The following is a 57,671-nucleotide window of genomic DNA, read 5'->3' as shown; positions in this document are numbered from 1 at the left end:
CGGGGAATTGCGCCGCTTCAGCCGCCGCCAGCCATCTGATCCCCGGGCAATGGAGATCGGCCAGGCCATCCGCGGCGCTCTGCTGCTGCTGCATGAACGGGTGGAGAGCCTTGGGGTGCAGCTTGTCCTGCCTGCCGAGGACACGATGGCCATCATCGTCCAGGCGGAACATGTGCGGCTGGAACAAGTGCTGGTGAACCTGCTGCAAAATGCCATCGATGCTGCCGGACCGGAAGGCGAGATTGCCATCACCATTGTCGCTGACGAAAAGGACTGCCTGCTCACCGTCAGCGACAACGGACCGGGGATAGACGAGGCACTGATGGACCAGCTGTTCCAGCCGTTTGCCACCACCAAGGCCGACGGGCTGGGACTGGGCCTGGTGATATCGCGCGACATCATGCGTGAGCTGGGCGGCGATCTGACCGCCAGCAGCAGCGCAAGCGGCGCCCACTTCACCATGCGGATTCCCCGCGCATGATCGAGGATGCAAACACGCGCGTGATCTTCGTCGAGGATGACGAGACGCTGCGAGAGGCCACTGTGCAGGGCCTTGAGCTGGAGGGCTTTCAGGTCGAAGCGCACGGCAATGCCGCATCGGCGCTGCGCAGGCTGGAGGCGGATTTCCCCGGCGTCATCGTCAGCGACATCCGCTTGCCGGGCATGGACGGGCTGGAGTTCTTTGACGAGGTCCGGCGGCGCGATGCGGACCTGCCGCTGATCTTCACCACCGGGCACGGCGATGTGGCGATGGCGGTGGAGGCGATGAAGGACGGTGCCGCCGACTTCCTGACCAAGCCTTATTCCAGCGGGCAATTGTTCGATGCCATCCGCCGCGCTGCGGACAAGCGCGCGCTGGTGATCGAAAACCGCAAATTGCGTAGCGAACTGGCCGGGCGCGTACCGCCGCGCGTGCTGGGATCATCGCAACAGGCCGAAAGGCTGAGCCGCATGATCGCAGACGTTGCCGCCGCCGATATCGACCTGATGATCGCGGGCGCAAGCGGCACGGGCAAGAACTTCGTGGCGCGGCAGATTCACGATCTGGGGCCGCGCCATCGCCGCCCGTTCATCACCATCGATGCCGGGATCGTGGCGCATGAGGATGCCGAACTGCTGATCTTCGGACGCGATCCGGGCAGTGGCCAATCCTATTCCGGCCTGTCGCGCCTTGGCCTGATAGAAAAGGCCAATGGCGGCACGCTGTTCCTGGACGAGATCGCCACCATGCCCGAGGCGATACAGGCGCGGCTGCTGAGCATGGTGGAAAGCCGCACGGTCCTGCCCATCGGCGCAGACCGGCCGCGCAATGTGAATATCCGCGTAATCTCTGCCACCCGCCACGGCGAAGGCCTGCCCACCGCCTCCGCCGTGGCCACGTCGCTGTTTCACCGCCTGTCCGGAATCAGGATCACCCTGCCCACGCTGGCAGAGCGGCGCGACGACATACCGGAGATATTCCGCCATTTCGTGGCCGAATATGAGCGTGATCTGGAACTGGTTGCCCAGCCCATCAGCGAGCTGGAATGGCACCATCTGGCCAGCCATGACTGGACCGGCAACCTGCGCGAACTGCGCGCCTTTGCCCGCAATTTCGTGCTCGGCCTGTCACAGTTCGCCCGTATCGCTCCCGGCAGCGAAAACGCCGGGCAGGATGAACAATCGCTGCGCGGCATGGTCGAGCGGTTTGAACGCGCGGTGCTGGAAGATGCGCTGCGCCGCAATGGCGGGCGCGCGGTGGCGGTGGCGGCCAGCCTGAAAATCCAGCGCAAGACGCTGTATGACAAGCTGGCCCGATACGGCCTGAGACCCGCAGATTTCCGTTCCGAAAGCTAGGCCGCCAACTTACCCGAAATCGACCGGATAGGGTTTCAGCTCGCCGGATTCGTAGCGCTTTTCCAGACCGGGCGTGCCGTTTTCCATCACCATCAGCATCGATCGCTTGGGCGAGAAGCCCTGATGGCGAATGTCTGCCGGCATGGCGCACACATCGCCCGCCTTCATCACGATCCGGCCACGCGGCGCGCCGGTGGCCTTGTCCGCAATGTTCCAGTGAATTTCGTCGGTCAGCTGGATGAACCATTCGTTCCGGTCATTGCCGTGGATCACCGGCAGCATGTGCTCTTCCGATGTCACGCAGCAGATGCTGGCCCCGGTAATGGCGGTGAAGGACGGGTTCCACGTCACATCTGCGCGGGCGATATGGTCGAACAGGTTGATTGCATGCAGCTGGCCCTCAAAGCCCGGCTCGCATTCGATATCGGGCGTGTCGAATTCCATATCGGCAAAGGCGCGGTTGATCGGATGGCCGGTTGCGTCGGAGCGAACGGGTGCATCGCCTTCAAGGCCCAGCATGCGTTCCGCCGGACGGAAGCCGCGCACCAGCTCGTCCGTGCGCTCAACCGTCTTGGGGCCGATCGGCGTGCCGGTTTCCAGCGGCGCGCTCAGCGGATCATAGCCTTCGTTGATCCAGTTGCGCGAGATCGTCTCAAACGCCTCGCTGATCACCTGCGCATCGAAGGTTTCCAGATAATCCAGCCCCTGGTCCTTGTACCCGCGGTCATAGGAGCCGGCGAACATGTCCACCGTGCCGTAGTGATTGGTGGTGCCGAAAATATCGTCGAAGAAGATCCAGCCGTAGAAGAAGCCCCAGCCGATATCGCGCACCATCGCCCGCAGGAAGCGGTCGACCTCGATGATATGGCTGCCCTTGGGCCATTTGATGTGGGCGAAATATTCATCGCGGGTGAATTCAAAATTGCCGAGTCGGAAGCTGTCATAGCCGGTATCGGGATCGGTGCCGGTCGAGATGACCTTGGTGCTATCGGGGGTGGTAATTGCGTCCATTGCCTTGTCCTTTCCCGTCAATCCAGCGTGCAGATTTCAGACCAGCGCTTGACCGTTACCGGCCCGTCCATGGTCTGGATCAGCGTGACTGCCGGCGCGGCCGAGCCCATCTGGTAGGCCGCGCCTTTGGGCAGCAGCACCTGGTGTCCGCGCCGCGCGGTGACCTTGCCCATCACCGGGCCATTGGGCTGCGCGCCCAGCTGCATGGCGCCGCCTTCATGGCTGGGGAGCTGGTCATCCTGCATCTTGATGAAGCGAAAGGTGACTTCCCCGTCCATCACGATGGCGAATTCATCATGCGGGGCGACATACCACGGGGAATCGCCTTCCACCCGCATCGCTTCAGCCACATATTCAAGGTTCTGCGCCACCGCGATCCGTTCAAATGGCTTGGCCGCGCCCGCCACTTCGAAGATGTTGGAAAAAGCGTATTTCTGCAGGTCGTCCTTCAGCTCGATCACACCCTTGGTGTAGGAATCGAGCGATCCGATGCGCGTATTATAGGCCAATGTAAGCCCCTCCCATGTGCCGGTAGTTTGCCGATCTGGAAGCGAAGCTATCATTGAAGGCGGACAAAGGGCAATGCGCAAAGCGGCCCTTGATGCAGGAGCGCGCAGCTAGGGGTGGAAACCCTCCAGCTGCCGCACCGCCTCGCGGCCGACCATACGCTCCAGCCAGGCCATGATCGCAGGCGTTGCCTCCGGGTTGCAGATAGCGGGCATCATGCGCGGCAGGCCGGGCACCATCGAATACCATTTGATATCGGCCAGCGTATATTGCTCGCCCAGCAGCCAGTCCTGCCCGTGCGCCAGCTGCCCCTCCAGCTTGTACGCCACATTGCCGAGGCGGCGGCGCGCGTCCTCCAGCTCTGCCTCGCTGAAGCCGGTGCTGGACACTTTCTCCCACTTTGCGCGCACTTCGGCATTGGGCATGTTGGCCAGCCGCTGCGCCATTTCCGCCTTGTCTATCTTCGATGCAAAGGGCGTTGCGCCATGTGCGCCCAGCACGGTGAGCGCGGGGCAGAAATACTCATCCACATATTTGGTCCACACGCGCATTTCCGCTCGCTCCCACATATCGGCGGGGCGCAGCGGATTGTCGGTGAAGACATCCTCCAGATATTCATTGATCACGGTGGATTCGCGCACCACGCGCCCGTCATGCACCAGCACCGGCACCATGCCTTCGGGGCTGATCTTGCGGAAGGCGGGATCGTGATGCTCCCAATTGCGAGAATTGAGCAGGCGGTTTTCAAATGCCAGCCCCTTTTCCAGCAGGCACAATAGCGGGGTAAGTGAATTGGCCACTGGTCCGAAATGGTAAAGTGAAAGCATTCCCCGTCCCCGATATTCCGGCCGATTTTCCTTGTGGCAATCAGCTGCTTTCATCTTAGTGTGTGAGCACGTGGCAAGACAAGCCGCACGGGAGAGGGATTGATGCGCGAATTCTCCGGCAGGACGGCCGTTATCACCGGCGGTGGCAGCGGGATTGGCCTTGGCATGGCCCGCGCCTTCCTGGCTCGCGGCATGAATGTGGTGCTGGCGGACCTGCTGCAAAACCATCTGGATGAAGCCGCGGGTGAACTGGGCCACACCAACCGGGTGATGTGCCTGCAACTGGATGTGACCGACCGCGCCGCCATGGCCGATGCGCAGCAGCGCACCGCCGCCACTTTCGGCAATGTGCACGTGCTGTGCAACAATGTGGGGGTCAGCCAGCGCAATCCGATTGACGAGGCTTCCTACGAAGACTGGGACTATGTGATGGACGTCAACCTTGGCGGCACGATCAACGGCCTGATCACCTTCCTGCCCGGCATGAAGGCGCACGGCGAAGGCGGGCATGTGGTCAACACCAGTTCGATGGCGGGCATGATCCCGGTCCCCGCATTTGCGGGCATATATGCCACCAGCAAATTCGCCATCAGGGGCATGACGGATGCGCTGCGGCTGGCGCTGGCACCATACAGGATCGGCGCGTCAGTGCTGTGCCCTGGCATGACCCAGACGCGCGCCATGACGGCGGGCGATCTGTACCGCAAGGCGCATGGGGGCGAAGCTGTCAGCAGCGAAAAGCGCGATCCGATAGAGGCAGGCATGTCGACCGCCGAAATCGGTGAAATCGTGGCCCGCGCGATAGAGGACAACCAGCTGTATATCTTCCCCCACGGCGAATTTCGCGATGAAGTGGCCGCCTATTTTGACGAGATGCTGGCCGCCTTCCCCACCGATTATGAAATCGACGACAGGCGCAGGGAAGGCGAATTGCGCCGCGCGAAGATGACTGCGGAAGCCAGGGCCGTGGCCGATGCGCTGGGCGATGTTGCGGACGGGGAGCGCCGGTCATGAAGGATGTTGCGGGCAAGACCGCCTTTGTCACCGGCGGCGCCAGCGGCATCGGGCTGGGCATGGCCAAGTCCTTCGCCGGGGCCGGCATGAAAGTGGCCATCGCCGATATTCGCGAGGATCATCTGGATCAGGCGCGCGCGGAAATGGCCGATGCGGGGCTGGCGAACAATGCCATTTTCCTCACGCTCGATGTCACCGACCGTGACGCCTATGAAGAAGCCGCACAGCAGGTGGAGAGCGCCTTGGGCAATCTGCACGTGCTGTGCAACAATGCCGGGATCGGCATGGCCAAATCCATCGGCAAGGCCAGCTATCAGGACTGGGACTGGGCGGTCGATATCAACATCAATTCGCTGTTCAACGGCGTGCACACATGGCTGCCGCGCATCCGCGCGCATGGTGAAGGCGGGCACGTGGTCAATACCGCCAGCATGGCCGGCATTCTGCAATATAGCGGTGCCGGGATCTATGTGGCGACCAAGTTTGCCGTGGTCGGCTTTTCCGAAGCCCTGCGCGCTGAGCTGGCACCCGAAGGCATAGGCGTATCGGCATTCTGCCCCGGCGGGGTGCGCAGCAATCTCCGCGATTATGAGGCCACCCGTCCCGGTCGCTTTGCCAACGCGCAGCAGGAAGACGCGCCCAGCGGCCCGCCGCCCGGTTTCAATTTCAGCGAGGATGATCTGGCACGGCTGCAAAGCCTGACCGCCAGCCCGGAAGAAGCGGGCGAAATCGTGCTGCAGGGAATCAGGGACAATGCGCTCTACATCTTCACCGCGCCCGAATATCGCCCCGGCGTGCAGCAGCGTTTCGATGCGGTGATGCGCGCGATGGGCGAGGACGCAGCACGCACCAGGACCGCGCAGGATTTGATACCCGGCCTGGTGGGAAGCCCGATCTATTCAGAGAAATAACTTCGGCGGTCTTTGACCAAGCCACCCTGGATCAGGCGAAAGCGAAGGCTTGCTGGCGCTCCTCATCCACCACCGTGAAGCGCCGGTCATGCGCTTGCAGCTTCAGCCGCATCTTCGGCATTGAGCCGGTCCACTTCCTGCCGGAACGGCTTCAGCCCCAGCCATGTCACCACCAGTGCGGCGGGCAGGAAGATGATGTGCAACAGCATGATCGACCAGCGCAGGTCATCGGGCGACGTGAAGATGTAATCGGTGGTCGCCCCGGTAATCACCGGTGAGAGGCCCTGGCCAATCACGGTGAAGATGAACAGGTACAGCGCCATCACCTGCCCGCGCACCTGATTGGGGGTGATGATCAGCATCACCGCATTCAGCATCGGCCCGGTCATCCCCAGCGTCAGCATGGCCACCGCGTTGAACGCCACCGCCAGTTCGGGTGTGGGCATCATCGGCATCAGAATGGCGAAGGGAATGGCGAAGAAGCGGGTGTAGAGAATGACGCGATAGGCCCCGTCCATCTTGCCGCGCGCCTGGAACCAGTCGACCCATTTGGCGCCCAGATACAGCCCCAGCAGCATCGCCACGATGGAGACCACGCCCGATACCATGCCATATGTGGACGGCGGCCAGCCATAGGTGCGTTCAAAGAATGCGGCCCCCCATGCCCGCCCGCCGGCATCGAGCGAGCCGAGCGTGAGGCCGATGAACATCGGGCCGAATATGGGGAACTTGGCCCACATATATTTGACCGCGCCGATCACCGGAACCTGCGAGACCTGCGACCTGATCATCCGGCGCGGCGGTTCCTTGACCGTCAGCAACAGCAGCGAGACCAGTATGCCCGGCAGGCCAACGCCCAGGAACACCACCTGCCAGGGCTGCAACTGGCCGACCAGCGGCAGCACCGGATTGCCGATATTGGCAACCATCCAGATCATCGCCCCGCCCAGCAGCAGCGACAATCCGCTGCCCGCGACAGAGCCGATCTGCAAGGTCGCCACCGCGCGCGGCAATTTGTCACGCGGGAAGTAATCGGCCACGATGGAATAGGCCGCCGGGCCGTTCACCGCCTCACCCGCGCCCACCACGAAGCGGGCGATGAACAGCTGGACAAAGTTGCTCGCCAGTCCGCAGGCTGCCGTGGCCGCGCTCCACACGAAAATGCCCACAGAGATGATCCATGTGCGCCGCCAGCGATCGATCAGCACCGACAGGGGCACGCCCAGCACCACATAAAACAGCACGAAGGCCGGACCCAGCAGCAGGCTTGCCTGCGTGTCTGTCAGCCCGAAATCGACGATGATCTGCTGGATCAGCAGACCCAAAATGCCCTGGTCCAGCATGGCGAAGGTGGTGGTGAGCGCCAATATGCCAACCGCATACCAGCCCTGGCCAGAGGGCGGATACGGCTCTTGCCCGCGCGGCAAAGCGCTCTCCCCCTGTGCAACAACATGTGCAACAACACTCGCCATCGGCTCTCCCCCCAAACTCAGTTCCCGGTCAGCCTCAGCGGCACAGTTCCGGACCCATCGCGGCAATGATTGGCATGTGCGCCACTGCCGGGATCGTCGCGGCAGGATCGATGGCGAGAAATTCGGGAGAGACATGCCGGCCCTGCCCCATGTCGATATAGCGGTGGGTGAAAGGCACGCCCTTGTCATGCAGGCAAAGCAGCGGCTTGCCCGAATTGGCGTCAGGCTCCCAGGTCAAAACCTCGAGCATTCCCCTCTCCCTCATGCCTTTGGCAGGCATTCGCGAAAGGTCTAGGTTGGGGCCCGATGCCTGTCAAACAATGGCGTGCCGGGTGCGACTTTGACAGGCTGGGCGCGCAAGGCCGATCCGTTCAATTCGGTCGCCTGCCTCCAAAGCATCGGCCACAAGATCGAGATAGAGCGCATAATCGCCGTCCTCAAAAAACGTCTGCTCACGCCGGCTACCGCGCTGGGTGACATGATGCGGAATACCGGGAAGGACAATGCGAGGAAGCCGAGCCGTTGGGAGCGAAGAGCGCGGCCTCCGCGGAGCGTCAATTATTGGGGGTTATTGCACCTGTCACCGTAATTAGATAGCGAACTATTGAGTGCACTAATGGCGCGCTGTTGGACACGTGGATCATGAGCCGCAGGCAGGTTTGCCCAGCTATCACCCACATTCACACTTTGCGGCGCGGTTCGGTAGTCGATCGTGATAACTTCAACGGCGGATGAACCTGATCGATATCGCCAGAGCTATGTAAATTGGTATCCCGTAAGAGACTAGAATCTCTACTGAAATATCTACAACGTCAAATTGATTAGGGTCTCTTCGAAGAAGATACAGACCGATCCCTCCGTTGTATATCCATCCAGCAGCAATGTATGGAAGCTCAACGAACAACCATAAGGCCAATAATATCTTTTCAACTTTTGTCATTCGAATGTGTTCGCTGCGACAAAATACCAAAGGTGACGAGGGCGGTAATCGATATGACGATAAGATGAAACATGATTGCGATGCCATAGGTGGAACCTATGGAGGGGTATATGAAGCCAACGGCAATGATCTCCGTTACGGTCAAAGCAGAAATAACGGCGAGAGGCAGCTTAACTGCCCATCGTATACTTGTGATCATCCTGAACACCGTCACCGAGATGACCGACATAACAACAGCAACGGCGTAAGCGGCTAAATCCATGCCCATGTTCCGATTGGATTATTCAAACAACCCGCCTAGCTACCTTGCAATCCCCCCCAAAGAGCCGCACACCTACGAAATAGGTTTCTTGAGGCGCAACGGGAGTAATATTGGGAGAGCTAGGTGGGCGTAGAAGCGGCTCGAATAGTTCCGGCCTTTCCACATGCATATTGGCGTGAAATTCTCGATCACATTGGCCCCGAGGAATTCCCCGCGTTTGGTAGCAGACATCATGTGCAGCGCACGACCGAGGAAAAATGTCCGGCACTCCGGTGCACCCATCTAAGACATTGTTAGACCCAGGTCGCCGGTCATAAGGAAGCTCAGCCTCAACACTTTGCGGCGCCACGGCATCAGCCGTGACAAAGACTGTGGGCCCATCATCTCGCTTAGCCGTTACTACAATTGTATCTCGAGCCAATTGCTCTTCATACTCGGCAAGATGGCCGTCAAATGGATCTGAGAAACCAAACAATCCGGCTCCGCCAAACCCGCCACCGAGCGGAACAGAATTGTAGTTCCTGCAACCAATCACGATAATATCGGCTACCACACTTCCATCGGCATAGCCAATCGGATCGGTCTGCATGAAGCGGCCTGGCGTGGGCGAGTACATGCGCGCCTTATAGTAATAGAGGCCCAGTTCGGGAAGCCATGCCTGCCCGGTATACTGGAACCGCCCAGAGTTGGGGGCGGCGGGCACGCCATAATCATCATAGGTGTTGATGCGAATATCGCTGCCTCCGCAGAGCGTTGATAATTAGGGATTATTGCACCTGTCACCGTGACTCTTTTGGAGTCGCAGAAAAATTCAACTCCAGCATCATTCGGATTTGTGGTAATTGTATACGGACTCAAAATACTCCTTCCGACTTTTGGGAACGTGCGAGAAATTCCATCCCGTTTTCTCTGATTCTGGATCTGTAAATTGCTCTTGAGCAACCTCCAAAAGATCGCAGATTTCGTCAGTATGTGCAGATAAGTAATCAAGATTGGCAGATTGATAGGCTTGAGCTAGAGACATATTCGTTTTCATATCAGAAAACGAACGCGTTAGAATTGGAGTGCTTGGATAACAGTCGATCTGCTTCTGACGCGCGATGTCAGCAGCAGTTCGCAATACTCCACCTCGCTTTTCATTCATCGTAATCTGCATCAAAATCTCTAGAAATCGCGCATTCCCACTAATTACAATTTGGTATGAGAAGTTTTGGTCAATTGCCCGGACGAAGACCTCTCCAAAATCGGTGAAGCTCCTTAGGCACAATGTCATGCCTAACCCGTCTAAGAATTGCTCGTATTTGTTCATGTCCAATTTCAATTTATGGGCATCTTTCAATTTTTAAATCAATCGGCAGCGTGAATATTGGTGCGCCAGGTTCGTAGCCTGCGGCGAATGCTTTTGCTCCTACTGGGAGTAAAATCCTTGATCCATCATCTGGATACACTTGGCTTTGATTGGCGCTTAGGCATGCATTGCCCGTCTTCACTTCTACGATAAACCTACTGCCAGGACCCTCGGCACCTGGACGATAAGCGACGAAGTCGGCAACTGCTCGACAACTTGGCGGTGAAATCAAATTTCCGTCTGGTCCCTAAAAAAATCACGCGAAAGGAAACATTTGTTACAATTAAGTAACCAGGGGAACGGACGGCAAGCGCAGATTCTGCTACAGCATCCTCGTGTCGCTGACGTCGCTCTTGAATGGAGCAGATGTCATCACTTCACGGCGCCTCAGAAGGAGCAACCGAATTGTCATTATTCCTCGGAGCTTGGAAGAAAATATTGGGAATGTTCATCCCGTCGGCATAGCCAATCGGATCGGTCTGCATGAAGCGGCCTGGCGTGGGCGAGTACATGCGCGCCTTATAATAATAGAGGCCCAGTTCGGGAAGCCATGCCTGCCCGGTATACTGGAACCGCCCGGAGTTGGTGGCGGCGGGCACGGAATACTGTGCCAGTCTGTCATGGGATTTGCATTCGCCTCCGTGCGATCATACGCTGCCTCCGCGCGATCATACGCTGTTTGCCTGATCGCCCGTGGGGAGGGCCAATGGCAGCATTTCTTGCACGGCTGGAGAAGTTTGGGCCGCAACTGGCCGGCTTTTCCGCGCTGGCATTGGTGGTGTTGCTGCAACTGGCGGACAGCGCACCGCTGCAGCGTGTGCGCATGCAGATATTCGATGCGTTTCAGGTGCTGGCTCCCAATCAGGATAGCGCACCCCAGGGCGTGGCCGTTGTCGACATAGACGAGGAGGCGATTGCGCAGCTGGGCCAGTGGCCGTGGCCGCGCACCGAACTGGCGCAGCTTACCCGCCGGTTGGGAGAGGCCGGGGCGGCGGTGGTCGCCTATGACATCGTGTTCTCGGAAGCTGACCGGACATCGCCCGCCAACATCGCCGCGCGCTATGAACAATTGGGCCGCGGCACGGCATTGAGCGAGGCTCTGGCCGGCCTGCCCAGCAATGATGCGCTGTTCGCCGAGAGTTTCTCCACCGTGCCGGTGGTGACCGGTTTCTTCCTGGAAGCAGCGCAGCGTGGCCGCGATATCGAGCCTGTGGCCAGCTTCACCCTACACGGATCGCTGCCAACGGCGCATGTCAGAAGCTATGCCGGATCCTTGCAGCCGCTGCCGGTGCTGGAGCAGGCGGCGGCGGGCAATGGCTCGCTCAGCCTGGATAACGATGCCGACGGGATCGTGCGGCGCGTGCCATTGGTGGCCATCCATCGCGGAGTGCTGGTTCCGTCGCTGTCATTGGAAGCGGTGCGCGTGGCGCGCGATGCCGGATCGCCCAATCTGGTGGCCAGCGATGGTAGCGGGGAGAACGCCTCTGCCCCCGGCGCGGCAGTGTCCGTGCGGCTGGATGGCATAGAGATACCGGTGAATGACGCAGGCGAGATGTGGGTGCATTATCCCGAACCGGGCCAGCGCAAGATGATCCCCGCCGGACCGATCATCAGCGGCGCCCTGAGCGATCAGGATCTGGCGCGGGAGGTGGCGGGCAAGATCGTCTTCGTCGGCGGCAGCGCGGTGGGCCTGCAGGACCTCGTCTCCACTCCGCTGAGCGAGCGGATTGCGGGTGTGACCGTCCACGCCGCAGCGGCGGAGCAGATCCTGTCCGGCCATTTTCTGGAGCGGCCAGACTGGGCCATCGGCCTTGAACGCGTGCTGGTGGTGCTGCTGGGCGCAGGGCTGGCGCTGCTGCTGCCCCGGCTGGGCGCGGCGCTGGGGGCATTGGCGGCAATGGCGGGAATGGCGGCGGTGGCGGCGGGCAGCTGGTTTGCCTTCACCAGCGCGAATTACCTGCTCGATCCCACCTATCCGGTGCTGGCGCTGGTGGTAATCTATGGCGTGCAGACGGTGATGGTGTTCTACCGCGAGGAGCGCCAGCGCAGCTATATCCACGCGGCCTTCGACCGTTTCCTCTCGCCCGAAATGGTCCGCCAGATCGCCGCCGATCCCAGCAAGCTGGAACTGGGCGGGGAGGAGCGCGACATGAGCGTGCTGATGTGTGACATCCGCGGCTTCTCCAGCATTTCAGAGCGCTATTCCCCGCGTCAGGTGATCGATTTCCTGATCGATTTCCTCACCCCGATGAGCGACATATTGCTCGCCCACCGGGCCACGCTGGACAAGTATATCGGCGATGCCATCCTCGCTTTCTGGAACGCCCCGCTCGACGATCCGGACCATCACCGCAACGCCGCACGCGCTGCCCTGGCGATGATCGCCGCCACCAATGAGCTGAACCGCACCATGCCGGGCCGCGAAGGGGCTGTCTGGCCGGGAGAGGTGAAGATCGGCATCGGCCTCAATTCAGGCCTGTGCTGCGTGGGCAATATGGGATCGCGCCAGAGGCTGTCCTATTCGCTGATCGGTGACACGGTGAACGTCGCCGCGCGGCTGGAGGGGCTGACCAAGCAATATGGCGTACCGATCATCGCCGGCAACGCGCTGGTGCAGAAGCTGGACGGCTTCGCTGTGTTCGAGATCGACAATGTGCGCGTGGTCGGCCGCGCCGCGCCCGCCAAGCTGTTCGCCCTGCTGGGTGACGCGGATCTGCTGGCGGACGAGCGCTTTATCCGGCTGGCACGGGCGCATGCGGCCATGCTGGCAGCATACCGCGCGCAGCAATGGGACGCGGCGGAGACGGCGCTGGCAGGCGGTCTGGCCGATTATCAGGCCTTGTGCGTTCCCGGCCTGCACAGCCTGTTTGCCCGGCGCATCGCTGCGCTGCGCGCTGCCCCGCCGGGAGAAGGCTGGGACGGCGTTTTCCAGGCGACGGAGAAATAGCCTCCGCCTATTCGTTGCTCACTACCCGCCGTCCTGCGTCAATCGATCTGGTTGTTCGATCCGCCCGTGTCACTGGTGCTGTTCGGGCTGGTTCCGGCAGTGTTTGGAGGGTAATCGGGATAATCATTGGCGCCGGGCTGGCCGGCTGTATCCGGGGTCTGCCCGCTGCCCTGCGTGGGGGGACGGTCATCATCACCACCGCCGGTTGTCGCCACCAGTACACCAACCGCAATGGCACCAACGGCAACCGGCAGCAGCGTATCCAGCAATCCGCCGCCATCGGCAGCGCGCGCGACCGACGGGGAAATCTCGTCCTGCACCTTGGCCAGACCTGCATCCGATATCCGGAATGGCCCGATAGGCGGCGCACCGTTGCGCGGGATATATGCGGCCAGCCCCGGCTGATCCAGCACCACGGTCACGCCTGCGGCCTCCACCTCCACCAGTCCGACGGTCAGCTCGCCAGCCGTCTGCGCACCAGGTCCGCGCAGGACCACCAGAGTGGCTTCATCGTCATTGCTGCGCACGTTGCCGACGAATTGCTCATCCTCGGCGATGTTCTCGGCATCCTTGCCCACAAGCACGTCCAGCGCGGTGCCGCGAATACCGATGCGGCCGGACGGGGTCTGGATATCGGCGGTGTTTTCCCCCTCCTGCCTGCCGGAAAAATACCGCAGCGCGCCCTTGATGAAGGTGACGAACATCGATCGCCCTTCTTCAGGGTCATAGACGAAGCGATCGATCCGCATGCTGGATCGCGCACCAATGCCGAAGGTGGAGCGGTCGAGCAGCAATATCTGCAATTGCGAGCGTCTGCCGGTGTCGATCTGATCGCCCCAGGCGAGGCGCTGGCGGCGCTGTATCTCCTGCGGGTTCCTGATCTGGTCATTGCTCAGCCGCACCTCGCCCACCACAGTGGCGGCATTGCCCACTTCCACCCGCTGCGCGGCTGCCGGCGCGGCCAGAAGCGTGGAGGAGAGCATGCTGCCACAGGCCAGCAGGGTGAGAAAACGGTTGGGTCTTGCCATGATCAGGCTCCCCCGCCGCGCTGGCACTGGGCGCGCGCATCAGACAGCACCTGCGCGCCGAATTTCTTTTCCTTCAGCTTGCCGATTTCCACCAGCCCGCCCTGCCGGTCATCTATCTGGCACAGGTAAAGCGCATGCATCAGCAGCGCGTTCTGCGAAGTGGGGAAGACGGCGAGAACGCGCTCCAGCGTGGCCAGCGCATCGAGCAACTGGCCGCGCGTGGCCTGATCGCGGGCAGCGGCGATGCCGGTCGCCTCATCGGCGGTCAGGTCGGAAAGGGCATCAAGCTCCTCCAGCGTTTCCGCGCGCGCAGGGACGGACCCCAGCGAAATCACCGCGATGGCACTGGTGCCAAGAACAACGCCGGCCAGAAACCCTTGAACGCGAGACCGCATCATCGAGAATACTCCCTTGCCTGTGCGCACTATGCCATAGGCGCGGGGCAAGTGGCAAACGATGGTGGGACCCGGCTGACCTGTGGATCAGCGCCCGTGCAGGACAGGCACAGTCGCCCCGGCAGCCTGCGTGGCGGCAGATTTCGCGCCATGCCCATGCCTTCCGGCCAGTGCGCGGCCAATCAGGATCACCGCAGGCCCGCCCGCCAGCGCCGTGCGCGCGGCCAGCGGAAGCAGGTCCAGCCGGGTGAAGAAATGGCTCTCCCCGTCCAGGCTGGCATTTTCCACCAGAGCGACGGGAGTATCCGGAGCCAGCCCCGCCGCGATCAGTCCGGCGGATACCTGCGGCGCGGCGGCCTTGCCCATATAGATGGCCAAGGTCGCTTCGGGATCGGCCAGCGCCGCCCAGTCGAGCGATACCACCTGGCCCTTGACCGTATGCGCGGTGACAAAGGTCAGCCGCCGCGCCAGACCGCGCAGCGTGAGCGACAGGCCGAGGCCAGCAGCCGCCGCGCTGGCGGCGGTAACACCGGGGCAGATGTGCACCGCTATGCCAGCAGCGTGGCAGGCTTCGAGTTCTTCGCTCGCGCGTCCGAATATGGAGGGATCGCCGCCTTTCAGCCGCACCACGCGTTCACCGGCGAGGGCCGCCTCCACAATCAGCGCATCGATGGTCTTCTGGTCCTTCGAATGGCGGCCAGAGCGCTTGCCCACCGATACCAGCCGCACGTGCGGGGGAACCAGCGCCAGCACGCCTGCCCCCACCAGCGCATCATGGAAGATCACGCTGGCAGAACAGATCAGCTTTTCCGCCTTGCGCGTCAGGAGGTCCGGATCGCCCGGCCCTGCACCGACCAGCCACACTTCGCCGCTTGCAATCATGGTGCTTTCCTTCCCGATCATTTGACGGCCTGCGCGGTGAGAGCGCGCGCATCCTCGATCATCCGGGCAATGATCGGGCGGCAACTGCCGCAATTGGTGCCAGCACGGGTGCAGGCACCAACGCCCTTGATCGTATCTGCCCCGCCTTCGATGGCTGCGCCGATCTCCTGATCGCGCACATCGTGGCACACGCAGACCAGTTTCCCGCGATCCGGCGCGGGGGTGGACGGGCGCGCGGCGAGCAGTTCCACCATTTCTGCGCCCGGCGAGGAGAACTGCTGCGCGATCCAGTCACGGTCCGGCAAAGCGCCCGAACGGGTCAGGAAAAACGCAGCTTCAAGGTCCCCATCAGCGCCGTGGACGATAATCCGCTGCATCCCGCGCGCCCGGTCGGCCACTTCGCTGCGGTCGCCTTGCGGCAACAGATTATCGAGCGCGACGGCCCCGTCCCCGGCGATTTCGGTCAGCCAGCCGCCATCGACCGCGGACTGTGCCCAATAGAGCGTGCCTGCCAGCATATCGGCGGTCAGCGGCAATCGGGACAGCAGGAAAGCGCGCCAGTCCGGTTCCACCGGCGCCATGGTGGCAGCCACGTTCTTGAAGCCGGGCTGGCCGGAAATGGGATCGAACAGCGGATGGACCAGCCCGCCCGTGCCGCTGTGCGCGCCGGTTTGCCGTGACCAGTGCATGGGCACGTAAATGTCCCCCCGGCGCTGTCCGTCGGAAAGGCACACGCGGTACACCGCCTCACCAAACGGAGTGCTGACCTTGGCCAGCCCGCCATCGCCAAGACCATGATCGCCAGCATCGGCAGGGTGTACTTCCAGCAATGGCTCCCGCCTGTGCGATGCCAGCCTGGGGCTGAGCCCGGTGCGGGTCATCGTGTGCCACTGGTCACGATATCGCCCGGTATTGAGCTGCAAGGGATAGGCCTGGGAGGTGGCCAGCGCTGCGGGCGTTTGCACAGCCACAAGCTGCGCCCTGCCGCTTTCATGCGGGAATCCACCAGCAAGCGGCTGCCGCCCGCCCCACTGGAACGGCTCCATCTCCTGATACTGCGCGGACGTGCAATCCGCCCAGCCTGTCAGGTCCAGGACCTTTCCGTGATCGCGGGCGAGCGCTGTCATCGCCGCATATTCGGCGAAGATCTGCGATGGCTCGCTGAAATCGAAGGCAGCGCCGTGACCCAGCCGCGCGGCAAGATCGCACACGATCTGCCAGTCTGCGCGCGCTTCTCCCGGCGCAGGCAGAAGTGCGCGCTGGCGCGAAATGCGTCGTTCGGAATTGGTGACGGTGCCGTCCTTTTCCCCCCAGCCGAGCGCTGGCAGGCGAATATCGGCCATGCGCGCGGTGTCGCTGCCTGCAATGATGTCTGACACCACCAGCGTGGGACAGCGGCGCAGCGCCTCGCGCACGAATGCGGCATCGGGCATGGAGACGGCGGGATTGGTGGCCATCACCCACAGGAACTTGATCTGGCCGGAATGAACCGCGCGAAACAGGTCGACAGCCTTCAGGCCGGGCTTGCCGCAGATGTTGGGCGCATTCCAGAATGTCGCCACATCGGCGCGCTCTTCAGCAGAGAAGCCGAGATGGCATGCCAGCGTGCTGGACAGCCCGCCAACTTCGCGCCCGCCCATGGCATTGGGCTGGCCGGTGATGCTGAACGGCCCTGCGCCCGGCGCATTGATCCGTCCGGTGGCGAGGTGGAGGTTGATGATGGCATTGCCCTTGTCCGTCCCGCTGACAGACTGGTTTGCGCCCTGGCTGAACATCGTCAGCATGCGCGGATGGGCGCAGGCCATCTCCACCAGCTGCGCAAAATCGACTGCATCGATGCCGTGCTGCGCGGCGTCGATCCCGTTCCAGAACCCGTCCGGCACGTCGCAGCTGGATTGCAGGAACTCTCCGTCCACCAGCCCGCGGTCATGCAGCGCGGCCAGAAGGGCGTTGAACAGCGCCACATCGCCGTCTGGCGGCACCGCGATATGCAGGTCGGCACCCTCAGCGGTTTCGGTGCGGCGGGGATCGATCACCACCAGCTTCGTGCCGCGCTCCTCACGCGCCTTTTCGATGCGCTGCCAGATGATCGGGTGGCACCATGCGGTGTTGGACCCGACCAGCACGATCAGGTCCGCATGGTCGATATCGTCATAGGAGCACGGGACCACGTCCTCCCCGAATGCGCGGATATGCGCGGCGACCGCGCTGGCCATGCACAGGCGAGAATTGGTATCGATATTGCCGGTGCCGACGAAGCCCTTGGCCAGCTTGTTGACGACGTAATAATCCTCGGTCAGCAACTGGCCCGAGACATAGAAACCAACCGCATCGGGGCCGTGTTCGGCAATCGTCTGGCGCAGCCGCAGCGCGGCTTCGTCCAGCGCATCGTCCCAGCTCGCCCGCTGCTGCCCGATCATCGGATGCAGCAGGCGGCCTTCAAGCCCGACGGTTTCGCCCAGGTGCGTGCCCTTGGAGCACAGGCGGCCGAAATTGGCCGGGTGATCCACGTCGCCCTTGATCGCTACGCTGCGCGGTCCGGTGACCGCGGCCTTGATGCCGCAGCCAACACCGCAATAGGCGCAGGTTGTGCGGATCGCCGCCATGCGGTCAGGCGGCCCTGGCTGGCGTGGTTGCGCTTTTCGCCGCTGCATGTGCAGGAGCAATAACCGCCTCACGCAGCAGGAAGATCCGACCGCCATCCAGCTTGAGCGGGATGGTGGGCGTGCATCCCTTGTCCTCTCCCTGCGCCTCGCCCGTGCGCAATGAAATGCGCCAGTTGTGCAAGGGGCAGGACACCGTGTCGCCGTGGACGATGCCCTGGCTCAGCGGTCCGGCCTTGTGCGGACATTTGTTGACCAGCGCATAGAACTCACCGCGCATCGTGTGGAAAACGGCGATCTCCTCACCCCCTTCCACCGGCAAGGTGCGCGCGGTCCCTGCCTCGATCTGCGTGGTCGGGCCGATATCCAGCCAGGTGCCAACAGCAGCCATCATGCGTTCTCCATCGAAAGCGGGCGCACCTGTGCCAGGTGGCTGTGCAAATCCTTGCGATCGCCCGCGGCGCGCTGCGCCCAGGGATCATCCTGCGAAAACTGTTGCGAAAAGCGGAAGCGCGCGGCCAGCCTGCCGATGGTTTCGGGATCATCGAACAGCTGCGCCTTGATCCAGTCCAGCCCCTTGCGTTCCAGCCACGGGGCGGTGCGTTCCAGATAATGCGCATCTTCGCGGTACAGCTGGATGAAGGCGGCGCAGTGCTCCATCGCCTGCGCTTCTGTCTCCACCTTGCACAGGAAGTCCGTGGCGCGGACCTTGATCCCGCCATTGCCGCCGATGTGCAGTTCATAGCCGCTGTCCACGCAGACGATGCCGAAGTCCTTGATCGTCGCTTCTGCACAATTGCGCGGGCATCCGCTGACAGCGATCTTGAACTTGTGCGGCATCCAGCTGCCCCAGGTCATGTGCTCTATCTTCACGCCCAGCCCGGTGGAATCCTGCGTGCCGAAGCGGCACCATTCGCTGCCGACGCAGGTTTTCACCGTGCGCAGCGCCTTGCCGTATGCATGGCCAGAGACCATCCCGGCAGCGTTCAGATCGGCCCACACGGCGGGCAGATCCTCCTTCTTGATGCCGAAGATATCCAGCCGCTGGCCGCCGGTCACCTTGACCATGGGCGCATCATACTTCTCCACCACATCGGCGATGGCGCGCAGTTCGCGCGGATTGGTCAGCCCGCCCCACATGCGCGGGACAACCGAGTATGTGCCGTCCTTCTGGATATTGGCGTGCATGCGTTCGTTGACGAAACGGCTCTTCTGATCGTCAACATATTGGCCCGGCCATGCGCACAGCAGATAGTAATTGAGCGCGGGACGGCAGGAGGAACAGCCATCGGGCGTGGTCCAGTGCAATTCCTGCATCACTTCGGGAATCTCGCGCAGGCCCTTTTCCACGATCAGGCGGCGAACATCGTCATGGGTGAAGCTGGTGCATTTGCACATGGTGGAGGGGCCGGTTTCCACCTCACCCCCCAGAGTCAGCGACAGCAGGCTTTCCACCAGCCCGGTGCAGGACCCGCAGCTGGCCGAAGCCTTGCAGGTGGACCTGACCGCATCGAGGCTGTGCGCGCCCTTGGTGATGCACTGGACGACCTTGCCCTTTGAAACGCCGTTGCACCCGCAGATTTCTGCGTCGTCCGAAAGGGCAGCAACGGCGGCATTAGGGTCCGCAAGGGCACCCCCGCTGGCGAAGGCCTGACCGAAGATCAGCCCCTCACGAATGTCCGAGACATCCTCCTCCTTTCGCAGGAGGTCGAAATACCAGTTTCCATCGGCGGTATCGCCATAGAGGACCGCGCCGATGATCCTGTCATCCTTCAGCACCAGCCGCTTGTAAACGCCGCGCGCGGCATCGCGCATGACGATGTCCTCGCACTCGTCCCCGCCGGAGAAATCGCCAGCGGAAAACAGGTCGATTCCGGAAACCTTAAGCTTGGTTGAGGTGACTGATCCCTCATAGCCGCTGGGCGCATCGGTCAGATGATCGGCCAGTGCCCGGCACATGTCCCACAGCGGCGCGACCAGACCATAGCACAGGCCGCGATGCTGCACGCATTCGCCCACCGCCAGAATGTCCGGGTCCGACGTGACCATGTGGTCATCCACCATGATGCCACGCTCGCAATCGAGCCCGGCCTGCCGCGCCAGCGTGGTGGATGGCTTGATCCCGGCGGCCATCACCACAATGTCCGCCTTGACCCTGGTGCCGTCCTCCAGCTCGATCCCCGCCACCCGTCCTTCCACGGCGTGGATCACCCCGGTGTTGGCGCCGGTCAGGATGGTCTGGCCCCGGCTTTCCAGTTCCTGTCGCAGCAACCAGCCCGCCGCTTCATCCAGCTGGCGTTCCATCAGCGTGGGCATCAGGTGAACGACAGTGACCTTCATGCCGCGGAGTGAGAGGCCATGCGCAGCCTCCAGTCCCAGCAGGCCACCGCCGATCACCACCGCATCACCGCCGGTTTCGGCGGCAGCGAGCATCTTGTCGACATCGTCCAGATCGCGGAAAGTCACGACACCGGGCAGGTCATTGCCGGGAATGGGAATGATGAACGGATCGGAACCGGTCGCGATCAGCAGCTTGTCATACGGCTCCACCCGCCCCGATGCGCTGACAATCGTGCGGGTTTTCCGGTCGATGCCGGCAACCGGATCGCCGCCCACCAGCGTGATGCCATTGTCATCGTACCAGTCCTGCCCGTTGATGACGATCTCATCGAAGGTCTTCTCTCCGGCGAGGACGGGAGAGAGCATGATGCGGTTGTAATTGACCCGCGGCTCGGCCCCGAAAATGGTCACGGCATAGCGACCGGGATCGCGTTCGAGGATTTCCTCCACCGCCCGGCACCCGGCCATGCCGTTGCCGATCACGACCAGCCGCTCTTTCACTTTGGGAGGCCCTGCAAAGCCGCTTTGCGCATTCATGTCCTGTCTCCTGACCCGGTTTTCCCGGGCCGAAAGCGCACGCAAAAAAGCCGCCTTGTCTCACCCCCTTCAGGGTTCAACAGGCGGCTCCACTGCCACGCATCTAGATTGGCGGGTTTCGACTCCAGGCAGTCCGACACTGGACCACGCGATTCCCGTACTTCGCTTTGCTACACTATCGAGGTGGGAAGCGACAAGCAAATATATTGCACCGCAACAATCGGCCTGTCGCTTCCCCGGCACGAACCATCAAAAACCGAATTCGGCCTGCAGCCACAGCTTCTGCGTATCGACGGAAAAGCCGCTGGAATTGTAATTGGCATATTTCAGCAACATGCCCACGCCCGCCAGGCGGAAGCCGAGCGAGGCATCCCATTCGCTGCCATAACTGACGCTGCCGAAATCGCTTTCGAACTTGTGATAGGCGACCGCTGCGTTGACATTGCCGATGCCCGGCAGGGCGAACTGGCGCGCGATGCTGGCATTATAGTCGCGCACGCCCGCCGCCGGGGTGGTCAGGAAGATATCCGCCCAGCCCTGAAAGGCATGCAGCGTGGCCAAGGGCGTCTGGAAGGCTGCCACGCCGCCGTCGCTGCCCAGCTCCTCATAATTGGCTGACAGGTTGAAACCGGCAACGCCCACACCGGCGGTCACGCTGATGAAATCGGCGGTATAGTTGGCCGGGTTCAGATCAGCATCGCTCTGCGTGGCATAGGTGGCTGACAGGGTCACATTGGTGCTGCCCAGCGGAATGGCAGTGCTGGCGGTCAGGCCGAACGTCTCGCTGGAGAAGGCCGCGCGCGTGTCAAATTCCAGGATATAGGCAAAGGCGGTAACATCCACCGCCTCAAGATCGAGACCGGCATTGAGCAGGAACATGTCACCGTCGAAATGCTCGTTGGGGCTATCCACGCCAAAAATCGTGCGGTTGGACGTGGCATAGACGCCATCGAAGTTGACCACGCCAAGCTTGGCCTGCGCGCGGACGGCATCGAAGGTCTGTTCATTCTGCCGCCAGCCGACATTGCCGACAAAACGGGCATTGCCCATGATGATCCGCTGACGGCCCAGCGTGATGCCGCTGCCGTCCTTCATATAGGAGATCTGCGCCCGGTTGAGTTCCAGATTGTCAGGATCGGCAACCACGGAGAACGGCTCCACCCCGTTACCGGGCAGTGTATCGTTGAAATCATCGACCAGCGCAGTGGTGCCTTCGCCTTCCACCAGCATCTGGATGCCCCACGCACTGAAGGTGGCACCAACGCGGGCGCGCACGGTCAGCGCATCGGCATTGCCCAGCGCATTGTCCTGATCGACCGTTTCATAGCGGACGCGCGCATTGGCGGTGATGTCCATCACCAGATCATCGCCCAGCGGGATCGGATCGCCCACGCCGGCCATTGCGGGCGTGGAGATGGAAAGAACCGAAATGGCAGCGAGCAGACAAGATTTCTTCAGCATTGGAGCACCTCCCTGAGCGGACCGACATGGTCCACCATCCAGAATTGGAATGAGAGGCGAGCGCCATTGCCCGCCTTGTGCCGGCTCGGGCCGGCGATGTGGTTCAGTTCGCGGGGTGTGGCGCCCTTGCCATCCCCGGCCTCTCCCGAGGGACTATCAGGCTACCTTTGCGGTTGGCCCGTGATCATATTCGGCAAGGAAGTGCAGCACTTCCTGCCGGTACTTGTAGAATTTGGGATGTTCGAGCAGTTCGCGGCGATGGCGCGGGCGCGGCAGATCAACCTCCAGCACCTTGCCGATGGTGGCGCGCGGCCCATTGGTCATCATCACCACCCGGTCCGCCAGCAGGATCGCCTCATCCACATCATGGGTGACCATGATCGCGGTCACCTTGGTGCGGTTCCATGTTTCCACCAGCACGTCCTGCAAGTCCCAGCGGGTCAGGCTGTCGAGCATGCCGAACGGTTCATCCAGCAACAGCAGGCGCGGCGAGAGGGCGAAGGCGCGGGCAATGCCGACGCGCTGGCGCATGCCGTTGGACATTTCCGCCGCCATCTTGTCCTTCGCATCGCCCAGACCGACACGGTCGAGGTAATAGTCGACGATATCGCGGCGTTCCGACCGGGAGGCATGCGGATAGACCCGCTCCACCCCCAGCGCGACATTCTGGCGCGCGGTGAGCCATGGCATCAGGCTGGGCGACTGGAACACCACCGCCTTGTCCGGCCCGGCGGCGGTAATCTCGCGATTTTCGAGCACGATGCCACCGCCTGAAATCTCGTTCAGGCCGGCAGCCATCGTCAGCACGGTGGACTTGCCGCAACCCGAATGGCCGATGAGCGAGATGAATTCCCCCTTGTTCATCAGCAGGTTGAAGTCCTCCACTACCTTGAGCGGGCCCTTCGGCGTGGGATAGACCTTGTCCAGCTTGAAGAATTCCAGAAAACGCGTGGTCACCGGGCTTTGCGCCGCATCGCGGTACGCTTGCGGCGGCGGGGCCAGGTCCAGCGGTGTGACGTTGGGCAGGTCCACCGCGCTTTCGCCCACCGTGCCGGACTCATCATTGAGCGATCCGAGATAGGAGACGATTTCCTTGCGCAGCCGCTGATAGCCGGGATCGTCGTTCACCGCCTCACGGTCACGCGGACGGGCAACGTCCACCTCCCAGATTCCGCCAATCCGTGCCGCGGGTGAAGGGGTCAACACCGCGACACGGTCGGCCAGAAGGAGCGCTTCGTCCACGTCATTGGTGACGAGAAGAATGGTGCGACCCTCCTCCTTGCGGATCCGTTCGATCTCATCCTGCAATTTGGCGCGGGTCAGCGCATCGAGCGCGGACAGCGGCTCATCCAGCAGCAGGATTTCCGGCTCCATCGCCAGCGCACGCGCCACCGCAACACGCTGGCGCATGCCGCCGGAAAGCTGCGCCGGCTTGCGGTCCATCGCATGGCCAAGCCCGACCAGTTCGACCTTCTGCTTCACCAGCGCGGCGCGCTCTGCCGCAGACTTGTCCTTGTGCACCGCGTCCACCGCCAGCGCGACATTGGCCTGCACCGAAAGCCACGGGAACAGCGAGTAGGACTGGAACACCAGCCCGCGATCCTTGCTCGGCCCGTCAATCGGCTTGCCGCGCAGCAGGATCTCGCCGCCATCGGGTTCAACAAGGCCAGCCACGGAATTGATCAGCGTGGTCTTGCCCGCGCCGGAAAACCCCAGGATGGCCACGAACTCGCCTTCGGCAATATCGAGGTCGATCCCGCCAAGGACATGGCTCGTTTCGCCCGATTGACCGGCGTAGCTTTTGGTGACGCCTTTGAGCGAGAGGATCGGCATGGCGCTGTTGTGGCTGGTCATGGTCATATCGTCCGGTTCCTGGAGACAAGCGCTTCCAGCCACATCATGATCCGGTCCAGACCGAAGCCGATGAAGCCGATGACAACGACGGCGAACATGATCCGCGCAAGCGACTGGCTGGAGCCGTTCTGGAATTCATCCCACACGAATTTGCCCAGGCCCGGGTTCTGCGCCAGCATCTCTGCTGCGATCAGCACCATCCAGCCGACGCCCAGCGACAGGCGCATGCCGGTAAAGATGTACGGCAGCGATGCGGGCAGCACGAGGCGGGTCAGCTTGGCAAACCAGCCCAGCTTGAGCACGCGGCCAACGTTGAGCAGGTCCTTGTCTATGCTGCTGGTGCCCACCGCCGTATTGATCAGCGTTGGCCACAGCGAACACAGCATCACCACCAGAGCCGAGATGATGAAGGCCTTGGCCAGGATCGGATCGGCGCTGGTGACCAGTGCCGAGATGACCATGGTCACGATCGGCAGCCATGCCAGCGGGCTGACCGGCTTCATGATCTGCACCAGCGGATTGATGGCCGAATTGACCAGCGGCGAAAGTCCGCAAATCAGGCCGATGGGCACAGCCACCAGCGTTGCCAGCACAAATCCCAGCGCCACCGTGGCGAGCGAGGTGATGATCTGGTCCACGAAGGTGGGCGGGCCTGAATATTCGAAATCGGTCACCCGCCCCGGCTCTCCCGCAGCGATATAGGCAGCGTTGCGCGCTTCCTGATCGGCGTAGAACGCGGACTCCAGTTCCTTCGCTGCGCTCCATTCATCGAACAGGGACACGCCCTGCTCGGCCACTTCCACCGGCCCCGGCAAGGCGCCCAGCGAAGTGTCCACCTGCGGGGCGAGCACGGCCCACATGGCCAGGAACAGCACGATGCCGATGAAGGGGGCCAGCAGCTGTCCGGCGATTTGTCGGCCCTTCCCGCCCAACAATGGAGCCGTGGATGGGGCCGTGGATTGGGATGTGGATTTTGCCTCCGGTGCCACATCATCGGCAGCCCGGTTCTGACTGGGTGCAGGAGCCGGGTCACCGGTCTGGCGCATTTCATCGAAAGCGGTAGCCATTGCTGAATTTCCTTTGTTCATGATCCCGATCAGGTTCCTGAAACGCCCGATGCCGTCACGCGCTGCCCCTGCTGCAAGCCGATCTTGAAGCTGGACAGATACTGGTTGGGAGTGCGGCCATTATAGGTGAGGCCATCGATGAAGCCGGTTTGCGGACCGCGGAAGCCATCGGTTTCCGGCACGTCATCCGCCTCGATCTCGCCGCGTTCGACAAGCTGGTTGGCGGCTGCAAGGTACAGGTCCGGGCGATAGACGGCGCGGGCCGTGTTGAAATACCAGTCATCGCTCTTGTCTTCGGCGATCTGGCCCCAGCGGCGCATCTGGGTAAGGTACCAGACGGCATCCGAATAGTAGGGATAGCCGGCATATTTATCGAAGAAGATGTTGAAGCCTTCTGCCGGGCGGGTGTCCCCCTGTTCGAAGGTGAACACGCCGGTCATGCTGGCAGCGATAACCTCTGCATCGGCGCCCACGTAGTTGGAGCGTGAGAGGATCTCCACCGCTTCGGCGCGGTTGGCGCCATTGTCTTCATCGAGCCATTCCTGAGCGCGGATGATGGCGCGCAGCATGGCGGCAGTGGTGGCCGGATATTTCTCTGCAAAATCCTTGCGCAGGCCAAAGACCTTCTCGGGATTGTCGTTCCAGATCTCGTCATCGGTGATCACCGGCACGCCGATGTTCATGAACACCGCCTGCTGGTTCCACGGCTCACCCACGCAATAGCCCTCGATCGTGCCTGCCTCCATCGTGGCGGGCATCTGCGGCGGCGGGGTAACGGACAGCTGGACATCGGCGCCAACCGTTCCGGCCACGTCGCCATCGGTGTAGAAACCGGGGTTCAGGCCGCCGGCAGCCAGCCAGTAGCGCAATTCGTAATTATGCGTGCTGACCGGGAAGACCATGCCCATGTTGAAGGTCTTGCCCTCGGCTTCGAACGCATCGACCACCGGGCGCAGGTAGGATGCCGAGATCGGATGGATCGGGCGGCCGTTTTCCTCGGGCAGATCGTCACGGATCATCTGCCACACGCGGTTGGACAGGGTGATGGCATTGCCGTTCAGATCCATGCTCAACGGGGCGATCAGATCGGCCTGCGTGCCATAGCCGATGGTGGCGGCAATCGGCTGACCGGCCAGCATGTGCGCCCCGTCCAGCTGTCCGCCGATCACACCATCCAGCAGCACTTTCCAGTTCGCCTGCGGCACCAGGCTGACGTTCAGCCCCTCATCGGCGAAAAAGCCCTTTTCCTGCGCGATGGCCAGCGGCGCCATGTCGGTCAGCTTGATGAAGCCGAGCGTCAGATTGGGTTTTTCGATGGCACCATCCAGGTTGGCGGCGGCCACGGTCTCACCCGCTTCGTCGCTTGAACCACAGCCAGCAAGAGCCAGGCTGGCCACGCCGGCCATGGCTGCCATTGTCAGGCGTTTGGTAAATCCCCGTCGCGAAATGCTCATCCTTGCCACCTTCTCAAATCAGCGCAGAACGCAAAAAAACCGCCTCGACTTGGCCCCGGAATGGGAACCAGTTCGGGCGGCTACGTTGCCACGCAATGTTGAAACCGATCGAAGGTCCTTTTGGTCACCCATCGGCGGGTGCGGACGCTTCGTTCGCCAGCAGAGATATGCGATTCGGACCGATTTCGTAAAGCGATTTTTTGCACTGCAGCAAAAAAATCTGTTCATGGAAGGGCGTCAAGATAGCTCTCGACAGCTTCGGGATCGAAGGTGCGACCATCGAAGAAACTGTTTGCCGACAGGGTTATAGAACCCTGCTGAGTACCCACTTGTGTCAACTGGGTGACACTGCCCTCAACCTTTGAATTGGCGGCGGGCAAATCGTCTCCCGTATCGCTCAGGGCAGAGCGATAGATGTCGGGACGGAACACCTGACGGGCCTTTTCGGCATCGGAAGAATCGAAGCTGAGCTGATCCCAGCGGACCATCTGCGAGTACAGCCAGGCGGCCTGGCTGACCCACGGGAAATTGGCCGCTTCGCTATGCTGGAACATGAAATCGGGAAAGTGCACCGGGTTCGCCCCGTGGGTGAGGACAAGGCGATCCGAAATGGCCCGCGCGATCAGCTTTTCATCCGCATCGAGATAGCTCTGGCGCGCCAGAATCCGGGCGTTCAGGGCGAAATTCTCAGGGTCGACAAAGTGCTTTCCGGCGCGGCGCATGGCGCGGATCAGGCCTTCGGTCTGCGGCCGCAATTCATCCAGCCGGGCCTCTCTCATGGCCAGCACCTTTTCCACCCCGCGCCGCCAGATCTGCGCCGTGGCCAGCACGATCGTGCCCACGTCGCGCTCCACGCACAGGCTGTTCCACGGCTCTCCCACACAGGCTCCGTCGATCTCTCCACTGGCCAGCGCATCGGCCACGAACGGCGGCGCCACGGTGAGGATTTCGACGTCCTCATCGGGCCGGATTCCCGACGCCGCCAGCCAGTAGCGCAATTTGTGATTGTGGCTGGAATAGCGGTGCACCACGCCAAAGCGCAGCTTGCGGCCCGCCGCCTTGCGCTCGGCCGCTTCAACTTTCAACTTCGCACCCAATGTCACCGGATTGGCGTAAGCCCCTGGCGTAGCGATCTTTTCTGCCAGCACCTTGGCCAGAGTCACGCCATTGCCATTGAGGCCGAGCACGAACGGCGCCACCAGTTTCTGGGCTGGCCGCCCAAGGCCCAGCGTTGTCGCAATCGCCAGCGGGGCGAGCATGTGCGCGGCATCGGTGTGCCCATACAGCAGCCTGTCGAGAACGGTTGCCCAGCTGACATCCTTGACGAAACTGAGCTTCACGCCCTCGTCCTCGGCAAAGCCGTGCTCATGCGCCAGAATGGGCAGGCAGGCATCCACAAGCGGGAGAAATCCGATGGTCAGTTCGCCTGAAGCCATGCTCAATTATCTCCCATCAGTTCAGCGGCAGTCACGACCGCTTCTGCAATATCGACGATCTTCTTGCTGGACGACATCGCCTTGCGTCGCAGCTCGCCATAGGCTTCCGGCTCGGTCACGCGCCTGGAATCCATCAGGATGCGCTTGGCCTTGTCGATCAGTTCACGCTCGGCCAGTTTTCCCTTGGCCTCCACCAGGTCCGATTGCAGGCGCGCAAAGGCATTGAAACGCCGCACAGCGAGGTCGAGCAGGGGCCGAATGCGATTGCTGGAAAGGCCATCCACCACATAGGCAGACACGCCCGCATCGATGGAGGCGGCGATGGCCGCATCGTCGCTTTCATCCACAAACATGGCGATTGGCCGGGCCAGTGCCCGGCTGACGGCGAAGTATTCCTCCAGCACGTCACGCGAGGGATTGCCCAGGTCGATCAGCACGATATCGGGCCCGATCAGTTCGATCTGGGCCAGCAGACCTTCGCGTTTGGTGAGGATGAAAACCTCGCGATTGTCGAGTTCGACCAGGCCTTCCTCGATGATCGAGGCGCGCGCCGGGCTTTCATCAACGATGGCGATTTTCATGCCAATATATTGCACCGCAACATTAGTGTGCACAAGCAGCAAAAGCGACAAAAGTCAGAAAAGCGACATCACGTGGTCCACACGCTGCCATTCGTGCGGCTGTGGAGATGGCTTTCCAGCGTGGAACTGGCGAGGTTGCCAAGGCCGTTGAGCGATGCGGCAATGCGGGCATCGATGGTAGCTGCGGCAACACCGTCCTGAATGGCACCGCCCAAAGCGGCCGAATAGTCGATCAGGAAGTCATTGTCCGCGACCACGACGGTACCGCCATTGTTGGTGGTGGTCACGTTGTCGCCATTGACCTTCACACCGTCGTTATCATCAACATTGATGCTGCCGGTATCGGTAACAGTGAGCGAATCATCGACGAGCACCACGACCGGCGATGTGACTTCATTGTCGACCGCCTGCGTTGCCGTCTGCGTTGCCGCCTGCGCCGCAAGGCTGAAACCGCCGATTGCGCCAGTCACAAGGCATGTTCCGATGGCAAGCTTGCTTTACCCAGAAAACCGGTGGTTGGCAGCGCCATCACGGCGGTCTGGGAGCATTGCCCGGGGCCCTGCGTGATGGAAAATTTCAGCATTACCTATCAAAGTTGGGCCGCATGCCGGGGCCTTGCAGGTTGCACTTGTCTGTCAGGTATCGGCTGCGCGGTCAGAAGCTCCAGCGCAGCCAGGCGCTGGCGGAAAAGCTGCTTGCGCCATTGGCAAGATAGGCGCCCCCTTCGCCGCCCACGGAGATAGTATCGCTCAGGTCGAAACTTGCCGTTCCGTCGAGGAGCAGGCCCTTGTCGCCGCCGCGTGCCGGCAGGATGGAAAAGTCCCGCGGTGATCCGGCAAGCCGCAGGCTGGCGAGCATGTTGTCACTATCCTGCCCGGCATAGCGGGCATCCAGCAGCAGGCGCGTGCCATCGGCGTTGAAGGAAATGAACCCGCCAGCCGCATAGCGCATCCGCCGATCGGAAAAGCCGCCGCTCGATAGCGACAATGCGCCCGCTCCACTTTCGCTGAAACTACCGATCCGGGCCGATGCATGGTCAAGGCCCAGCGATGGCCCGATGGCCCAGCCATCCATGTCCACACCGTAACGCAGATCGATCGAAGCGGCGGTAAAGCTGCTGTCCACCTGCGCGCTGGCGGTGCGGTTGAGCGCCCCCACGGTGATGGCGCGCTGGCTGTTGCCATCGAGCTGCGCATAGGAGGCGGCCGCGCTCAGGCTGACGCCCGCGCCCAGATCGCCATAGCGGGCAAATCCGCCGACGAACCAGCCGTCCAGCTGTGCGCGCGAACGGCGATCGTCATTGGTCACATCGGCCTGATTCCAGCCGCCGCTGATGCCGATGGCCCAGCTGTCCGACGGTCCGTGATAGTCGATCCCCAGCTCAAGCGCCTCACCATTGCGGGTGAAGCGGGCGCCATTGCCATCACCGGCCACTCTTGTGCGGCCGATCTGCCCCGATGCCCACGCATCCCAGCCTTGCGCGCCCGGCTCCAGCCCGCGCCGCAGCATGGCCGCGCCGCGCTCCAGCGCCGCCTGCTGGCCCGATGCCACGATATCGGCATAGATCTCGCCGGAAGCGGAATCGAAGGCCGCCCGGGCACTTGCCGCGTCCAGAGGCAGGATGGCGTTATAGACCGCCAGACTGTCCGATCCGCTGGTCTGGCCGAGCTCCATCAGCCCCAGCGACGCCTGCCGCTGGTTGAAGGTCAGCGCCACATCGGGGAAAGTCAGCACCTGTTCCAGCGTCAGGAATGCCGTGGACGAGGTGTAGCCAAGGGTGAAATCGAGGAAGGCGGAATTCTCGCTCAGGCCTGCGAACGTGCCGCTCAGCCCTTCCCCGCCCTCGGCAATCACGAAGGTCGAGCCATCGGTATAGGCCTGTTCCGGATCGAGCAGGTTTATCACCACGGTCCCGCCTTCGATGATCACATCGTCATCGGCGTAAACCCGGTCACTCGCTCCGCTGGCGGCCAGATCGACCTGATACGTCGATCCCGCGCGGAAGATGGCGTTGCCCAGCACGTTGAAAGTGGCCGTTCCCGTTCCCGGTGCGATCTCCCCTGCCAGATTCAGATTGCCGACGGTGCCGTTGCCGGTGAGCGTGGTGCTGGCGGATGTGACCAGCCCTGCTCCCAGCAGGGTGGAGCCGATCTGCCCGGTCAGATTGATGCCACCTGCGGTCAGCCGCATCTGCCCCAGATAGGCGGACGAATTGCCGGAAATGGTCAGCACACCCTCGCCCTCCTTCAAAACGGCGCCCCGTCCTGAAAGCGTGCCGGCAAAGCTGCCCGCGGCCTGCTGGTTGAACAGCAGCGTGCCCGCCTGCTCCACTTCAATGGCACCGCCCAGCGTGGCAGATGTGCCCTGCAGCGTGCCCGAACTGACCAGTGTGCCGCCGGAATAGCTGTCGGCACCGGCCAGGATCAGCGTTCCCAGATCGGTCTTGATCAGCCTGCCCGCCCCGGTGACCGGCACGTCCAGCGTAGCGACGAAAGCCGCGCCATCGCTGGTCCCGTCGCCCACACGAATGGTGACATTGCCTGTCAGCCCCAGCGCATCGCCGGTGACGGTATAGCCATTGATCGCGAACTGCGCGCCATTGGCCAGAGTGACCGGTCCCGCATCGTCCGAGATGGTGATTATGCCCGATGCGGAGGAAGGCTGCACCGCCTGCGTTGTGATCGAGGGGGCGGACGCCTCCACGGGAGCGGTCGGCGCAGTGAAGATCAGGAAATCCGCCGGTTCAAAGGCTCCGTTGGCGCTGCCATTGGCAATGGTCCAGTTGGTGGCGCTGGCATTCCATGTGCCGCTGCCGCCATCGATCCGCCCGTTGGCCGCAGTATTCGCGCCATCCCAGAAGATGAAATCGAGCGCCGGTGAGGGTGTTGGGGTGGGAGTGGGAGTCGGCGTGGGCGTAGGCGTTGGAGTGGGCGTCGGGGTTGGTGTTGGTGTCGGAGTGGGTGTTGGTGTCGGAGTGGGCGCATCCACGATCAGGTTGACCTGCCCCGTGGTGGCCAGGCTCAGGGTCAGCCCGTCAGCAACAAAGGCTGCGGGGACGCTGCCGATCTCCAGCCCGTTGTCGGTCAGCGTGCCGCCATAGTCGATCAGCCGGTACAGCCCGCCGCCAAAGCCGCCTGCATCGATCACATTGAGAGTGCCGTCGAGCGTGAGATTCCCGCCAACGCTGATGAGGTCACTGCCGGTGCCCGGTGCAAGGTCCGGCGCGCCCAGTTCAAATTGCAGCAGGGATGCCGATGACAGCGACAAGGCCCCGCCAATCGTCAGCGTACCGGGAGAATTGCCCGCCGCCAGCGTGCCATCGGCAATGCTCACCGCGCCGCCGATGGTGCCCGATCCGCCCAGCGTTGCGCCATTGCTGACCGAAGTCTGCATGGCGTTTCCGCCCAGCGTACCGTTCACCCGCACGCGGCCGCCGGTGATGTCGAGCACGCCGCCATAGCCGCCGCCCGCGCCGGAAAAGATCGTATCGCCGGCCAGATGCTCGATCCGCGGTGGACCGCTGCTGCCAGCGCTGCCGGTAATGACAGAGGATATGTCGTAGTTCTGCTGAGTATGGTTGAGCACCAGAGTATTGGCATTGGTCAGACCGACAGAGCCGACATTGAACAGCCCCGCGGCCCCCGCCGCGCTGGTGCGCGTGCCGCCGATATTGACGGTATTTCCGGCAACTGAACCAAGATTCAGCTGGCGTGCGGTGAAATCGGAATCGAGCAGGGTCAGGTTGGTGCCGGTAAAGCGCAGGCCGATGCTGACAATGCCCTCTGCCGACAGTGTGCTGTTATCAACCAGCAGGTCCGTTGTTTCGATCTGCAGGCCGGAATTTGCACCGCCGGTCATGATCCAGCTGCTGCCACCCGTGATGCTCATGGTGCGCAGGACGCCGCCAAAGCCCAGGCCACTGTCGCTGGCACCGCGCGTAGTCAGGCTGCCCCCGTTGGTGACAAAAATCGTACCCACTGGCTCGCCCACGCTGGCACCGCCGAAGCTGATGTTGCCGGCTGTATCGAAAGTGCTGCCCGCGCCGGAGATCAGCACATCGGTGTTCGGCCGGAAGCTAGGATTGATGGCGGAAAGGCTCTGGAACCTTGCGCCATTGAGGATGGACAGGTTCACATCCCCCGCACCGGCGCCGAAGTCCAGCGCGGTCGCGCCAGAGATGATCTGCCACAGCGAATTCGCGCCGGTTACAGTCAGATTGACCACGCTGTTGTTGCTGTTCGTTGCAGCCAGCACCCGTCCGGTGACCAGCCTGCCGCCATTTTCCACCAGCACATTGGTGTTGAAACCGGTGAAGCGCGAGACAAAGAAATCCCCCGCTGTAAATTGGGAATTGGCGCCTGAAACCGTCAGGGAATTGGTCCGGGTGGCACTTCCCAGGTCGATGGCCTGGAAGCTGGCATTGCCGCCCGCTGACACGGTGACATCGCCGCCGACAACCGGTGCGCCCACCGCGATCAGGCGCGAATTGGCGCCGGTGACGATGAAATCGGTTTCGGCATCGGCGGACCAATTGCCGCCGCCGGTGCCATCAATCAGGCCGCCGCCCTGCACGGTCACGGTGGTGCGGCGATCAGCCTCGCCCGCCAGTTCCAGCCGCCCGGTCAGCGTGCCGCCATCGACCAGGATCGAACCATTGCGCACCGACAGGCCTGCGCCCGTCCCGCCAATGAAATTCAGCGCTCCCCCGCTGCGCACCACCACACTGCGGCTGACCGGACCGCCCAGCGATCCCAGCGCGCTCAGGCCATTGGCATTGACCGTCACCTCGCCGCCGTTTTCGATGATGAATGTGCCGGGGACCACGCCCACGGTGGTGGCGTTGAAATTCAGCACACCGCCGCTGAGCAATTGCGAGCCGACACCAGACACCAGCACAGATGTCCCCTGACCGATCGACCAGTTGTTGATGCTGGCAGTGCTGTCTACCACTGCGCCGCCCAGGATCTGGAAATCCACCAGATTGGTGCCAGCCCCCAGGTTCTGCGCACCGCCAGCGGCGATGATCCATTCCGATCCCGCACCGCTGATCAGCACATCAATGCTGGCCGGCACGCCGTTGGAAGCAAGGCCGAAGCCCACGCTGGTCAGCCGTCCGCCATTTTCCACCAGCAGCGACCCGCCAGTGGCATCTGTACCATGCGCCAGCGCCAGATTGCCGGTGGTGAAAGTGGAATTGACCCCGCTGACCGAGATTGATGCGCCGAATTGCCCTTGAATACTGTCAAAGCTGACGCTGCCCCCATTGCTGACATTGATCGCGCCGCGCGTTTGAATGGCAGTGGGCACGGTCAGCTGCGAGCCGGCCCCGGCCACATTGATCGTGCCGCCCGCCCCCAGCGTCCAGCCCACGCCGCCGGGATAGCTTACTACCCCGCCGTCCAGCACATTGAGCGTGCCCACCGCATCGGCGAAGTTGAGATTGCCGATGGTGATCCCTGCCGCATTGCTGGTGATGTCCCAGCGCGATCCGGCGCCGATCGCGTTGACGGTTCCGGCGCTGCCCTGGCCGGTGCCGATCCGGCCCGAGCTGGACGTCACCACCGCGCCATTGCGGATATCCAGCAGGCCGATGCTGTTTTGCGTAATCGCCACGCCCAGCGTCAGGCCGCCCGGGCCGGAGATGGTCGATCCTGTCCCGGTTACGAAAACTGATCCATTGCCGCCGGTGGCCGCAGTGGTCTGCGATCCGCCAATGGACAGGCTGCCGCCATTGCTCACATCGCCCAGCACCAGATCGCCGCCGGTCCTTATGGTCAGCTGGCCCGTGCCAGCCTCTCCCACAGCCAGATTGCGCGCTTCTTCTGTTGCGGTGTTCTCAATCACCGGAGCGTTGGTTGTGCTGTCGATCACCACGGCGGTTGCGGAATCGGGAATGGTGTTGGTGCTCCAGTTCCCGGCTTCGCCATAGTTGGTGCTCTCACTCCCGTCCCAGCGTGACTGGGCCTGTGCCGTTGCAGTCACGGCGATGCTGGCGACACCGGCCAGCAGCAGGCTGCCAAGGCGGGCCCTGCGGGGAGCATTTGAAGAAGCGTGAAGCATGGGACATCTCCGCTGTCATGCGCCCTTGCCCGGCAATTGGGCGGTGGCGCGTCATCGCGGATGATTGTGCGGGCGCTAGTGGTCCCGCTCAAAGTGGCAAGATGCTGCAAATAGCGGTTTATCGCGGTTTCCTGCGGCTTTGCGCGTGCAACTTCGGGCGCAATCGCTGCCAGAATGCGTCAACCCGCCGGTCTGGTCCGGGCACCCTGGCTGGCGGCGAGCAGCAGGCTGGGGTTGCGGCGCATTTCCAGCATGGCGGAAATCTGGCTGTCATCCTGCCAGCGCTTGGCCACCTGTCGCAGCAGGCCGGCGCTGCCCCAATGTTCATTGCGGGCTTGCGCCATATCGAGCAACCGGCGGACCTGCGCCTTGCTGCCGGCCATGCTGGCGACATAGATCGGCCACACCAGCTGCGTGCGGTCGCCGCGCTGGAACTCGCCCATTGTCTCTGCCAGCAGCAGGTTCAGCACGGCCTCGCTTCCGCGCGGGAGTGAGGCTTCCAGCAGCTCAGCCTCCCGCAGGCTGCCTGCATCCTGGCGAATATCGGCCAGTGCCCTTGCTTCCTTCACGAAAGCGGGAATGGACCCGTCGGCCAGGTAGATCACCGCCAGATAATCGCGAATAGTGGCCAGCTGCGGGTTGCGATCGCGCAGGTCCTCAAGGCTGCTGCGCGCCTCTGCTTCCTGACCGGCCGACCAGCGCGCCCAGGCAATATCGGCCTGCAGCGCCAGCGATGCCGGTTCAAGCAACCGCGCCCGGTCAAGCTGCGCCAGCCCTTCGGCAAAATCGCCATTGTCGATCAGGATGTTGCCATACCAGAAGTGGCTCTGCGCATCGCCAGGCCCCAGCGCCATCGACCGCTCGAAGCTGGCCTTTGCGGCCACACCGTCATTGCGCCACCAGTAATGCAGAAAACCATCCGCCCGCAGCGCCGCCGCATTTTCCGGGTCTATGCGCAAGGCCGCATCGGCTGCGGCCTGCGCGCGGGCGAAAGCCTCTGCATCGCCAAGCGAGCCAAATTCGCGCGCCAGCACGTAGCAATCGGCCAGCGCGGCATAGGCTGGCGCAAAGCCGGGCTCGCGCTCCACAACGCGTTGCAGCTTGGCAATGGCCTGTTCGATGGAGGCGCCGCTGCGCTCCGCCCAATCGCCGCGCGCATCCAGATACAGCGCGGCCAATGCGGCATTGGCAGGCAGTTCCGCGCGCGGCTGTTCCGCACCGGGCTGGGTGTAGGCATAAGCGCCAAGGGCCAGTCCGGCAAAACCGACCGGAGCCAGATATCGCAGCTTCAGCGCCCGCACCCGGGTGAAGATCGAGCTGTCTGGCGCGGTGGACACCGGCACATTGCCTGCCCCCTCGCCCGGTTGATCGACGCCCACCCCGGCTCCGGCTCCGGCACCAGCATCACCACCGGCCTTCAGCCAGGCATCGATTTCATCGGATAGAGCAAACACGCTGCCGCGCCCCGCGCCCGGAATGCGGTGGACAGGCATGCCGCGCTCCGCAGCCCAGCGCATGGCGGTGGTGCGTTCCCTGCCCAGATAAACAGCAATGGATTTCCAACCGTCAATCCGCATCAAACCGTTTCCATTGGCAGGAATGCCTCCATGCAGGTTCCACAAGCATAACAGCGATGCAAGCGCACAACGGCCTCAGCACTCAATTGCAGGTGCGCAGATCGCATTCCGCACCACCTAGTCGCGGCGCGTACCGGCCTGGGGCATGTCCACACGATCAGCCTCCAGTTTGACCAGTTCATCTTCGGAAACCTCGGCTGCGCGGGCATATCCGATGCGGGTGCCCAGCTTTGATGCCTCAGCCAGAATGATGCGTGCGGCGTCCTTCTCATTCCTGCTTGCCAGAATACGGCCCAGCAGCATGCGCAAACCGATCTTGCGCAACCCAAATCCATTGCGCGCCGCGATGGCCGAGGCATCAGAGACATATTCGAATGCCGAATCCGTATCCCCCAGCTTCAGTTGCAGGAAGGCGATCTGCTGCAACGCCTCGATCTGGAGGCGGTACATATCGCAGGCCGTGGCATAACGCAGGGTTTCCTTGAGCTGGGGCAGCATTTGCGCCTGGTGCCACTGTTCCTGCTCACGACTGGCGAGGTAGCCATGTTCGCCCAGCGCGATCCGGCCAGAGTGATCGATATCGGTCTGCCGCGAAGGGCCAGCGCTGCTGACGCACAGGCGCTGCGCTTCCAGGGCATCATCCATCTTGCGAAGCTGCCGCAACAGCGAAACATTGTGACGCTGAAAGATTGCAAAGGCGCGCTGTTCGCCCAGCAATTCCATCAACCTGATCGCATCCTTGAAATAATTCTCCGCCGGAGCCAGCGCGCCGCGCAAATGCTGGCACACGCCGCGATAACCCATGACCAGGCCGATCCCCAGAAACAGGTTGGCGGGAAAATACTGGTCCACAGCGCGTGTCGAGCGTGAACCGCCCCGTTTGGAGAAATGCCGCAGAGCATAGTCCCGGAAGCTGTCATAGGGCCCGCCGGGCAGGCTCTTCCACTGCTTGTCGCTCAAGACCAGTCGGGCGTCGTTCTCGATCGCGGTTTCGACTTCTCTCAGCAGTTCCTCGGCACCTTCGATCATGCCCTGATCGATGGAGACCTGCACCAGATTGATGGCAATGCGCCGCCAATTGTGATGGCGCTCCCCGAATTCGATCCATTTCGTGTTGATGGCCTGCGCCTGTTCCAGCGCTTCGCGGGCTTCGATCAGCTTGCCTTGCGTAACGAGCACCACGCCCAGTTCATTGTAAAGCCAGCACAGATCATCGGCATAGAACGCCGGAGAGCCAAGTTGCTTGTTCAGCTTGTCCAGATCCTTGGGCGGACATTTGGCCCGCATCATGCCGCGCAGCAGGCTGCCCTGGTCGTGCAGGCGGATCAGCCGCCGCAGGCGATCCGCGTGATCGGTCAGCGGCGCATTGCGCAGCCATACATCCAGCCCGTGATTGCCCTGCATCAGCAGGGACGAGGTGGAGAAATAGCTGCGCATGAGAGAGAGGGCAGCGCGCAGACAATCCGCCTGCCGGGCAGAGCTCATGCTGGCAATCTGGGGCGGGGTCAGATCATGCAATAATGCGGACTTGAGCTCAACCTGATTGTCCCGCCGCAGTTGAACTGCCAGATGGTGGAGCAGTGGCAAGACTGGTGAGGGATCCTGATACTGGCCGCACAGGAAATCGACCATTCGGGCCAACTCGTCATGCCATTCCTGTTCAGGCAGCACGCTGTTGAGCGGTTGCGCCGCAAAAAGCCCCAGATTGAAGCCTGCGGCAAGCCGGGCATCGGACAGCGGCACGCCGTATCGCTCGCGAATCTCGGCAACCAGCGCCTTGTGCATGCCCACCCGGCGCACCTGGCCGGGAAAGGACTCGATATTCAGGACCATCCCGTTGGCGATCAGCCAGTCCAGTTCAGTATCAACTTCCTTGATCCGGTCCTTAAACGCATCCTTTGTTTCGGGATTGCCCTTGCCCTGTTCGGTGGCGACAACATGGGCCAGCACATGGCGCTCCACCGGCTGACCAATGAACGCCAGTGACCTGAGGATGGCAAAGGCCATGTTTGGTCGGCTCTTGCCCACATGCTCTGCCACCCGGGCAAGAAACTCCTGCCGGGTAACCGTGGCGTCAACACTGGTGGGCGGACTGGCGGACAGGTGAAGGTTGCCCGCCAGATGTTCAAAGAAAGTTGGCCCATCGCTCGTGATCCTGAATTTTTCGCCAGTCTCAGGGTCAACGATGCTGGATGTCTTCGGCTCGCTATCACGGACCAGCTGCAATTCCTTGAAGCTGCCCGGTGCCACCTGTCCGACATATCGCAGCAGGCGCGGACTGCCGACCAGGATCAGCCGCAAACGCTTTTCCAGTCGCCTCCTCATATTCGGATGCATGAATGCAAAGGCGTTGGGAATGAAACGGATCAGCATGTCCAGTTCCGTGCTGAGCGCGGTCCCGTTGTGTGCCACGAACCGTTCCATGCCGTTGATGATAATCACCAGTTCCTCTACTTCTCCGTCCGGTTCCGCCGACAGCTGCGAATGGACCGACTTCATCAGAAAACTGTGCATCTGCATTGTTGCCGTGAGCCGACTCTGCGCTTCCTCGAACGCAGTCTGGCCGTCGTAGGCACCAGACAGAATCGCAAAGATCGAATCCGTCTCGGTCGCGAAGGATCCGTTGATGACGACAACCCGTGTGGAGTTCGTCCTGCCATTCAGAAGTGAGGTCGCGAAGGTTTCCGTCCAGCTCCCGCGCCCGCTTCCGGCCTTTCCGGTAACAACCAGCATGGCAGGAAGACCGCGCAGGTAAGCTGCCACCTCCCTGGCGCTTTCATCTGCCAGAGACGGCGGATCTTTCATCTCTGCATGCCAGATATTGATACGTTCCGGCCCGCCTTTGAACTTGAGCTGCGGATTGCGAATATCATCTGTGACCGGAAGCTGGGCCTTGGTCGTGCGGCACCATTGGGCAAGGTAGCGCAGAGGGAGTTCGAGCCGTAACCCGTTACTGATCGCTTCATCCGGCGCCTTGGCCAACGCCTCGACATATTCATCGGCCTTGCCGGAGATTTCGGCGATCTCCTTGTCGAACAGGACAGAGACGCCCAGCTTGCGGTTGAACAGCAACCTGAGTGCCCGATCAGCATTGGCATTACCTTGGGATTTCCACAGCAGGAACATCGGCACTGAACGACGATTGGGATTGTCGCTCAGGAACTGTTCGAAATGCTTCATGATTTCCTGTTCGGACATGCCCAGCCCGACAAACAATATGGGATTGCCCGACAGGATCGTGCGCAATCCATATTCGAACGGGAGCCTTGAAAAACCATTCTGCCAATAAAGATCGCGGTAGTCGCGCCGGGAGACGATCATGGTCTCTGGGCAATCCTTGCGCCCGTGGAGGTGCAGAATGCGGCAGCGCGTATCATCATCATGCAAGGCAAAACTGATGAGCTCTGCACTTTGCTTGCGCCCCAGAACCTCGCTCACTACCGGACCAAAACCGGGAACCACGCGCTTCCTGACCGGGCCTTTGCCGCCAAAGCAGCTGTCAAGGATGTCCTTGCGTTGTTGCCCATCCTTCCCGGATTTGTCCTGCGGCCCGACAAATGCGGTCCACTCATGCTCAAGATCATAGTTGAGTGTAATTATCCGGCGCAGGCCCAGATCGTGTATCAGTGCGGATGAAACATCGGGCAGATGGCCAAAATCTTTCAACGATTTTGGCAATGCGAACTTGCTGGCCAGATCCTCGCGATTCTTGTTGAACGCCTCTACGTCCACATGCCGGTCAAGATGCGCACTGAGTTCCGCAATATCCATCAGATCGGTATCGTCAAACTGCCGATTATTGTCCGCCATCATTGCCTTGAGCTGCGCGACGAGCTGCGGATCCTTTTTTTCAACAGAATCCAGATACCCGGCGCTCATTGAACCCCAGCTGTCATATCCCAGATGTTGCGAAGCATAGGAGCCGGTGAAGGCAATCATCCGGCCACTGCGCAGGGCGATGGCAAACTTTTCATAGGCCCGCCGCCGCAACCGATTGGAATCGGCCTGACGATTGAGCAGATATGTCTGAATATAGGCTCCGTCCATTTGCCCCCCAGCATTTCAACCAGCGCCTCACGCGCCGCCAGGCATCGTTCCATGCCTGCCTGTAACTTTCGTTCCCGGCGAGTTTTGGAGCAATAGCCCACGTTTACAAGTTCTTATTGGTCACCACCGCTTGAAATTGGGAGCCTTCTCTGCTGAATTCACAATCAAGCGTCCAAGTGAATACTGCTGCGGCAGGATGAATTTGTTTTGGCTTCATCAGAATTTTCATTACAAACCAGCCTATTACGAAAGAAAAGACCGTCAGGATTGCAGTGGAGCCAGACATGGCAAATGAACTTCCCATAAGCCGCAAGCAGGCGATCAAGGCCACAGAATGGCTGATCGAACATTTCCGCTCACCGATGGAACAGGCCGTGGTCGGCAAGCCTTACCGGCTCAAGCATCTGTGTGCGATCGCCTGTCAGGAAACGGCTTACCGGTGGGTCGGCTGGATCGATCACCATGACCCGGCGACGATACTTGCGCGCTGCGTGTTCGATGCCAGCGGCGATGCACCCAATTCGTCCCGAGGTGTCAGGCCCGTCAACGCAGCAGCCTTTCGCGCCGATTTTGGCGATGAATTTGCCCAGCTGCTGATAGATGAGGCGAACAAATATCGCCGCCTGATGAACTGGTCCGCCAGGGACTGGCTCTACAAGGGATACGGCATCTTCCAGTATGACCTGCAATATTGCTACACCGATCCGGACTTTTTCCGGGAGCGGAAGTGGTATGACTTCGGCAATTGCCTGGCCAAGGTCACAGGCGAACTGGATGAGAAGCTCAAGGCCCAGAACGGTGACCTGTGGGAAGCGATCCGCGCCTATAACGGGTCAGGCCCGCGGGCCCGCGCCTATCGCGAGAACGTGAAGGAATTCACGCCAATCTGTGCCGAGGTTACCGGCGACGACCAGCCTTGAGCACGATGCCGGCACTTCGCTTGCCGGCAGCTGAAAAATGGGAGGTGACAATGGCAATTTCATTCAAACAACTGCAGGCTGATTATCCGGCCCAGTATGCTGACGACCCGGACCGGTCGCGCAAACATCTGTACACCAATATTCTGGGCGGCGGATTTGCCGATCTGGTCGATCATCCCGACTACCAGAACACCTGTGCCATACGCATGTCGGTGGCGTTCAACGCCTCGCCGTCGCCGGTCGCCAGGAAATACGGCGTTGCCGACGGTAATCACAAGGACAAGAACGGCAATCACATCATCATCAGGGTCCGCACTCTCCAGACCTTTCTGGAAGATGTGCTGGGCGCAGAAACCTGGGGCATGTCGAAGCAGCCGGGCACGCCGTTCAATTTCGCCGACGTGCCGCGCAAGACCGGCATACTGATGTATCACGCCAATTTTTCGGACGCTTCAGGACACGCCGATCTGTGGAACGGCAAGGGCTGCGTTTACAAATGCCCCGTGCCCCACGTGGCCAAGGCATTCGATTTCCGCCTCTGGGCCGTCAGCTAATTCGCCAGCGCCGCCAGCACGATCATGCTGGCGGAACCTTGACCCTGAAAAGCGGGCCGATGGTGACGATGCGCTCGGCCGGTTCCAGATCGGGCTGCGCAGGATCGATCCAGCGCCTGGGCGTGTTCTGCCGCGCCGCCTCTGCCGAGGCCGGCATGGTTACCCGTTCAACCTCCAGCAGACGGATAAAGCAATTGTCGGAAACATCGCCTGCATCGAGCACGGTCAGCTCCTCATCATCAACATCGACCTCACGCACATGCAGCGGGCGCAGCTGTTCCTCGCCATTGATATCGCGAATGATGGTGCCCACCACCGCGACCAGACCGGAAATCAGATAGGGCGCATTGTCGTCCGGAGCGTGGTCGCGATGCACCTCCTGCAAATGCTTGAAATAGGCATGGGCGGCAGTGTCTTTCGGAGTGAGCCGAATTTCGCCTGAATCCGCTTCCCTTGTCCATTCGCCGCTATCTTGCGAGCCGGGCACCATCGCGCGCATCTGCACCCAGATTTCTGCCGACCAGGGTGAAACTCGCTCACCCGAACCATCTTCCACCAATGCGGGATCAAGCTCCGTGCGCACGCGAATGCGCGCCATGGTCCCGGGTCTGAGGGCGTATTCCGGCTTTCCGCCGATCACGGGATCGAGCAGCGCCATGGAGAAATTCATGATGGGCGCCGATGCGCCCGGCTCCAGCGTAGAGCCAAGGATCGCCGAACAGGGCAGACGTGCCGTGCCCTGACTTGTGCCACCCGGAGTCCACAGCTGGGGATCATGACCATCCCAGCTTTCGCTTCCCGGATCGCGCGTGGCAATGCGGCTGCGGTGCACGGCATCGCCGGTATCTGGCGCGGTGAACGGATTGCCGTCACCGTCGCTGCTGACACCGTCCATGCCGACCATCAGCGCTGCTGTCTCGCCCGGCTCGGCAAGATCCTGATCGCCCACGCGCACCAGTCTGCGCGGGATTTGCTCTATGCAGATCTCAGCCACCAGCCGCTCGGCCAGACCGCCGCCGTGATCGGTATCGAACATCGGGTGGTCGAGGAACAGCAGTATACCGCCCGAAGCCGCTCCCGGTGCGGCGGTTGAGAACATCGGAGCGGCCACGGCGATGCGCGGGGTGGGCAATCTTGCCGCACCCCGGCACGCCAGCCCTCGCCCGCGCCAGCCGCCCAGCGGATCGCCCGTGGATTGCGCTCCATTGGTTGCAGCAGAGGACAGGCGTGATGACACCTGCAGCTGCGCTTCAGTAAAGCCCAGTGGCCTGCGCAAGGCATCATACCGGCTTGTCAGGCGGCATCGTATCCGCATGTATCCGGCACCGCGATCGCTGCGCTGGCCCAGGGCAAAAAGCTCGTCCTGCGCAAATGCACTGTGCTGCACCGGCGGTTCGGCCAGCCCGGACAGGCCGCGTCCGGAGAAATAGTCCTCCTCGAACTCCACGAAATCCTTGCTGCGTGCAGCATTCGGCCTCGGCCCCACCTCCTCCAGCTTGGTGAAATTCCGCGGCAGTCCGTCGGGCAGCACCGGACCCCCATCCCAGATCCACGCCTGCCGTACCGTCTCGATCCGGCCGACATAATCGAAGGTTTCGTCATCCATTTCGGGAGACAGGCGCGCGATGGTGACGCCATTTGCGTCTTCTATGCGCATGGCCTTCCACACCGCCTCTGGCGTGGGCATGTCATCGGTCGCTGGCAGGCATTCGAAGGCCAGCACGGCGGCGCCAAATTCGCGATAGGGCTTGCCCGCGATGGCCCGGCCCAGATCACCAAAGCGCCGATCCACGCCCTCCTCGAAGAAGCCGCTGTCCACCACCGTGCGGATTTCGACCAGAAACTGCTGGCCCGCTGGCAGGGTGATAGCGAGTTTCTTGCCGACAACAGACAGGTCGGCAACCGTAGCCGGATCAACGGAAGACGTGCTTGTGGCCTCTATCCGCTCACCGGCCGCCAGCGCGATATGTTTGGTATCTGCGATCTCCAGCCTGGCGCTTTTGCTGATCCGGTCGGGCTTGATCGCCCAAAGACGCACAACCACGCCGCCGTTACCGCTGGCCGCACCGGCCACGCCCGAAACCACGGCCGGGTCATCGACTTCTTCACTTTGCGGGCGTTCCTCCATGAGGCTTGCGGTAAAATCGCCGTCGCGCCGCACCCAGTACTGCCAGACCAGCGGATCGCTGACGTAGCCTTGCGTGCCTTGCTGGCCGAGCGCGAGCGAAGCGGGGGCAATGGTAAAACTGACCGAGCTTCGTTCTGCCTCCCGCCCCGGCAATGCCAACGGATCGAGGAACACCGTGGCAGCTTCCCGGGCAAGGTCCTGTGCTGCCTGATCCGGACAGTGGGAGAGATATTCCTTCCACAGCGGGCGCACCAATTTGTCTTCGCGGCGGCCCAGAGTCAGCGGCCTGTCCTGCATATCCGCCCGATGGTTGAGCAGCCGCGGCGCACCCGGCTCCAGCGTTCGCAGCGGGGTGTTCTGCTTGATGATGGTCCTTTCAACACCCTGCGCGGCGGCAAATTGCGCCAGCATCTCGCCAGAGAATACCAGCGGCTGTTCCGGATCGCAGAATGCCGCCGGCATGGCACCGCCCAGCCCCTGATATCCGATCACGGTCTGATAGGTGCGGCCATAGGCAATTTCCGGCAGCGCATCCCCGGAGCCCGCAGGTGGCTGGCACAGAAAGGTGAACTGCGGCTCGAACGGCTCCGCCTCATCCTGTTCAACCGGATTGCCGCGATCGGCGAACGGGATCATGCTTTCCCCGCGATAATGGGCGATGGCCTGGCGCGTCTCTTTCCCCGCCACATCGACCGTCAGATCGAAACTGACCGGGATCGGAACGGTGCAATCGCCGAACGGCAGGGACACCCCGTCCTGACCCTTCTGCAAGGTGACGCTGGCCTTGTTGGCAAGGATGAAAGGACCCTGATCGCCCTTGGAGATATCGCGCACGGCAAGGCAATAGCCATCGACGATCTCGTGTATCTGGCCGGCGGCCTCATCTGCAAAGATCGCATCGGCCATGTGCACAATCCCGGTTTCTGCGACCCTGTCGACGCCGGGAGCAGCATCAAAGACGCTCTTCACAAGCCCTTCTGCCATGGTGTTGAGGCGCGGTAGCCACGCGGCATCCAGACCAAGCGCCGCCTGGACCTGCGGCCCAAAATTCTTGCGGAAAGCATCCATCGCCTGCTTCCGGTCATCGCCGGCTGCAGCGCATTCTGTCACGATCACTTCCAGCAGTCCGCCCTTGTGCGTGGCAATCGCAGTGCACATGCCACTGTCGCGCAGGGCGAGAATATTCTCGCTGTTGTTGAGCCAGTTCGATGCCAGATCGAAAATCGCCTTCGTCTCTGGCTTAGGGGGAGGGAGGACAGAACGCATCGTGGCAGCAAACATGGAGAGAAGCCCGTCCGCTTCGTAGCGTTCACGGATTTCTCCTGCTGTCGGCAGCGACGAGCTTGCAGGCCCGGAAATTTCAAGGACGATAGCCTTGGCAAGTCCGTCGTGCATCACCGCCAGCCTGCTCGCCCATTCATCGGCGAATTTCATCTCCTCAGATTTCAGGTTGAAGAAGACGGCACCGGACTGGCACGCGCGCACCAGTGTTTCATCGGTCAGGCCAGCAAGAAGGGACATGACCGCACTTTCCAGATTGTCTCTGGTCAGCGGAGCAGGCGCGTGATCGTCATGCATGTCCAGAAACCGCCCGACGGGATCGAGCGCCCGGCCCAGTCTGACCGCCAGCTGCGCCAGCCAGTTATTCTTGGTCTGCCAATCTGCGGGATATTTGACCAGCCGGGTTATGCCGTTGATCGGTTCCTTCCAGGATTTCAGCTCAGCAACCGGGATATCGGTATCGCGCTCTATGATGACCTTGACCCGAATCGTTCGGCCATCGACGTGAAGATCGCCTGTCTGGTCGCTGGTGAAACGGGTTCCGCCAATCTCAATGGAATCCAGATTCGGGAGTGCCGGCTCATCCTCGCCAAAGGAGAACAGATAGGCCAGTCCCAGGCCGTGGGATATTTGCGGTGCAGCCCTCGACAGCTGGATCAAAACTCCAGGCCAGCGCGGATCTTCCTCATCCTCCGTGGCCATCTCTTCATCGTCCATCTGCGCGCCGGTGGCAGACATATCCAATGTCAGCAGGTGCCTGCGTTCCCAGTCGATTGCGGTGAGCAGCGCGTCAAGCGGGGGACAATCAGCGACATGGCCAATGGTGTTGACAGGGGACGCACCCGACCACGTGCACAGCCATTTCCACGGCTTGAGCATGGCATCGCGCACATCGGCATAATCTGCCTCATCGCCAGCCGGATCATCGCTGGTGAGCACCGGGAACAGCGTCAGCCCCATGTAACTGTGGCCCACGCCCGCAGGATCGGTCGAACACGGGGCAGTTTCCATCTGGACGGTCAAAGTGAAGGTCATCGGTCTGGATCCTCCCTCAAGTGAGCTTGTAGGTGAATGAGCGGGAGAACTTCTTCTTGTAGAAGCGGCTGATCTTGACCTGCACCTTGACGTAGCCATGGCCGAGCATCTTGCTGCCGTTATAGGTGATCTGCATGCGCACGGTCAGGCTGACAGTGACAAAGCCCCATGCGGTGACAGAGCCGTTGATCACGATCAGCGCGCTGATGTTGAGCCGGGCAGCCGATCCGCGGGAGACATAATGCGCTTCAAAACCGGCATAGACGATCACCGATCCGCGCAGTGGACCAAGCGAGAAGCCGGCACCCGCCGTCACGCCGATGCTGACAGTCACCGCCAGCGTCGTCTTGCCCGTGTCAGGACGATGGGTCGCCTCAGCCTCCAGATAGCCACCGCCGCCAAGCCAGGTGATGATCAGCGCAAACGGGCTGGCCTTGCGACCGAAATAGGCGAAGGTGCGTATCTCGAAATCATCGCGAATGAGCAGGTCCAGATGGACCCCCATGCCCACATTCAGCGCGGTGGCAGCGCCGATGGTGATGATTGTGGGCGGCAGGTCATAGGTTGACCGCAGGCCGATGGGGCGGCCGTTTTCATCCTGTGCGATCATGATCTTGAGCGGATCGTCCTCGCCGCCATTCATCGTGGACACAAGGTCCGTCATCAGCTTCATCGCGCCGGGAAATTCGATCTTGCCGGGATCGATATCGAAGCTGGTGCCGCTTTCCGGCGTGTAGCGAATGGCAGCGTCGCGAATGCGCACCACGCGAATTCCGCCCATTTCCAGCACCCAGTCGGACACCAGGCTGGCCTTCACCTGCCGATCCTCGCCGCCGTTCAGGCCGCGCTCGTATCGTGCGACAGCATCCAGCCGCAGCTTCTCCGCCGTCAGGGCAAAGGCCTCCTGCCGGAAAAGGTCGGCGCGGCTGGACTTGTATTCGATGCTGGCCTGCATCCATGCGGAATTGCGCTTCTGGTCATAGCCGTGCGAAATCTTGACCGCCTTGGCGAACTTCTCGTCCAGCTCCACATGCGGAAGCATGCTCTTGATCCCGGCAAAGTCCTTCAGGACATCCTTGGCCTTGAACTTGACTTCATCCAGCAGGTCCTGGGACTCTCTGGCCAGATTCTTGACGATCTTGTCAGCCGGAGCCAGCAGGCGGTCCCCAATCGCCAGTGTCGGCAAGGCCAGGCCAACGCCGCGCAAGGCCCGGTCTGCCTGATCGACAAAGGCAGTGACCGGCGTGACCACCACTTCCTTGTATTGCCGCTCAAAATGATAGGCGATCTTCTCGCGGTTGAAGACCAGTTGCTCGACAATCGGCGGTGCGCCGGCAGCGCGCAGCAGGTTGAGCGACACCGCCTCGCCAAGAGTTTGCGGCTTTGCGGGATCGAATTCCCCGTCGATCAGGTCCTCAACGCCCTGGCGGATCTGGTCTGTACCTGTGCGCAGGGCCAGGACCAGCTTTTCTGCCTTCTCCTTCAGCTCGACAGGATCGGTAATCGCATCGATCTTGGCGCAGATATCGGCAACCGCATCCTTGCCCAGCGCCAGCAACGCATCGAGGAATTCATTGGCCGAAGCCAGAGCCGCGCAGATTTCGGTGCTGACCGTATCGACCTGCGTCCTGGCGCTGGCCAGTTCTGCCTTGAGCTCCCCAAGCTTGCCCGTCACTTCGCCGATCAGGTCTTGGGGATAGGCAGTCGCGTCTTCATACTGGCTCTCGATCTGATCCAGCTGGGTAAGAACCTTGCCCGTCGCCTCGTCCAGCGGCGGCGAGATTGCCGCCAGGGCAATATCGAGCTGATCGGTAATTGCGGTTGCAGCACCTTCACAATCACTGAGGACTTTGGTCCTGATTTCCTCGCCCTGTCGGTCGATTTCTTCCTGCAGAGCATCAAGACGATCAACAACCAGTTTCAGCGGCTCCTTGCCCAAATCGAGCAGGCTGTCCGCCTGATCCAGGATCACCAGCGCCTCCGCCTTCAGGTCTTCAATCCCGTCGCCGCTTGCGCTGGCAATATCAGCCAGCAGCAAGTCCATCTGCGAAGTGGTCTGGCTGATCCGGTCGGAAAGAACGCGGCCATTGTCCAGCATGGCAACACGCTGTTGACCGATTTGTTCAGCGACGCCGCGCAGCAGCAAGGATGCCTTGGGAACTGATTTCGCAATCTTCTTCGCATTTGCTTCCAGCTGCGATCCAGCGCGCAGCAGCCCGGCATCGGCTGACGCCAGTGCCGCTTCAAACCGGGCCCGCAGGTCCACAGAGCGTGTGCCGAACTCGTCGCGCAGCCGCGGCAGGAAGGCCTGAATATCGGCCCCTTGTACGGCAATTTCCGTCCGCAGGATTTTCGCCTTGCCGCGCAGTTCCGCCGCCTCTGATTCCAGGACGTTTCTGGCCGCATTGATCTGCGTTTCGATTTCGGCTTTCAGCCTGTCAAACTGACCCAGAAGCGCGTCCACCTGCTCCCTGGCTTCGTCAGCAATCGGGCTGAGCTTGCGCCGAACGAAGGAATCGAACGGCGTCAGCGCCGCGATCTTGCGCCTCAGTTCCTGTACCGGCCTGATGGTCTTGTCGGCACGCGCATCCCACTGCGCCTTTGTCGGCAGCTGCCCGGTGCGGTTCTTCAGCCAGGACTCCGCCTGCGCCAACTCCTCCGATGGCCGGTGCACCCAGGCGCACATCTGGGTAAATTGTTCTTTCCCGGGAAGCAGGTTTTTCAGCTTCAGGACTTCCGCCTTGAGCTTTCCTTTGAGGGCATCCGGGTCATTCTGCGACGGATCCCGCGCCAGCTCGGCGATGGTATTTGCCAGGTGCGGAACTTCTTCGACCTTGGCAATCGTATCATCGGGCACCGCGCCGGGCGCCTTTTCCGCGCGCATGATGGTGACGGTGTTGAGATCGGCCATCATCGGCTTTTCGCCGCGCCCATATGTCAGGTTGACGCCCGGGCCGGGTTCCAGCCGAAGGGTAAACCGCTCCAACCCCGGAGCGGTGACCTGCGCCGGAGGCAACATGGCACCGGGCCGCGCTGGATTGCTGAAATTGCAGTTGCGCAGTTTGCCACCCGACAGCGGATCATCGAGCGACCGGTCGACGAAGTCGAGGCCATAGACCAGCGGCCACTCGTCAATATTCCCACTGGGGTCGCCGGGCGTTCCATCGGCACCGAAAACCGTGGTTATGGTGTAGAAATTCAGCCGCTCAGGGTCCTCGATCCGCCGCCCGGCCGGTTCAGGCTCGGCACGCTCGGGATCTGTGGCGATGAGGATTTCGGCTACTGGCCGCGGGTAGATATCCGCCTCCAGCCCGCGCTTCCACAAGGGGATCGAATACCCCTTTGGCCCGCTACCCTTCGGGCGGGGCAGCGCCTGCGCCCAGCTTCCCTCGACCGGAATCCGCTTCGATCGGAACCGTGCACCCAGGATCGGCCCGCTGTTGAGCGATGTCGCGCCTACCGTATCTGGATAGGTGCGCAGCGGCTGTTCGATCTCGATATATTCCTCGACCTTGCGAACAATCGGGCGGCCAAGGTGATGTTGCTGCCCCTTTCCGGCGAACTGCAGGCCAGGCAGCATCGAACGGCGATAGACGATCACGTGTTTGGCCCGGTGATGGAGCGCGCCGATGCGGCCCTTGCGCTCAAAGCGCACTTCGCTGACGCGGCCCATTTCCAGTTCCGGAGTGATCAGCGTCAGGTCATTGTTGAACCGGGCTTTCTGCCGCGTCCAGGCTCCCAGTGCCGACAGCATCAGCCGCTCGACTTCGCCATGGCCGTTGCGGGAATCGCGCAGCAAGGCGCGGATCATTTCGTCGATCTCGAAACCGGCCAGCGCGCCGCCCAGTATGCCGCCCTGCTCGCCAGCGGTCCACCAGTTGGGCTGCGGCCAATCGGACTTGGTGGGTTGGACATAGCGGCCACCGCGATCCTTTGATCGCAGACCGTAATTCACATCTTCGATGACAAGGCCGGCCTGCACGTCCTGTTCGTGCCGCGCGTCATAAATGGCCAGCCTGGTGGACGCGGCGAGGACGGATTTGCGCCACGCCATGTCTCGCCCGCGTTCATTGGATAGCTGCGGTTCGCGCGGATTCCCCCGCCACCCGCCCAGTTCGGCAATGCGGATGCCGCTGGTCAGGGTGCGGCTTATTTCCAGACCGTACAGCGCTTCCAGCTGGACGATCTCGATCATCCGCGCACCGGGCAGATCGCTGTCGGTCTCACTCAGGATCTGGCGAATGTTCCACGGCGCCAGAGGCTGCCGGGCGCGCTCCTCGCTCTCTATCCTCAGCCGCGTTGGCGGCGGCAGGCGGGCCGGGACACGGCTGTCATGGCCAATCTGATCGGGCGGAAGGTAACCGGCGCTGCGTTCCCACGCCTCTGCCACGCCTTGCGGCGGCAAATGCAGCAGGATTTCCGGCATTTGCGTGGCGCCTGCCCAGATCAGCCGCCAGCGGTCCTCCCCCGGATTCCATCGGGCGACAATGGCGTTGGTATCGCTCGCACGCCCGGGACGCGAAGTGACCACGGTGGCGATACTCATGGGCGAGGCGTCGATCACCGTTACATCGATCTCGTCCGGCAGCGCCTGTTCAGTCAGGGGTCCGGCCTGTTCGGTCAGGGGTCCGGCGTGCGGCTCCAGCGCAATCTCGATCAGTCGGCTTGCCTGATCCGAGGCAATCCTGTCACGCAGGACGATGGAGGCTTGCCCCAGCAAGGGCGATGCAAACACCAGCGGTTGCAGTTCCAGCGGGACGGCATAGCCATCCTGCCCGACCACATTCACCGCCAATGCGCTCAGGCGGATTGCACCGTCAATTTCATAGCTCCACCGATCGCGCTGGGCGATCCTGGCGGGGCTGATGGTGAATTTCGACTGATCGCCATCGAGCACTGGCTGCACGATTTCGAGGCCGCCGATACGAATGGCGTCGGACGTGGTGTCAGCCTGCTGTTTGGCAGTCGTTCTGCTGGATGACAGAAAGGAAAGGTCCGTGGCCTCATCCAGTTGCCAGCCGGTCCCCAGCTTCCAACTGGCGAGGTATTTTTCTCCGGCATCGATGCTGCCAATGGCATCGACCGCAAGTGTTTTGCCGCGATGATTGCCGAGCGACAGGAACTTCAGCTGCGCCAGTTCAAGCTTCTGCGCGCCCGCCACCGGCAAGGGGCTGGAGAAATATCCATTCCTGTCCACCGCATCGCTGGCCTTGAACAGGCATGCCGTGTTCACAAAGCCGGGTGCGAACTGCGGCTGGCACTGCGCCGGCCCCAATGTGACCGGATCGCTCCAGTCTTCACTGGCATTGAGCTGGAGCACCCATTTGCCCGGTGCGACAAGCCCCTCCGCATCAGGCTCCACAAAGCCGACCAGATCGGGCAGCAGGCTGAAATCCGAACGGTCCGCAAACTGGCGATTGCCCTCACGCAGGGCTTCGGCCACACGCCGCGACCACAGATCGGCCGCGTGATAATCGGTTAAGCCCTCGATCCAGATCGTGCTGTGCTGGCAGGTTCGGGACGCATCATGGTTGGAAGCATTGCCCTGCCTGTCCCATTCCCCCTGCCGTACGCGGATCAGCGCCGGACTTCTAACGTCGGGGGTACATTCCAGCATGACCCAGCGGCGCCATTCAAGGCCCGTCCAGCCGCCGTCGCTGACCATTCGCGTGTGCATGTAATGGAAGGGTCTGGCCTTGCCATCCAGCGCATCGCTGGCGATCGGCACGTCCACTTTTGCGGTCTTCAGGCCCGCCAGTTCCAGCAGGCCGATAACCGGATCAACATCGGGGACAGGGTTCTGATGCGGACTTGCAGGCGCAAGCGCGGCAAGCACCGGGCGCGAATTGCTGGCTGGATTGGCCGCCAGACCGGCAATCATGTCATCCAGATCGGGGAAATCGCCGTGATCGAATGACTTGTTTTTCTGCGCCCACCACAAGCCGTCAGCAAGACTGACCGCCTGCCTTTCGCGAATGCTCTTGGAAGGAATCCACTCGTCATTCAGGGCATGACCATCAGAGGCGCCGGTTTCCGACGCAAACCCATCCAGCATGGCAACGCCGCCAGCATTGCAGGCGAAGCCATCCAGATCGAGCTTGTTGTTCTGATGGCGGAATGTGCCCGCAATATAGGGAAGCTGGCGCATTGCTGGCGTTGCCAGCTCGGCACGGGCTGCGGCACTTGCCAGCCGCCGCCTGACGCCGCTTTGAGACAGGCCGACAGTGCCGCATGTCGCCACTTCGAACAGCAGATCGGGATCAAAGATCGTTGCGGGCAGGCTTTGCGCGCCATGGCGATAATTGCTCTGGCCAGTTTCATTGCCCAGCAGCGGCACCCGGAAGGGAAAGCGAAAATAGGCGCAGCAGTTGCCAGCGTCCCCGATTTTCTTTGTGACCCTTACGAAGCTTGCCGGATAGCCGCAGGCCTGGATCAGGCGCGAAAATGCCCATGACTTGGCGCCATCATCTTCGTCAAAATCATAGGGGCCATTATAGCCATGCGGAAGGCCGGGATCGGGGACTTGCGGGAAAGTTGATCCGCCCAGATTGGGCATGCCGTTGATCCCGGAATTGAACTGAAAGCCCACCACACCGGGCAGGTTGATCGCATTGATTGGCGGGGAATGACCTGTTCCATTTTCAGTATCGAACGCCAAGGCGGTCGACCAACCTCCCGAACCCTCATCCCACTGGCACACCTCAATCAGACCGCCATTGTCAAACAGCCCATATTTGAGTGTATCGGCGCTTCCGCTCGACAAGGTCCAGACGGTCAGGAATGGCGCAGTCATTCAGCTCTCTCCCCCAAGTCGCCGACATTGCGGCGAATACTTTCCCCTGCGCCCGTTCAGCCTTTGGCCGTCACGAACGTTGTCCCCAGGGAGGCATTGCAAATGCCGATATTTTCTTGGCGATCCGAATCTGAATTCAAGAACAGAGTCGGTTACTTGCAGCTGTTTGACAAGGTGTTTCTCCAGCTCATTCAGAGCGGCCCGAAATTCTTGCGACCACCATGAAACGGGTTCCCAATTGCATCACCGGCCCATAAACACCTGCGCATGGGGAGAGCCAATTTCGTCCGTGGAGATGCTGATTTCCGCCGCCAGAGCCTGATCGCGGCGGCGGCCGCCTGCCTTGCAGAGGACGGCGCGAAGGGCATTTCGGTGCGCACGATCTGCCGCCGCGCGGGCGTTTCCGCCGGCCTGTTGACCCATTATTTCGACGGCATAGATGACCTGATCATCGAAACCTACCGCGATACAGGCGCCAGGGTCGCCAACGCCGTGGAGCAGGCGGTGAGCCAGGCAGGCGATGATCCGCGCGCCCGGCTGGAAGCCTATGTCACCGCCAGTTTCCGTCCACCCGTGCTCGATCCGGCGTTGCTGTCCACCTGGCTCGCCTTCTGGAGTCTGGTGAAGTCGGACCCGCAGATCGCCGCCGTGCACGAGGAGATTTACGCCGCGTTCAGGAGCGGGCTGGAACAGCTGCTGCGCGATTGCTGGGGCGAAGATGCCGATGCCAACGCCGTGCGGCTGGCGGCGATTGCCATCAATGCGCTGGTGGACGGACTATGGCTGGAGCTGTGCCTGGACGAGCGCGGGCCTTTCAGCGCCGACGAGGCCCGCGCAATCGTGCTGGAATCGCTGGGTTCACTGCTGGCGCGCGGACCCGCGCCCGCCCGCTCACCGGCGCAGGATACGCCCCAATAGCGATCTGTCGCTGATGATCGCCTGCGCCGCATTATGGCCAGGAGCACCGGTAACACCGCCGCCCGGATGGGTGCCCGCGCCGCACATGTAAAGGCCCGAAATCGGCGCACGGTAGCTGCCATTGCCCAGCACCGGACGCGCAGACCACAGCTGGTCGATGGTCATGTTGCCATGCATGATGTCCCCGCCGATCAGTCCGAACTTGCGCTCAAGATCGAGCGGGGAGTGGATCTGGCGGGCGATAACGCTGGCCTTGAAACCGGGGGCATGCGCTTCGACCGTATCGAAGATGGTATCGGCGGCAGCCTCGCGCTCATCATCCCAGCTGCGGCCATCGGGTAGTTCGGGCGCGAATTGCTGGCAGAACAGGCTGGCGACATGCTGCCCTTCGGGCGCAAGACTGTCATCCACGATGGACGGGATCAGCATTTCCACGATCGGCTTCTTTGACCAGCCATAGCGTTTGGCGTCGAGGAAAGCCTCGTCCATGTAATCCAGCGTGGGGGCGATGATGATGCCCGATTGCAGATGCTCGCCCGGTTCCGGCAGCGCGGAAAAGCGCGGCAATTCGGACAGCGCGATGTTCATGCGGAACGTGCCCGATCCGGCCTTGAACCCGCGCATCCGGCGGCGGAAATCGGCGTCCAGATCGGATGGCGCGATCAGCCGGTCGTATAGCAGCTTTGGCCCGACATTGGCGGCGATCACGCTGGCGGCGATTTCCTCGCCCGATTCCAGGCGCACGCCGGTGGCCTTGCCATTGTCCACCAGCACCTGTGCCACAGGCGCTTCCAGGGTGATTTCCACCCCAGCGTCGCGGCAGGCCTGCGCCATGCCTTGCGTGATTGCGCCCATGCCGCCGATTGCGTGGCCCCATGCACCCTTCTTGCCGTTCACCTCGCCAAACACGTGGTGCAGCAGGACATAGGCCGATCCGGGCGTGTCAGGGCTGGCATAATTGCCGACCACCGCATCGAAGCCGAAGGCGGCCTTAACGGCTTCGCTTTCAAACCAGCTGTCGAGCATGGCACGGGCGCTCTTGGCAAACATGTCGAGCAGGTCACGCTTCTGTTCCAGCGGCAGCGTGGCCAGGCTGCGCCCCTGTGCAGCGGCGGAAATCAGCGTGAGCAGGCCCTCCCCCACATTGGGCGGAGCCTTGAGGGCAAGATCGCGCAGGATATCGGCGATATTCTCCAGCGCCTCGTAATATTGCGGCAGCGCATCGGCATCCGCCTGCGAGAACTTGGCGAACTGCGCCTGCGTGCGCTCCAGACCGCCGCCGAGCATCAGATAGCCGCCATCTTCCTGCGGCAGGAAGTTGGAAACCGGCCGTTCGATCACGCGGTAGCCATAATCGGCCAGCTTCATGTCGGCGATCACTTTGGGTTGCAGCAGGCTGACAGTATAGCTGGCGGTGGAATTGCGGAAGCCGGGGTGGAATTCCTCCGTCACCGCAGCCCCGCCGATCACGTCGCGCCGTTCCAGCACGCGTACAGACAGGCCCGCCCGGGCGAGGTAGAATGCACAGACCAGCCCGTTATGGCCGCCGCCGACAATCACTGCATCATAGGATTTCGTCATATCACCTCGCTTGCTTTACAAGTGTAAACCTATAGGTTCAGCGCTGCAACACAAGCAAGTGACAGGCATCAAAAGGGGATCAATATGTTCGGCCATCTTCGTGGAATAATCCCCGGCCTGCTGGCCTTTGCCGTGCTGGCCGCAACGTCCGCATCGGCGCAGACCAGCTATGTCCATGCGGGCCGGCTGGTCGACACGATCGAAGGCAAGGTGCTGGAAGACCAGCTGATTACGCTGGACGGGGAGCGGGTTGTTGCGGTGGAGCCGTTCACGCCCCCGCCTGCCGGATCGCAGGTGCTCGACTGGTCCGCCTATACCGTCCTGCCCGGCCTGATCGATGCGCACACGCACCTGTCCGACTGGGGCCAGTCCAACAATGTGGCCGAGCCGCTGCTCCATTCGGCGGAAGAAATTGCGCTGATCGGCGCGCTGAATGCGCGTGAGACGCTTGAGGCGGGCTTCACCAGCGTGCGCGATGTCGGTGCCTTTCGCGCCAATGGCGAAGTTGCCTTGCGCAATGCGATCAACCGCGGCTGGGTGCCCGGCCCGCGCATGTGGGTGGCAGGTGCCTATCTCACCGTACCGGGCGGCGGCGGCGAAGTGACCGGCCTTTCCCCTGACGCCGTGATCCCCGCCGACATGCGCGTGGGCGTGGTGCGCAATGCCGGGGAAATGCGCGAGAAGTCGCGTTACCTGTTCCAGCAGGGCGTCGATTTCCTCAAACTGATCGCCACTGGCGCAGTGCTGGCAGAAGGAACCGAGCCGGGCGCGCTTGAACTGACCGAAGAGGAAATGCGCGCCGCCGTGGAAGTGGCGGACAGCTTTGGCAGCTATGCCACCGCCCATGCCCACGGCGCAGAAGGCATCAAGGCCGCAATTCGCGCGGGCGTCCGCTCGATCGAACATGCATCCCTGATCGATGATGAGGGCATCCGCATGGCCCGCGATGCAGGCGTGTGGCTGTCGATGGATATCTACAACGGTGATTTCATCGAGGAAGTGGGCACGCGCGATGGCTGGCCCGCCGATATGCTGCGCAAGAACGAAGAAACCACCGACGCCCAGCGCGAAGGCTTTACCCGCGCCGTGGCCGCGGGTGTGCGCATTGCCTATGGCACCGATGCCGGCGTCTATCCGCATGGCGATAACGCCCGCCAGTTCGCCTATATGGTGCGCTATGGCATGACCCCGATGCAGGCGATCCAGGCCGCTACCATCAGCGTGGCGCAGATGATGGACGAAGATGCCAATATCGGCGCCATCGCCCCGGGCCGCTTTGCCGACATGATCGCCGTCGCCAGCGATCCCCTGTCAGACATCACCGCGCTGGAGAATGTTGACCATGTGATGAAGGGCGGCGAGCTGGTGCGTTAACGCGCGCCGCCCTCACCTTCGCCCTTCAGGTAGAAATCATACCAGCCCAGTTCGCGCTCCATCCGGTCGCGAATGTAGCTTGGCACGGAGAGCGAGTGCGTCTGCCCCGGGTAGACCACCAGCCTGGTGGGCACATCCAGCGAATGGAGCACCTGATACAGCTGTTGTGAGCCGGTGCACGGCACGTTCCAGTCCACTTCCGAACACAGGAACAGCGTTGGCGCGGTGATCGTTTCCGGTTTGAAGAACGGGTAGCTCAGCTCCATCCAGCGATCGACGTTCTCCCACGGGCGGCCCAGCTCCAGCTCATAATCGCGGCTGTACTGATCAACCCCGTAGCCGCCGAAGAAATTGGCCATGCCGGCACCGCTGACGGCGGCCTTGATGCGCGGCTCGCGGGCGATCATGTAATCGGTCAAGATCCCGCCATAGCTCCAGCCGCCAACGCCAATCGCGTCCGGATCGGCCACGCCCATGTCCAGCACATGGCTGATCCCGGCGCTGATATCCTCCACATCCACGCTGCCCCATGCGGCCATCTGCTCCTGCGCGAAAGCTGCGCCGCGGCCAGAAGATCCGCGCGGATTAATGCCCAGCACGGCATAGCCATTGGCGGCGAAAACCTGCCAGTCGCCCATGAATTCATGGCTGAACTGATACACCGGCCCGCCGTGCAGGCGCACCACCAGC

The 57,671-nt window shown here is 61.9% G+C and carries 39 protein-coding genes (2 of these 39 cut by a window edge); 9 read left to right on the top strand and 30 right to left on the bottom strand.

What is annotated here, in order from left to right:
* Positions 1-481: the final stretch of a sensor histidine kinase gene (locus tag ABDZ98_RS06810; protein ID WP_160590017.1), read on the top strand. It extends 1,202 nt beyond the left edge of the window; the window shows 481 of its 1,683 coding nt (coding positions 1,203-1,683); its start codon lies beyond the left edge, outside the window; its stop codon occupies positions 479-481.
* Complete coding sequence (locus tag ABDZ98_RS06805) at positions 478-1,836, top strand: sigma-54-dependent transcriptional regulator (protein WP_160590019.1); 1,359 nt, start codon at positions 478-480, stop codon at positions 1,834-1,836. Before ABDZ98_RS06810 ends, ABDZ98_RS06805 begins: the two co-directional genes overlap by 4 nt.
* Positions 1,837-1,845: 9 nt before the next feature.
* Here ABDZ98_RS06805 and ABDZ98_RS06800 read toward each other — a convergent pair whose 3' ends face one another.
* From ABDZ98_RS06800 to ABDZ98_RS06790, 3 genes are all read right to left on the bottom strand, one after another.
* Positions 1,846-2,847 carry a hydroxyquinol 1,2-dioxygenase gene (locus tag ABDZ98_RS06800; protein ID WP_160590020.1) on the bottom strand — a complete coding sequence of 334 codons (1,002 nt, stop codon included), beginning with the start codon at positions 2,845-2,847 and terminating at the stop codon, positions 1,846-1,848.
* Positions 2,848-2,864: 17 nt separating this feature from the next.
* Entirely contained in the window at positions 2,865-3,356 is a 492-nt protein-coding gene (locus ABDZ98_RS06795; protein WP_160590021.1) for a cupin domain-containing protein, read from the bottom strand.
* Between the two features lie 108 nt (positions 3,357-3,464).
* Positions 3,465-4,181: a glutathione S-transferase family protein gene (locus ABDZ98_RS06790; protein ID WP_160590023.1), complete on the bottom strand. Its 717-nt coding sequence runs from the start codon at positions 4,179-4,181 to the stop codon at positions 3,465-3,467.
* 102 nt (positions 4,182-4,283) lie between these two features.
* On the opposite strand from ABDZ98_RS06790, the gene ABDZ98_RS06785 reads away from it, so the two are divergent.
* Both ABDZ98_RS06785 and ABDZ98_RS06780 read left to right on the top strand, forming a co-directional pair.
* Positions 4,284-5,195 carry an SDR family NAD(P)-dependent oxidoreductase gene (locus ABDZ98_RS06785; RefSeq protein WP_160590025.1) on the top strand — a complete coding sequence of 304 codons (912 nt, stop codon included), beginning with the start codon at positions 4,284-4,286 and terminating at the stop codon, positions 5,193-5,195.
* A complete protein-coding gene (locus ABDZ98_RS06780; RefSeq protein ID WP_160590027.1) occupies positions 5,192-6,106 on the top strand; it encodes an SDR family NAD(P)-dependent oxidoreductase in 915 nt (304 codons plus the stop codon). Before ABDZ98_RS06785 ends, ABDZ98_RS06780 begins: the two co-directional genes overlap by 4 nt.
* 86 nt (positions 6,107-6,192) lie before the next feature.
* On the opposite strand, the gene ABDZ98_RS06775 is transcribed toward ABDZ98_RS06780, so the two are convergent.
* The 6 genes from ABDZ98_RS06775 to ABDZ98_RS06750 form a co-directional block, all read right to left on the bottom strand.
* Positions 6,193-7,578: an MFS transporter gene (locus tag ABDZ98_RS06775; RefSeq protein WP_160590028.1), complete on the bottom strand. Its 1,386-nt coding sequence runs from the start codon at positions 7,576-7,578 to the stop codon at positions 6,193-6,195.
* 34 nt (positions 7,579-7,612) lie between these two features.
* Entirely contained in the window at positions 7,613-7,828 is a 216-nt protein-coding gene (locus ABDZ98_RS06770) for a glutathione S-transferase N-terminal domain-containing protein (protein WP_160590030.1), read from the bottom strand.
* A gap of 676 nt (positions 7,829-8,504) precedes the next feature.
* Positions 8,505-8,780, bottom strand: coding sequence for a hypothetical protein (locus tag ABDZ98_RS06765; protein WP_160590032.1), 276 nt, complete (start codon positions 8,778-8,780; stop codon positions 8,505-8,507).
* Positions 8,781-8,802: 22 nt separating this feature from the next.
* Positions 8,803-9,507, bottom strand: a complete 705-nt coding sequence (locus tag ABDZ98_RS06760; protein ID WP_343808899.1) for an RHS repeat-associated core domain-containing protein — start codon at positions 9,505-9,507, stop codon at positions 8,803-8,805.
* Positions 9,508-9,603: 96 nt separating this feature from the next.
* Entirely contained in the window at positions 9,604-10,089 is a 486-nt protein-coding gene (locus tag ABDZ98_RS06755; RefSeq protein WP_160590034.1) for a hypothetical protein, read from the bottom strand.
* A gap of 416 nt (positions 10,090-10,505) precedes the next feature.
* Entirely contained in the window at positions 10,506-10,727 is a 222-nt protein-coding gene (locus tag ABDZ98_RS06750; protein ID WP_337190155.1) for an RHS repeat-associated core domain-containing protein, read from the bottom strand.
* A 107-nt stretch (positions 10,728-10,834) separates the two neighbouring features.
* Between ABDZ98_RS06750 and ABDZ98_RS06745 the strand changes: the two genes are divergently transcribed.
* Positions 10,835-13,075, top strand: a complete 2,241-nt coding sequence (locus tag ABDZ98_RS06745) for a CHASE2 domain-containing protein (protein WP_160590035.1) — start codon at positions 10,835-10,837, stop codon at positions 13,073-13,075.
* 38 nt (positions 13,076-13,113) lie between these two features.
* Here the strand turns inward: ABDZ98_RS06745 and ABDZ98_RS06740 are convergent, their stop codons facing one another.
* The 17 genes from ABDZ98_RS06740 to ABDZ98_RS06660 all read right to left on the bottom strand — a co-directional run bounded on the left by ABDZ98_RS06740 (position 13,114) and on the right by ABDZ98_RS06660 (position 40,683).
* Positions 13,114-14,103: a FecR family protein gene (locus ABDZ98_RS06740; RefSeq protein WP_160590037.1), complete on the bottom strand. Its 990-nt coding sequence runs from the start codon at positions 14,101-14,103 to the stop codon at positions 13,114-13,116.
* Between the two features lie 2 nt (positions 14,104-14,105).
* Positions 14,106-14,501 carry a hypothetical protein gene (locus ABDZ98_RS06735; protein WP_160590038.1) on the bottom strand — a complete coding sequence of 132 codons (396 nt, stop codon included), beginning with the start codon at positions 14,499-14,501 and terminating at the stop codon, positions 14,106-14,108.
* An 84-nt stretch (positions 14,502-14,585) separates the two neighbouring features.
* Positions 14,586-15,380, bottom strand: coding sequence for a uroporphyrinogen-III C-methyltransferase (cobA, locus tag ABDZ98_RS06730; protein WP_160590039.1), 795 nt, complete (start codon positions 15,378-15,380; stop codon positions 14,586-14,588).
* Between the two features lie 17 nt (positions 15,381-15,397).
* The gene (locus ABDZ98_RS06725) at positions 15,398-17,986 is read right to left on the bottom strand and encodes a nitrate reductase (protein WP_160590041.1); all 2,589 of its coding nucleotides are present in this window, start codon (positions 17,984-17,986) and stop codon (positions 15,398-15,400) included.
* Positions 17,987-17,990: 4 nt separating this feature from the next.
* Positions 17,991-18,377: a nitrite reductase small subunit NirD gene (nirD, locus tag ABDZ98_RS06720; RefSeq protein WP_237437379.1), complete on the bottom strand. Its 387-nt coding sequence runs from the start codon at positions 18,375-18,377 to the stop codon at positions 17,991-17,993.
* Complete coding sequence (gene nirB, locus ABDZ98_RS06715) at positions 18,374-20,860, bottom strand: nitrite reductase large subunit NirB (protein ID WP_160590042.1); 2,487 nt, start codon at positions 20,858-20,860, stop codon at positions 18,374-18,376. The genes nirD and nirB overlap by 4 nt, the downstream gene beginning before the upstream one ends.
* Before the next feature lie 249 nt (positions 20,861-21,109).
* Positions 21,110-22,321, bottom strand: coding sequence for an alginate export family protein (locus tag ABDZ98_RS06710; protein WP_160590044.1), 1,212 nt, complete (start codon positions 22,319-22,321; stop codon positions 21,110-21,112).
* Positions 22,322-22,477: 156 nt separating this feature from the next.
* Positions 22,478-24,181 (bottom strand): ABC transporter ATP-binding protein, encoded by a 1,704-nt coding sequence (locus tag ABDZ98_RS06705; RefSeq protein WP_237437380.1) that lies wholly within the window; start codon positions 24,179-24,181, stop codon positions 22,478-22,480.
* Positions 24,178-25,242, bottom strand: a complete 1,065-nt coding sequence (locus ABDZ98_RS06700; RefSeq protein ID WP_237437381.1) for an ABC transporter permease — start codon at positions 25,240-25,242, stop codon at positions 24,178-24,180. Before ABDZ98_RS06700 ends, ABDZ98_RS06705 begins: the two co-directional genes overlap by 4 nt.
* A 29-nt stretch (positions 25,243-25,271) precedes the next feature.
* A complete protein-coding gene (locus ABDZ98_RS06695; RefSeq protein ID WP_202385935.1) occupies positions 25,272-26,696 on the bottom strand; it encodes a CmpA/NrtA family ABC transporter substrate-binding protein in 1,425 nt (474 codons plus the stop codon).
* A 224-nt stretch (positions 26,697-26,920) separates the two neighbouring features.
* A complete protein-coding gene (locus ABDZ98_RS06690) occupies positions 26,921-28,132 on the bottom strand; it encodes a CmpA/NrtA family ABC transporter substrate-binding protein (protein WP_160590045.1) in 1,212 nt (403 codons plus the stop codon).
* 2 nt (positions 28,133-28,134) lie between these two features.
* Positions 28,135-28,713, bottom strand: a complete 579-nt coding sequence (locus ABDZ98_RS06685; RefSeq protein ID WP_160590047.1) for an ANTAR domain-containing response regulator — start codon at positions 28,711-28,713, stop codon at positions 28,135-28,137.
* A gap of 68 nt (positions 28,714-28,781) precedes the next feature.
* Entirely contained in the window at positions 28,782-29,183 is a 402-nt protein-coding gene (locus ABDZ98_RS06680; protein ID WP_160590048.1) for a hypothetical protein, read from the bottom strand.
* 184 nt (positions 29,184-29,367) lie between these two features.
* On the bottom strand, positions 29,368-34,773 hold the full coding sequence (locus ABDZ98_RS06675; protein WP_160590050.1) for an autotransporter-associated beta strand repeat-containing protein: 5,406 nt from the start codon (positions 34,771-34,773) through the stop codon (positions 29,368-29,370).
* A 179-nt stretch (positions 34,774-34,952) separates the two neighbouring features.
* Positions 34,953-36,350 (bottom strand): tetratricopeptide repeat protein, encoded by a 1,398-nt coding sequence (locus ABDZ98_RS06670; RefSeq protein WP_160590051.1) that lies wholly within the window; start codon positions 36,348-36,350, stop codon positions 34,953-34,955.
* A gap of 117 nt (positions 36,351-36,467) precedes the next feature.
* A complete protein-coding gene (locus ABDZ98_RS06665) occupies positions 36,468-40,397 on the bottom strand; it encodes an SIR2 family protein (protein WP_160590053.1) in 3,930 nt (1,309 codons plus the stop codon).
* A gap of 103 nt (positions 40,398-40,500) precedes the next feature.
* Positions 40,501-40,683: a hypothetical protein gene (locus tag ABDZ98_RS06660; protein WP_160590054.1), complete on the bottom strand. Its 183-nt coding sequence runs from the start codon at positions 40,681-40,683 to the stop codon at positions 40,501-40,503.
* On the opposite strand from ABDZ98_RS06660, the gene ABDZ98_RS06655 reads away from it, so the two are divergent.
* The gene (locus ABDZ98_RS06655) at positions 40,682-41,317 is read left to right on the top strand and encodes a hypothetical protein (protein WP_160590056.1); all 636 of its coding nucleotides are present in this window, start codon (positions 40,682-40,684) and stop codon (positions 41,315-41,317) included. The genes ABDZ98_RS06660 and ABDZ98_RS06655 overlap by 2 nt on opposite strands.
* Positions 41,318-41,367: 50 nt before the next feature.
* The gene (locus ABDZ98_RS06650; RefSeq protein WP_160590057.1) at positions 41,368-41,871 is read left to right on the top strand and encodes a T6SS effector amidase Tae4 family protein; all 504 of its coding nucleotides are present in this window, start codon (positions 41,368-41,370) and stop codon (positions 41,869-41,871) included.
* 22 nt (positions 41,872-41,893) lie between these two features.
* On the opposite strand, the gene ABDZ98_RS06645 is transcribed toward ABDZ98_RS06650, so the two are convergent.
* Both ABDZ98_RS06645 and ABDZ98_RS06640 read right to left on the bottom strand, forming a co-directional pair.
* Positions 41,894-46,315, bottom strand: a complete 4,422-nt coding sequence (locus ABDZ98_RS06645; RefSeq protein ID WP_160590059.1) for a hypothetical protein — start codon at positions 46,313-46,315, stop codon at positions 41,894-41,896.
* A gap of 16 nt (positions 46,316-46,331) precedes the next feature.
* Positions 46,332-53,108 carry an AAA family ATPase gene (locus ABDZ98_RS06640; RefSeq protein ID WP_160590060.1) on the bottom strand — a complete coding sequence of 2,259 codons (6,777 nt, stop codon included), beginning with the start codon at positions 53,106-53,108 and terminating at the stop codon, positions 46,332-46,334.
* Positions 53,109-53,375: 267 nt separating this feature from the next.
* On the opposite strand from ABDZ98_RS06640, the gene ABDZ98_RS06635 reads away from it, so the two are divergent.
* On the top strand, positions 53,376-54,026 hold the full coding sequence (locus ABDZ98_RS06635; RefSeq protein WP_160590062.1) for a TetR family transcriptional regulator C-terminal domain-containing protein: 651 nt from the start codon (positions 53,376-53,378) through the stop codon (positions 54,024-54,026).
* Here the strand turns inward: ABDZ98_RS06635 and ABDZ98_RS06630 are convergent.
* A complete protein-coding gene (locus tag ABDZ98_RS06630) occupies positions 54,000-55,607 on the bottom strand; it encodes a phytoene desaturase family protein (RefSeq protein WP_160590063.1) in 1,608 nt (535 codons plus the stop codon). The two genes, ABDZ98_RS06635 and ABDZ98_RS06630, sit on opposite strands and share 27 nt — an antisense overlap.
* Before the next feature lie 84 nt (positions 55,608-55,691).
* Between ABDZ98_RS06630 and ABDZ98_RS06625 the strand changes: the two genes are divergently transcribed.
* A complete protein-coding gene (locus ABDZ98_RS06625) occupies positions 55,692-56,981 on the top strand; it encodes a Xaa-Pro dipeptidase (protein ID WP_160590065.1) in 1,290 nt (429 codons plus the stop codon).
* On the opposite strand, the gene ABDZ98_RS06620 is transcribed toward ABDZ98_RS06625, so the two are convergent.
* Positions 56,978-57,671: the final stretch of a prolyl oligopeptidase family serine peptidase gene (locus tag ABDZ98_RS06620; RefSeq protein ID WP_160590066.1), read on the bottom strand. The gene runs 1,268 nt beyond the window's last position; only the last 694 of its 1,962 coding nucleotides appear in the window; the start codon falls outside the window, past its right edge — the gene reads right to left on this strand; its stop codon occupies positions 56,978-56,980. The two genes, ABDZ98_RS06625 and ABDZ98_RS06620, sit on opposite strands and share 4 nt — an antisense overlap.

The organism is Alteraurantiacibacter aestuarii, assembly GCF_039523595.1.
Lineage (GTDB): Bacteria > Pseudomonadota > Alphaproteobacteria > Sphingomonadales > Sphingomonadaceae > Alteraurantiacibacter > Alteraurantiacibacter aestuarii.
This window is presented reverse-complemented; position numbering and strand designations above follow the sequence as displayed.

What these genes read in the sequence shown, in the direction of transcription:
- ABDZ98_RS06805 (WP_160590019.1), top strand. Translation starts at nt 478, where the DNA reads ATGATCGAGGATGCAAACACGCGCGTGATCTTCGTCGAGGATGACGAG.
- ABDZ98_RS06800 (WP_160590020.1), bottom strand. Translation starts at nt 2,847, where the DNA reads ATGGACGCAATTACCACCCCCGATAGCACCAAGGTCATCTCGACCGGC.
- ABDZ98_RS06790 (WP_160590023.1), bottom strand. Translation starts at nt 4,181, where the DNA reads ATGCTTTCACTTTACCATTTCGGACCAGTGGCCAATTCACTTACCCCG.
- ABDZ98_RS06785 (WP_160590025.1), top strand. Translation starts at nt 4,284, where the DNA reads ATGCGCGAATTCTCCGGCAGGACGGCCGTTATCACCGGCGGTGGCAGC.
- ABDZ98_RS06780 (WP_160590027.1), top strand. Translation starts at nt 5,192, where the DNA reads ATGAAGGATGTTGCGGGCAAGACCGCCTTTGTCACCGGCGGCGCCAGC.
- ABDZ98_RS06775 (WP_160590028.1), bottom strand. Translation starts at nt 7,578, where the DNA reads ATGGCGAGTGTTGTTGCACATGTTGTTGCACAGGGGGAGAGCGCTTTG.
- ABDZ98_RS06770 (WP_160590030.1), bottom strand. Translation starts at nt 7,828, where the DNA reads ATGCTCGAGGTTTTGACCTGGGAGCCTGACGCCAATTCGGGCAAGCCG.
- ABDZ98_RS06765 (WP_160590032.1), bottom strand. Translation starts at nt 8,780, where the DNA reads ATGGATTTAGCCGCTTACGCCGTTGCTGTTGTTATGTCGGTCATCTCG.
- ABDZ98_RS06755 (WP_160590034.1), bottom strand. Translation starts at nt 10,089, where the DNA reads ATGAACAAATACGAGCAATTCTTAGACGGGTTAGGCATGACATTGTGC.
- ABDZ98_RS06745 (WP_160590035.1), top strand. Translation starts at nt 10,835, where the DNA reads ATGGCAGCATTTCTTGCACGGCTGGAGAAGTTTGGGCCGCAACTGGCC.
- ABDZ98_RS06740 (WP_160590037.1), bottom strand. Translation starts at nt 14,103, where the DNA reads ATGGCAAGACCCAACCGTTTTCTCACCCTGCTGGCCTGTGGCAGCATG.
- ABDZ98_RS06735 (WP_160590038.1), bottom strand. Translation starts at nt 14,501, where the DNA reads ATGATGCGGTCTCGCGTTCAAGGGTTTCTGGCCGGCGTTGTTCTTGGC.
- cobA (WP_160590039.1), bottom strand. Translation starts at nt 15,380, where the DNA reads ATGATTGCAAGCGGCGAAGTGTGGCTGGTCGGTGCAGGGCCGGGCGAT.
- ABDZ98_RS06725 (WP_160590041.1), bottom strand. Translation starts at nt 17,986, where the DNA reads ATGGCGGCGATCCGCACAACCTGCGCCTATTGCGGTGTTGGCTGCGGC.
- nirD (WP_237437379.1), bottom strand. Translation starts at nt 18,377, where the DNA reads ATGATGGCTGCTGTTGGCACCTGGCTGGATATCGGCCCGACCACGCAG.
- nirB (WP_160590042.1), bottom strand. Translation starts at nt 20,860, where the DNA reads ATGAATGCGCAAAGCGGCTTTGCAGGGCCTCCCAAAGTGAAAGAGCGG.
- ABDZ98_RS06710 (WP_160590044.1), bottom strand. Translation starts at nt 22,321, where the DNA reads ATGCTGAAGAAATCTTGTCTGCTCGCTGCCATTTCGGTTCTTTCCATC.
- ABDZ98_RS06705 (WP_237437380.1), bottom strand. Translation starts at nt 24,181, where the DNA reads ATGACCATGACCAGCCACAACAGCGCCATGCCGATCCTCTCGCTCAAA.
- ABDZ98_RS06700 (WP_237437381.1), bottom strand. Translation starts at nt 25,242, where the DNA reads ATGGCTACCGCTTTCGATGAAATGCGCCAGACCGGTGACCCGGCTCCT.
- ABDZ98_RS06695 (WP_202385935.1), bottom strand. Translation starts at nt 26,696, where the DNA reads ATGAGCATTTCGCGACGGGGATTTACCAAACGCCTGACAATGGCAGCC.
- ABDZ98_RS06690 (WP_160590045.1), bottom strand. Translation starts at nt 28,132, where the DNA reads ATGGCTTCAGGCGAACTGACCATCGGATTTCTCCCGCTTGTGGATGCC.
- ABDZ98_RS06685 (WP_160590047.1), bottom strand. Translation starts at nt 28,713, where the DNA reads ATGAAAATCGCCATCGTTGATGAAAGCCCGGCGCGCGCCTCGATCATC.
- ABDZ98_RS06675 (WP_160590050.1), bottom strand. Translation starts at nt 34,773, where the DNA reads ATGCTTCACGCTTCTTCAAATGCTCCCCGCAGGGCCCGCCTTGGCAGC.
- ABDZ98_RS06670 (WP_160590051.1), bottom strand. Translation starts at nt 36,350, where the DNA reads ATGCGGATTGACGGTTGGAAATCCATTGCTGTTTATCTGGGCAGGGAA.
- ABDZ98_RS06665 (WP_160590053.1), bottom strand. Translation starts at nt 40,397, where the DNA reads ATGGACGGAGCCTATATTCAGACATATCTGCTCAATCGTCAGGCCGAT.
- ABDZ98_RS06655 (WP_160590056.1), top strand. Translation starts at nt 40,682, where the DNA reads ATGGCAAATGAACTTCCCATAAGCCGCAAGCAGGCGATCAAGGCCACA.
- ABDZ98_RS06660 (WP_160590054.1), bottom strand. Translation starts at nt 40,683, where the DNA reads ATGTCTGGCTCCACTGCAATCCTGACGGTCTTTTCTTTCGTAATAGGC.
- ABDZ98_RS06650 (WP_160590057.1), top strand. Translation starts at nt 41,368, where the DNA reads ATGGCAATTTCATTCAAACAACTGCAGGCTGATTATCCGGCCCAGTAT.
- ABDZ98_RS06645 (WP_160590059.1), bottom strand. Translation starts at nt 46,315, where the DNA reads ATGACCTTCACTTTGACCGTCCAGATGGAAACTGCCCCGTGTTCGACC.
- ABDZ98_RS06640 (WP_160590060.1), bottom strand. Translation starts at nt 53,108, where the DNA reads ATGACTGCGCCATTCCTGACCGTCTGGACCTTGTCGAGCGGAAGCGCC.
- ABDZ98_RS06635 (WP_160590062.1), top strand. Translation starts at nt 53,376, where the DNA reads ATGGGGAGAGCCAATTTCGTCCGTGGAGATGCTGATTTCCGCCGCCAG.
- ABDZ98_RS06630 (WP_160590063.1), bottom strand. Translation starts at nt 55,607, where the DNA reads ATGACGAAATCCTATGATGCAGTGATTGTCGGCGGCGGCCATAACGGG.
- ABDZ98_RS06625 (WP_160590065.1), top strand. Translation starts at nt 55,692, where the DNA reads ATGTTCGGCCATCTTCGTGGAATAATCCCCGGCCTGCTGGCCTTTGCC.